At 42.9% G+C, this 57,671-nt stretch carries 45 protein-coding genes and 1 other annotated feature (2 of these 46 cut by a window edge); of the genes, 17 read left to right on the plus strand and 28 right to left on the minus strand.

What is annotated here, in order from left to right; translation table 11 throughout:
• The 3 genes from KHM83_RS03165 to dapD form a co-directional block, all read left to right on the plus strand.
• On the plus strand, window positions 1-113 hold the end of the coding sequence (locus KHM83_RS03165) for an aspartate-semialdehyde dehydrogenase (protein ID WP_213235459.1). 886 nt of this gene lie to the left of the window's left edge; 113 of the gene's 999 nt are visible here — the last part of the coding sequence; its start codon lies beyond the left edge, outside the window; its stop codon occupies window positions 111-113.
• Between the two features lie 220 nt (window positions 114-333).
• Window positions 334-1,089, plus strand: coding sequence for a 4-hydroxy-tetrahydrodipicolinate reductase (dapB, locus tag KHM83_RS03170; RefSeq protein WP_246542848.1), 756 nt, complete (start codon window positions 334-336; stop codon window positions 1,087-1,089).
• 66 nt (window positions 1,090-1,155) lie between these two features.
• A complete protein-coding gene (gene dapD, locus KHM83_RS03175) occupies window positions 1,156-1,866 on the plus strand; it encodes a 2,3,4,5-tetrahydropyridine-2,6-dicarboxylate N-acetyltransferase (protein ID WP_213235460.1) in 711 nt (236 codons plus the stop codon).
• A 57-nt stretch (window positions 1,867-1,923) separates the two neighbouring features.
• Here dapD and KHM83_RS03180 read toward each other — a convergent pair whose 3' ends face one another.
• From KHM83_RS03180 to KHM83_RS03190, 3 genes are all read right to left on the minus strand, one after another.
• Window positions 1,924-2,910 carry a serine hydrolase domain-containing protein gene (locus tag KHM83_RS03180; protein WP_213235461.1) on the minus strand — a complete coding sequence of 329 codons (987 nt, stop codon included), beginning with the start codon at window positions 2,908-2,910 and terminating at the stop codon, window positions 1,924-1,926.
• Window positions 2,911-3,233: 323 nt separating this feature from the next.
• Complete coding sequence (gene hpt, locus KHM83_RS03185) at window positions 3,234-3,758, minus strand: hypoxanthine phosphoribosyltransferase (RefSeq protein ID WP_343213109.1); 525 nt, start codon at window positions 3,756-3,758, stop codon at window positions 3,234-3,236.
• Window positions 3,759-3,981: 223 nt separating this feature from the next.
• Window positions 3,982-5,070, minus strand: a complete 1,089-nt coding sequence (locus KHM83_RS03190) for a polysaccharide deacetylase family protein (RefSeq protein WP_213235463.1) — start codon at window positions 5,068-5,070, stop codon at window positions 3,982-3,984.
• A 130-nt stretch (window positions 5,071-5,200) separates the two neighbouring features.
• Here KHM83_RS03190 and KHM83_RS03195 point away from each other — a divergent pair, with 130 nt between their 5' ends.
• Both KHM83_RS03195 and KHM83_RS03200 read left to right on the plus strand, forming a co-directional pair.
• Entirely contained in the window at window positions 5,201-5,740 is a 540-nt protein-coding gene (locus tag KHM83_RS03195; protein WP_213235464.1) for a DUF4364 family protein, read from the plus strand.
• A gap of 106 nt (window positions 5,741-5,846) precedes the next feature.
• Window positions 5,847-7,625, plus strand: coding sequence for a lectin like domain-containing protein (locus KHM83_RS03200; RefSeq protein WP_213235465.1), 1,779 nt, complete (start codon window positions 5,847-5,849; stop codon window positions 7,623-7,625).
• A gap of 150 nt (window positions 7,626-7,775) precedes the next feature.
• Here KHM83_RS03200 and KHM83_RS03205 read toward each other — a convergent pair whose 3' ends face one another.
• Together KHM83_RS03205 and KHM83_RS03210 are read right to left on the minus strand one after the other, a co-directional pair.
• Complete coding sequence (locus tag KHM83_RS03205; RefSeq protein ID WP_213235466.1) at window positions 7,776-9,047, minus strand: bifunctional folylpolyglutamate synthase/dihydrofolate synthase; 1,272 nt, start codon at window positions 9,045-9,047, stop codon at window positions 7,776-7,778.
• Window positions 9,048-9,053: 6 nt separating this feature from the next.
• Entirely contained in the window at window positions 9,054-11,699 is a 2,646-nt protein-coding gene (locus KHM83_RS03210; RefSeq protein WP_213235467.1) for a valine--tRNA ligase, read from the minus strand.
• Between the two features lie 148 nt (window positions 11,700-11,847).
• Window positions 11,848-12,088: a binding site (T-box leader), on the minus strand.
• Between the two features lie 204 nt (window positions 12,089-12,292).
• On the opposite strand from KHM83_RS03210, the gene KHM83_RS03215 reads away from it, so the two are divergent.
• On the plus strand, window positions 12,293-12,850 hold the full coding sequence (locus tag KHM83_RS03215) for a LiaI-LiaF-like domain-containing protein (protein WP_213235468.1): 558 nt from the start codon (window positions 12,293-12,295) through the stop codon (window positions 12,848-12,850).
• A 210-nt stretch (window positions 12,851-13,060) separates the two neighbouring features.
• On the opposite strand, the gene KHM83_RS03220 is transcribed toward KHM83_RS03215, so the two are convergent.
• From KHM83_RS03220 to KHM83_RS03250, 7 genes are all read right to left on the minus strand, one after another.
• On the minus strand, window positions 13,061-14,389 hold the full coding sequence (locus tag KHM83_RS03220) for a peptidoglycan-binding domain-containing protein (RefSeq protein ID WP_213235469.1): 1,329 nt from the start codon (window positions 14,387-14,389) through the stop codon (window positions 13,061-13,063).
• Window positions 14,390-14,562: 173 nt separating this feature from the next.
• On the minus strand, window positions 14,563-15,291 hold the full coding sequence (locus KHM83_RS03225; protein ID WP_213235470.1) for a tRNA threonylcarbamoyladenosine dehydratase: 729 nt from the start codon (window positions 15,289-15,291) through the stop codon (window positions 14,563-14,565).
• Window positions 15,292-16,530, minus strand: a complete 1,239-nt coding sequence (gene pepT, locus KHM83_RS03230; RefSeq protein ID WP_213235532.1) for a peptidase T — start codon at window positions 16,528-16,530, stop codon at window positions 15,292-15,294.
• Between the two features lie 5 nt (window positions 16,531-16,535).
• A complete protein-coding gene (locus KHM83_RS03235) occupies window positions 16,536-17,381 on the minus strand; it encodes an aminotransferase class IV (RefSeq protein WP_213235471.1) in 846 nt (281 codons plus the stop codon).
• A 151-nt stretch (window positions 17,382-17,532) separates the two neighbouring features.
• Complete coding sequence (locus tag KHM83_RS03240) at window positions 17,533-18,876, minus strand: ABC transporter permease (RefSeq protein WP_213235472.1); 1,344 nt, start codon at window positions 18,874-18,876, stop codon at window positions 17,533-17,535.
• Window positions 18,869-20,890, minus strand: coding sequence for a COG1361 S-layer family protein (locus KHM83_RS03245; RefSeq protein WP_213235473.1), 2,022 nt, complete (start codon window positions 20,888-20,890; stop codon window positions 18,869-18,871). Before KHM83_RS03245 ends, KHM83_RS03240 begins: the two co-directional genes overlap by 8 nt.
• A gap of 28 nt (window positions 20,891-20,918) precedes the next feature.
• Window positions 20,919-21,710 (minus strand): ABC transporter ATP-binding protein, encoded by a 792-nt coding sequence (locus tag KHM83_RS03250; protein ID WP_213235474.1) that lies wholly within the window; start codon window positions 21,708-21,710, stop codon window positions 20,919-20,921.
• Between the two features lie 437 nt (window positions 21,711-22,147).
• Between KHM83_RS03250 and KHM83_RS03255 the strand changes: the two genes are divergently transcribed.
• Entirely contained in the window at window positions 22,148-23,398 is a 1,251-nt protein-coding gene (locus KHM83_RS03255) for a DNA polymerase Y family protein (RefSeq protein ID WP_213235475.1), read from the plus strand.
• Window positions 23,399-23,560: 162 nt separating this feature from the next.
• Here KHM83_RS03255 and KHM83_RS03260 read toward each other — a convergent pair whose 3' ends face one another.
• The 4 genes from KHM83_RS03260 to KHM83_RS03275 form a co-directional block, all read right to left on the minus strand.
• Entirely contained in the window at window positions 23,561-23,824 is a 264-nt protein-coding gene (locus KHM83_RS03260) for a hypothetical protein (protein ID WP_213235476.1), read from the minus strand.
• Between the two features lie 98 nt (window positions 23,825-23,922).
• A complete protein-coding gene (locus KHM83_RS03265; RefSeq protein ID WP_213235477.1) occupies window positions 23,923-24,210 on the minus strand; it encodes a hypothetical protein in 288 nt (95 codons plus the stop codon).
• 144 nt (window positions 24,211-24,354) lie between these two features.
• The gene (locus KHM83_RS03270; RefSeq protein WP_213235478.1) at window positions 24,355-26,949 is read right to left on the minus strand and encodes an AAA family ATPase; all 2,595 of its coding nucleotides are present in this window, start codon (window positions 26,947-26,949) and stop codon (window positions 24,355-24,357) included.
• Window positions 26,939-28,177, minus strand: coding sequence for a metallophosphoesterase family protein (locus tag KHM83_RS03275; RefSeq protein ID WP_213235479.1), 1,239 nt, complete (start codon window positions 28,175-28,177; stop codon window positions 26,939-26,941). Before KHM83_RS03275 ends, KHM83_RS03270 begins: the two co-directional genes overlap by 11 nt.
• A gap of 217 nt (window positions 28,178-28,394) precedes the next feature.
• Between KHM83_RS03275 and KHM83_RS03280 the strand changes: the two genes are divergently transcribed.
• Both KHM83_RS03280 and KHM83_RS03285 read left to right on the plus strand, forming a co-directional pair.
• A complete protein-coding gene (locus KHM83_RS03280) occupies window positions 28,395-30,098 on the plus strand; it encodes a hypothetical protein (protein ID WP_213235480.1) in 1,704 nt (567 codons plus the stop codon).
• Between the two features lie 244 nt (window positions 30,099-30,342).
• On the plus strand, window positions 30,343-31,098 hold the full coding sequence (locus KHM83_RS03285; protein ID WP_213235481.1) for a tRNA lysidine(34) synthetase: 756 nt from the start codon (window positions 30,343-30,345) through the stop codon (window positions 31,096-31,098).
• 489 nt (window positions 31,099-31,587) lie between these two features.
• Here the strand turns inward: KHM83_RS03285 and KHM83_RS03290 are convergent, their stop codons facing one another.
• Genes KHM83_RS03290 through KHM83_RS03300 form a run of 3 tightly spaced genes read right to left on the minus strand, consistent with a single transcriptional unit; the run spans window position 31,588 to window position 38,812 of the window.
• On the minus strand, window positions 31,588-32,649 hold the full coding sequence (locus tag KHM83_RS03290) for a flavodoxin family protein (RefSeq protein WP_213235482.1): 1,062 nt from the start codon (window positions 32,647-32,649) through the stop codon (window positions 31,588-31,590).
• The gene (locus KHM83_RS03295; protein WP_213235483.1) at window positions 32,619-33,902 is read right to left on the minus strand and encodes a lactate/malate family dehydrogenase; all 1,284 of its coding nucleotides are present in this window, start codon (window positions 33,900-33,902) and stop codon (window positions 32,619-32,621) included. Before KHM83_RS03295 ends, KHM83_RS03290 begins: the two co-directional genes overlap by 31 nt.
• A gap of 8 nt (window positions 33,903-33,910) precedes the next feature.
• A complete protein-coding gene (locus tag KHM83_RS03300) occupies window positions 33,911-38,812 on the minus strand; it encodes a cytidyltransferase (protein ID WP_213235484.1) in 4,902 nt (1,633 codons plus the stop codon).
• Between the two features lie 119 nt (window positions 38,813-38,931).
• Here KHM83_RS03300 and KHM83_RS03305 point away from each other — a divergent pair, with 119 nt between their 5' ends.
• The gene (locus KHM83_RS03305; protein WP_213235485.1) at window positions 38,932-39,531 is read left to right on the plus strand and encodes a hypothetical protein; all 600 of its coding nucleotides are present in this window, start codon (window positions 38,932-38,934) and stop codon (window positions 39,529-39,531) included.
• Between the two features lie 134 nt (window positions 39,532-39,665).
• Here KHM83_RS03305 and KHM83_RS03310 read toward each other — a convergent pair whose 3' ends face one another.
• The 4 genes from KHM83_RS03310 to KHM83_RS03325 are packed head-to-tail and all read right to left on the minus strand — an operon-like array spanning window position 39,666 to window position 44,863.
• Window positions 39,666-40,889: an efflux RND transporter periplasmic adaptor subunit gene (locus tag KHM83_RS03310; protein WP_213235486.1), complete on the minus strand. Its 1,224-nt coding sequence runs from the start codon at window positions 40,887-40,889 to the stop codon at window positions 39,666-39,668.
• A gap of 12 nt (window positions 40,890-40,901) precedes the next feature.
• Complete coding sequence (locus KHM83_RS03315; RefSeq protein ID WP_213235487.1) at window positions 40,902-43,259, minus strand: FtsX-like permease family protein; 2,358 nt, start codon at window positions 43,257-43,259, stop codon at window positions 40,902-40,904.
• Entirely contained in the window at window positions 43,256-43,960 is a 705-nt protein-coding gene (locus tag KHM83_RS03320) for an ABC transporter ATP-binding protein (protein WP_213235488.1), read from the minus strand. The genes KHM83_RS03315 and KHM83_RS03320 overlap by 4 nt, the downstream gene beginning before the upstream one ends.
• A 30-nt stretch (window positions 43,961-43,990) precedes the next feature.
• A complete protein-coding gene (locus KHM83_RS03325) occupies window positions 43,991-44,863 on the minus strand; it encodes a YihY/virulence factor BrkB family protein (protein WP_213235489.1) in 873 nt (290 codons plus the stop codon).
• Between the two features lie 196 nt (window positions 44,864-45,059).
• Here KHM83_RS03325 and hflK point away from each other — a divergent pair, with 196 nt between their 5' ends.
• The 5 genes from hflK to KHM83_RS03350 all read left to right on the plus strand — a co-directional run bounded on the left by hflK (window position 45,060) and on the right by KHM83_RS03350 (window position 49,112).
• On the plus strand, window positions 45,060-45,995 hold the full coding sequence (gene hflK, locus KHM83_RS03330) for an FtsH protease activity modulator HflK (RefSeq protein ID WP_213235490.1): 936 nt from the start codon (window positions 45,060-45,062) through the stop codon (window positions 45,993-45,995).
• Complete coding sequence (hflC, locus tag KHM83_RS03335; protein WP_213235491.1) at window positions 45,996-47,051, plus strand: protease modulator HflC; 1,056 nt, start codon at window positions 45,996-45,998, stop codon at window positions 47,049-47,051.
• Between the two features lie 183 nt (window positions 47,052-47,234).
• Window positions 47,235-47,609: a GntR family transcriptional regulator gene (locus KHM83_RS03340; RefSeq protein WP_213235492.1), complete on the plus strand. Its 375-nt coding sequence runs from the start codon at window positions 47,235-47,237 to the stop codon at window positions 47,607-47,609.
• 2 nt (window positions 47,610-47,611) lie between these two features.
• Window positions 47,612-48,478, plus strand: a complete 867-nt coding sequence (locus KHM83_RS03345) for an ABC transporter ATP-binding protein (RefSeq protein ID WP_213235493.1) — start codon at window positions 47,612-47,614, stop codon at window positions 48,476-48,478.
• Window positions 48,471-49,112, plus strand: coding sequence for an ABC-2 transporter permease (locus KHM83_RS03350; RefSeq protein WP_213235494.1), 642 nt, complete (start codon window positions 48,471-48,473; stop codon window positions 49,110-49,112). The genes KHM83_RS03345 and KHM83_RS03350 overlap by 8 nt, the downstream gene beginning before the upstream one ends.
• A gap of 130 nt (window positions 49,113-49,242) precedes the next feature.
• Here the strand turns inward: KHM83_RS03350 and KHM83_RS03355 are convergent, their stop codons facing one another.
• Both KHM83_RS03355 and KHM83_RS03360 read right to left on the minus strand, forming a co-directional pair.
• On the minus strand, window positions 49,243-49,752 hold the full coding sequence (locus KHM83_RS03355) for a DUF2179 domain-containing protein (protein ID WP_213235495.1): 510 nt from the start codon (window positions 49,750-49,752) through the stop codon (window positions 49,243-49,245).
• A 142-nt stretch (window positions 49,753-49,894) separates the two neighbouring features.
• Window positions 49,895-51,634: an ABC transporter ATP-binding protein gene (locus KHM83_RS03360; protein WP_213235496.1), complete on the minus strand. Its 1,740-nt coding sequence runs from the start codon at window positions 51,632-51,634 to the stop codon at window positions 49,895-49,897.
• 242 nt (window positions 51,635-51,876) lie between these two features.
• Here KHM83_RS03360 and KHM83_RS03365 point away from each other — a divergent pair, with 242 nt between their 5' ends.
• Together KHM83_RS03365 and KHM83_RS03370 are read left to right on the plus strand one after the other, a co-directional pair.
• On the plus strand, window positions 51,877-52,536 hold the full coding sequence (locus KHM83_RS03365; RefSeq protein WP_213235497.1) for an NUDIX hydrolase: 660 nt from the start codon (window positions 51,877-51,879) through the stop codon (window positions 52,534-52,536).
• A gap of 488 nt (window positions 52,537-53,024) precedes the next feature.
• Window positions 53,025-54,143, plus strand: coding sequence for a flagellar brake protein (locus tag KHM83_RS03370; RefSeq protein WP_213235498.1), 1,119 nt, complete (start codon window positions 53,025-53,027; stop codon window positions 54,141-54,143).
• A 138-nt stretch (window positions 54,144-54,281) separates the two neighbouring features.
• Here the strand turns inward: KHM83_RS03370 and KHM83_RS03375 are convergent, their stop codons facing one another.
• The 3 genes from KHM83_RS03375 to KHM83_RS03385 all read right to left on the minus strand — a co-directional run.
• On the minus strand, window positions 54,282-55,220 hold the full coding sequence (locus tag KHM83_RS03375; protein WP_213235499.1) for a TIGR01212 family radical SAM protein: 939 nt from the start codon (window positions 55,218-55,220) through the stop codon (window positions 54,282-54,284).
• Between the two features lie 63 nt (window positions 55,221-55,283).
• Complete coding sequence (locus tag KHM83_RS03380) at window positions 55,284-55,676, minus strand: response regulator (RefSeq protein ID WP_213235500.1); 393 nt, start codon at window positions 55,674-55,676, stop codon at window positions 55,284-55,286.
• A 2-nt stretch (window positions 55,677-55,678) separates the two neighbouring features.
• Window positions 55,679-57,671 carry the 3' portion of a PAS domain-containing hybrid sensor histidine kinase/response regulator gene (locus tag KHM83_RS03385; protein WP_213235501.1) on the minus strand. 1,013 nt of this gene lie beyond the right edge of the window, so the window shows 1,993 of its 3,006 coding nt (coding positions 1,014-3,006); its start codon lies beyond the right edge, outside the window; its stop codon occupies window positions 55,679-55,681.

Raw genomic sequence — 57,671 nt, forward strand, 5'->3', positions numbered from 1 at the left:
GAGATGAAAGTTTGGATTCTGGGATCAATCTATGGGTCGTCGCCGATAACATTCGAAAAGGCGCTGCTACCAATGCCGTACAAATTGCGGAAACCCTTATTCAAAATATGTAACCAGCTGCATTCAAAATATTGAATGACACATTCGCTGTCACCGAGATATGAATGAGACAATTTGAATCTTCGTTCACAGTTTAGCACATAGCAATAGCAAGGGCAGAGCACGCAACTCTGCCTTTTTTCACATAATTAATCCGTCCATTATACACACCCGCTCTTTTCGTGTATAATAGGCGTAAATAATAACATAGAGAAAGAAAGAAGGAACGAAATTATGAAGATTATACTCGCCGGTGCCAACGGTACAATGGGGAAACACGTTGCAACGCTCATCGATGCTTCAAATGAACATGAAATCGTCGCCGGTATTGATCAAAAGGAAAATCTCTACCATACTTTTCCCTACTATCAGCATATTGAAGAATTTAAAGGAGAAGCTGACTGCATCATCGACTTCTCGCATTATACGGTTGTCCCTTCTCTGGTTGCATACGCCTTGGCCCATACACTGCCGATTGTCGTCTGTACCACAGGGCTTTCTGATGAGACAGAAGCTTCCATTCTCGAAGCTTCAAAGCGTATTCCCGTTTTCAAATCAGGCAATATGTCACTTGGCATCAATCTGCTCTTAGCGCTCGTGAAAACATCTGCTAAAATGCTGGAAGACCAATTTGATATTGAAATAATCGAAAAACATCATCATCGTAAAATTGATGCACCAAGTGGTACGGCAAAGATGATTGCCAATGGCATCAACAGTGCCCTAGAAAATCCTAAACGTTTGGTATACGGGCGTGAAGGCAATCACTCCAAACGTCAAGATGATGAAATGACCATCCATGCCATTCGCGGCGGTACTATTGTCGGTGAACACGAAGTCATTTTTGCCGGTCTCGATGAAGTCATCGAAATTAAACATACGGCATCATCGCGTACTGTCTTTGCCAAAGGTGCTATTACCGCTGCGGATTATATATTTGGCAAGCCACACGGCCTCTATGATATGGATCATCTTATCTATAATCTGTAATTTCTGCTGTATCAGCTAAACAGAGGCACTGACAATCAAAAGTATTTAAATTGAAAGGGAGATAATATGTCACAGAACTACGATTTAACAAATCCTTATGAAATTGCAAAATTCATTAAGGAATCCACCAAATCGACACCGGTAAAAGCATACGTTAAAGGGACACTGCCAAACAGCGATCAAATTAAAATTTTTGGGGAAGCGCCCTTTTATGTTTTATTCGGCGAAAACGATGCGGTCGAAGCTTTCTTAGACGCGAATAAAGCAACTGTTGAAATGTATGAAATTGAAAATGATCGCCGCAATTCAGCGATCCCGATGCTCGATATCAAAAAGATCAACGCACGCATTGAACCGGGTGCGATTATTCGCGACCGCGTCAAAATTGGCGATTCTGCCGTCATTATGATGGGTGCTGTTATTAATATCGGTTCTGAGATCGGCCCCGGCACGATGATTGATATGAATGCCGTCCTCGGTGCACGAGCAACCATTGGTGCAAACTGCCACATCGGTGCCGGCACAGTTGTTGCAGGCGTCCTCGAACCACCAAGTGCAACGCCGGTTATCGTTGAGGACGAAGTGCTCGTCGGCGCAAACTGCGTTCTGCTTGAAGGTGTTCGCATTGGCAAAGGCGCCGTTGTCGCCGCTGGTGCCGTTGTCACAAAAGATGTGCCCGAAGGCGCTGTCGTCGCCGGCAGCCCAGCGAAAATCATCAAGATGAAGGATGAGGGCACCGCTGAAAAAACACAGCTGTTGGATGATCTTCGGAAATAATCTACAATGATGCTTCAAAATCCCGAGTACTGCCATATGGCGCTACTCGGGATTTTTCTATTCAATCACGTCAAGCATGGGCTCAATGACCTTTTTGATCAATGCGATTCGATCTTGCGCATTTGGCATGAAACTGGCCGTAATGGCTATAACCGATTTAGACTTGACATTCACATAAATCACATTGCCGCCGTCGCCCATTGCTGCAAAACTGTTTTCATCAATGAGCCACCAAAGATATCCATAACCGATATCCCCCCACTGAGTACAACGGCTCTGTTCCCGCGTACTTTCGTCAATCCACGATGCTGAAACCAGTTGATCCCCTTGCCACAAGCCGCCGTCAAGGTAAAGCTGCCCAATTTTCATCATATCCGACGGTGTTAGAAAGAGCCCCCAACTCGCCGTATTGATCCCTTGTGGATCTGCGACCCACCCCCTTGTCAGCTTGTCGTTCATTACGGCAATATGTTCTGCTTGGCTTCTCAGCGTAATATCCTTCGGGACATTGATGCCTAACGGCAAAAAGAGATGCTGATTGGCAAAATCCAAGATATGCTGCTTGGTCACATTTGTCAAAATACCCGATAATATCTGCGGACCACCAATCGCTGCATAATGAAATACGCCGATTGGCTTATGACCGCCCAGCAAATCAAGTGCTGCGTCGACGGGATTTTCGCAGGTAAAAAACTTTTCATAAGGCTCCGTTTCATATTTATAGGGCGCCGTCATCGTCAGCAAATGCCTTATCGTTATCTTTTGGATAGTTTCCTCGCCCGGCAAAACTTTGTAGTCTGGGAAGAAATCCAAAACGCGCTGGTCTATGCTTTGCAAATAACCTTTATCAATAGCAATGCCGATTAATATTGAAAAGACACTTTTGGTTACCGATGCGACGTGGACTGCACTGTTAGCTTGATAACCGTCAGCATAGCCTTCGTATACCATTTGGCCGTCCTGTTGTATGATCATACCGGTTATATTTTCGTGGTCACGTTTTATCACTGATTCCAGTGCTTTTATGTGTTCTCGTTTTATCATGCTTATTGCCTCCTTTAAAAAACATACTGGTAATTGCCGCCTCGAATCGATTCTCACGCACTTTTGCGCGATCTGTCTTTGCGATTTTACCACCGCAGAAACAGCAAGACTTTCGTCTGTATTTCATCTTAAAGGATATCCTGTAACAAAGCATATAATGATTAAAAATGATTTACAAGCACCATTTTAAAATAATTCTTTTCAAACGCAAAAAGCCGATCTTTAACAAATGTTAAACATCAGCTTTATACGCTTAATTGATCCTATTAGATTTTTAACCAATACTTTGCATACGATTCATCAGTGATTGCAGTACAGATGGATCAGTCTACAAAGGCAAAAATATGATCGATATTTCTAAAGTAATCACCATAGTTCAAACCATAGCCTACAATAAATTTGTCTGGTATCTCAAAGCCCACATAATCTGGAATATAAGGTACTTTACGTCTTGAAGGCTTATCGAGCAATACACATGAACGAATGCTTTTAGGATTGCGCTTGCCTAAAATTTCAATGACACCAGCCATCGTAATTGCAGAATCTGTAATATCATCGACGACCAGAACATCATACGCCGACAAGTCAACGTTAATATCTTGAACGATTTCGAGCCTGCCCGTTGACTCTTCACTGTGTCCATAGCTCGACGTCGTCATAAATTCAATCCTAAGCGGCAATTTGATTTGCCTGATTAAGTCAGCCGTGAATATAAAACTCCCCTTTAACAGGGAAATCACCAGTAGATTCTTGCCTTCATAGACACGTGTCAATTGCTGACCGAGCCCTCTCACCCGATGATCGATTTCCTCTTTTGAAAGCAAGACTTCTCTGCGCTTGTTTTCTATACTCATGTTAACCTCCTACACATTTGCAATGTTGAATACTCCTATTTTATCCCAAGTGGCCTCATTTTTCAACGATGAACACAGCCAGGTTACGATTTAAACTTAATTTGTTTTAAAGTTGCCATAATTTCTTTTAAAATAACGAGTATTTTGTTTAATGTGTATTGTATCGATACTAAGATGATAAAGAAAAATATAATCCCGATGATATAAAAATTCAAACTCAACCTCCCATATGAAACGGTTTTATGATCTCTAATACGTCCATGTCGCCATAATAAGAATCAGCGGATGCCGCCGGAACGGAAATGATATCGGGATCTCCGTCGCTGATAAACCGCTCATCCGGATGATCGACAAAGTAATCAAGCCAGTAGCCTAACTGATATTGATTATCACCGCTTTGAACGCGATTGACGAATTGCAGTGTTGTTTCAAAAGCATACAGCGGTTTTTCAGGTCGCCAGCCCACGAGCAGCGCAATGCGGTTATCATAGGGCTTGTCTTCATAAGTGCCGCTAAAAACATAACTGTAAAGCTGATCATTCTGTGGCCGATCGCCAAACGGCAGTGCTATCGTCCTGAAATGAACCGCTGGCAAAAGCGACTCAAAATAATTTGCATTGCCGCCGATAGCTGTTTTGATTTCATTGGAGGTCAATGCTTTTAGCGATGTATGGTGCATCGTATGGTTTCCAAATTCGTAACCGTTTTCCAGTATATAGCCAGCCTTTTTTGAAAATTCACTTGGCTGTCCAAACGGGTTGTCCTTATTTAAATAAAATACGGCATGTCGCCCAAACGCTGGATGTGCCTCACTAAAGGCATTGATAATTCCAACCGCACAGTTGGGGTCAATGCTGCCGTCATCCAAATATCTGAAATTACTGATGTCGCCATCATCAAAAGTTAAGATCACCGGCGTTCTGCCAAACGGCACTTCAATGCGCCCTGATAAATAGGACTGCATCGACGCAAGTGAATAGCCTTCATCGTAAAGTCTTTGCAAATCAGCTTTAAACGCTTCAACGCTGCGCGTGTAATAAGAATTGTCATCGCCTATGCGATGATACATGATGATCATCGTCTTTCCAAGCTCATTAACGCCTGCGCGCTCTGTGCGCCATGCTTTTAAATTTTTCCGATGTTTCTCAGCTTCCACAGAAGTCTTCATCTGACTTTCAACACGAAATAATCTTTTAGCTGCTGTCAGTTCAAACTGCGGCAAGATTGTTTCAGATGATGCAAAGGTGCTCAAACTGCCTGCGGCTACAATCAGCCCCAGTGTCATTGACAATATTAATTTTCTCATGCCTACCTCCCTGTTGTCTTTTTCATTATAAGCCCTAAGCACTGTTTTGAAAATGTATACGCGCATTTTTATTTCCGATAATTTCAATTTATGCTATACTATTTTTTGTACACAGTAAGGGGGTTTCTATTTGTTACAACAAAATTCTGATCGACAGTTAAAGGCAAAAATTATATTGCTTTATTTAATCAATCAATTTTCTGTGCCGTTAACCAATCAGCAGCTGACAGATTTCGTCATGGAACATGAACTCATGAACTATTTTGATCTTCAGCAATATTTAACTGATTTAGTCGAAACCTCAATGCTTGAGTACAGTGCCAGCGAAGGGGAAGATTATTATATCATTACCGAAACAGGCCGCGTCAGCTTGGATCTTTTCTCTGACCGCGTATCTCAGTCACTCAGGCGAACCATTAACGACAGCATTGATTCGAAAAAAAAATCGTTTGTCATTAAGACAAATGTCACCGCTGATTATACAAAAGAAGATGATAATGACTACGAAGTACATCTCACCGTCAAAGAAGGTATTTATACGTTGATGGATATTAAAGTCAATGTCGTCTCCAATAAACACGCAAAGGCCATCTGCGATAACTGGGAGAAAAAAGCACAGTATTTATATGCCGATATTCTCAACAAACTCGTCGATGATACAGAACATTAATGACATACTTCACTTGTTAAGATACAGCGTCAACTGTATCTTTTTTACTTCAAAGCCACTGCTTCACATATTGTAGAATTCAAACGATTTAATATAGGAGGTTAACATGCAAAAAAAAGCAGTTATACTATTGCTAACCTGTGTGCTCTCTTTTTTAGCGCTTCCGAGCTTCGCCATAAGCAGTCAGGATGTGCAGATTGCAAAAGGTGACGTTACACTCAATGGTGTAGCCGTCGATAATCAGCTGATGCCCTATCCGCTTGTAATCTACAAGGATATTACGTACCTCCCAATGACATGGGATTTTTCAAGACTCTTAGGGCTAACACTCGATTTCAGTCCTGATGACGGCCTCCGCATTAACCCCAGTCCTGCAAGCAATCGTCAGAAACTGACCACTGTGGACACGCCTGAAACTGATTTCAATGTTTCACTCGTCAGTTATCCCCTGATCGTCAATGGCGTTCCCATTGATAATACCGTTTCAACATATCCATTGCTCAATATTAACGGCATCACATACTTTCCATTGACATGGGCTTATGCGGTTGATCTCTTTGGGTGGCATTACCATTATTCTGAAGCATCCGGATTGCAGATCGATCCCAAAAGTGATCCCGATGATGCTTTGGATTATATTCCTATTGAAACAACTTTTGACACCATTCAAAACATATATCCCCTTTTAAAAGTAGGACAGCTGCCATCACGTTATCGGACTTTTGACAGCAATGAAACTTTAAAAAAATACTTTTTACGCAATCAGGGAACTGTTAACACTTGCTGGGCTTTTGCCGCCAATTCACTTTTTGAACTCGCCGTTTACAAAAGCACTGGCGAAGTTGTCGATTTCAGCGAAGATCATTTGATTCATCACGCGCCAATTCCGGTTACTTATGATTCCGGCGGTTACTTTAAAATTGCTGCTGCCTATTATTCTAATGGCACAGGGCCCGTACGTGAAGCAGATGATCCGTACAGCGATGATCGCACCAATGATGCCGCAGCGCCTCAATATTTACTAACCGGCTATGCAGAAATTGTAAATGATCTCGATGAAACTAAATCGGCGATCTACAATTTCGGCGGTGCCGTTGCATCAATTTCTCTAAACGAAACGGGATTGACTTATTTCAACAATGCCAACAGCAGTTATTACAACAATGACCCCGAATCATTTGCAACACATGAGCTCGTTCTCATTGGTTGGGATGACAACTTTGCACCGTATCATTTCGATCAAAAACCAAGCAGCCCGGGTGCTTTTATCGCTATGAACAGCTGGGGGGATGATTGGGGGGATGATGGTCTGTTTTATATTTCATATGAAGATGTCAACGTACTCAAAGATGTCTATGCCATTACAGACTTTTCCGCAGCGGATGAGACGACAACGCTCTACAATTATAACCCAACGGGCATCACACGCTATGAAGGCTACGTCGATTACAACTATGCAACTGGGATGAATGCTTTCACCGCTCAAGATGATGAACGGCTTACAGCTGTCAGCTTCTATATCCCGGAACACGATACGCAATATACGGTAAAACTCGATCTTGTAGACGATGGTGAAATCGATCTAATAGATGCCGTTTCAGGCTTTATCGGCACAAAAGGCTATTACACCGTTCATTTGCCAAAACCACTTTTGCTTCGATCCGGTCAAACTTTTTACGTTGCCATCACGCTGGCGAGTGACTACTCCGACTTTCTTCTGCCAATTGAAGGACCATATCCCGGTATTGATTTCGAACTCACAGGGCATCCCAGCGAGAGTTTTATTACCTTAGATCCCGATCGCTTTGACTTCAAAGACTTATCGGAGCTCTATGAAAATGCCAACGTCGGTATTCGAGCTTTTACAAAGCCAGTCAGCAATTAATTTTAGCTTTTCGCCCACTTTAATTGATTGCCAATTAACGATCACTAAAATAAAGGACTGTTTTCATGATCTCATATGAAAACAGTCCTTTTTAGATTGAAAGTGTTGTGTTAAATAGACCTTTTGAATACACTTTTCTAAATGCACTTTTTATAGATAAGCTCTTCGCACCTCTCCTAGAAAATAAAGCGAACCGAAATATACAACGATCACATCTGAGTTAAAGTGCGATTTAACATAGGCAATTGCGTCGGAAACGCGTTCAAATTCACCCAATACCGGCGTCTCAAAATCACATTCAATACGCATTCGCAGCGCCGCCGCATTCAATGCACGTTCACTGGTCGGCCGCGTTGTCACGATACCATCCAAAACAGGCAAGATCGTTCCCAACATCTCTTCTACAGCCTTATCCGCCAAGACGCCCATTACCCCAATGATACGCCGATTCGAATACATGGCGGTCAGGCTTTGAGCCAGCGCTTTGATCCCATGCGGATTGTGAGCGCCGTCAATTAACGTCAGCGGTCTTTCTGCAATACGCTCCATACGCGCCGGCCATTTCACTTCGGATAGGCCACGCCTGTAAGCGTCAGCAGGTATTTGATAACCATAATGTGATTCTAGTTTTTCCAAAACGTTGACAGCTAAATTCGCATTATTTGCCTGATAAGCCGCGGAGAGTCCCAAGGCGATTTTCGAGCCACGATAATTGACAACAACCTTTTCATCCGTGATGTGATCAGTGATTAGGACATCTGGTGATGCCAAGTAAAGTGTATTGTCTTCCGTCTCAGCGGTACATTTCAGTACGCGCATTACCGGCTCTTCCTGCTGACAGGTCACTGTAATGCCACCCGGTTTCATAATGCCGGCTTTAATGGACGCAATGGCTTCCAGAGAATCGCCGAGTATCTGCGTATGGTCCAAAGCAATTGGCGTCATCACAGCAACGAGTGGCGTTGGTATCACATTGGTCGCATCTGCCAAACCGCCGAGTCCAACTTCCAGTATAACGAGATCGCATGCTTTTGCAGCAAAATGATAAAGTGCCATTGCCGTTACCAATTCGAATTCGGTTGGTTTTACAGTCCCCATTTTGTCAACGGCTGCTTTCAACGGCATTACCGTTTCAACGATTTCACGATCCGTAATAGAGTTGCCGTCAATTTGAATGCGTTCATGAAAACCGTTAACAGCCGGTGATATATATACACCAACACGATAACCAGCCGCCTTTAAGACAGAAGCCATCATCATGCAGGTGGACCCTTTGCCGTTTGTTCCTGCTACGTGAATAACCTTTAGACAGCGTTCGGGATTTCCCAGTCTCTTTAAAAGTTCTGTAATGCTTTGAAGTCCCAATCGACTCCCATACTGCTCTGCATCTTTAATAAACTGCCACGCTTCTTCAATACGCATATGTCATCAGCCTTTCAACTTAGCTTCTACCGCAGTAAGACGAACCCGTACTTGTTCAAGCATTTCCGTAAACTTCACTTCTTTTTCACGCTCTGCTTCGATTAATGCCGCCGGTGCCTTTGCAACAAAGCCTTGATTTGCAAGTTTTGCTTTGACGCGCTTTACTTCATCTTCGAGTTTTTTGCATTCCTTTTCTAAACGTTCTTTTTCTTTTTCAAAATCGATAAGATCTTCCAAAGGTAAGAATAGTTCTGCACCATAAACGATGGCAGAAACAGCATCTTCGGGGATTTCCGCTTTTGTCGCCGCCATAACCACCTCTGAACAAGAAGCCAACGTAACGAGGTATTCGCTTTGCGTCATCATGATTTCGCCAATCCCCTCATCCGTTGCGAGCACGAGACACTTTGCTTTTTTTGATGGCACGACATTCATTTCAGCTCTGACATTTCGAATATTTCGAATCGCTTCCATCATAACATCCATTGCCTTTTCTGCTTTTTCTGAAATCATGGCTGTATCCGCTACAGGCCACTGATCACGAATAAGCATACTGCCAGTTCCTGGAATCGACTGCCAGATTTCCTCAGTAATAAAAGGCATAAAAGGATGCAGCAAACGTAAAATATCTTTTAAAACTTTGAGCAGTACGCGTTTAACCGTTTGCTTCGCTGCTTCATCATTTCCATAAAGGCGCTTCTTAGCAAGCTCAATATACCAGTCACAGTATTCATTCCATGTAAATTCGTAAATGCGGTTCGCCGCAAGACCGAGGTCAAATTTTTCGAGTTGTGTTGTAATTTCAGCGACCGCACCATTAAGACGAGAAAGGATCCATTCATCCGCCAAAGTCAATTGATCTTCTGCCGTCAAATCACCGACTTCACCATCAAGGCTCATCAGTACAAATCTAGAAGCGTTCCAAAGCTTGTTGGCAAAGTTCCGCGATGCTTCAACGCGATCGACTTGGAACTTCAGATCATTGCCTGGGCTATTACCTGTCGCAAGCATAAATCGCAGAGCATCGGCACCATATTGATCAATGATCTCCAGCGGGTCAACGCCATTGCCAAGTGACTTACTCATTTTTCGACCTTGACTGTCACGAACGAGTCCATGCAGAAATACGTGTTCAAACGGTGATTCTCCCGTTATCTCAAGCGCTGAAAACACCATTCTGATAACCCAGAAAAAGATAATGTCATACCCTGTAACCAGTACGGATGTCGGATAAAAATATTCGAGCTCCGGTGTTTTCTCAGGCCACCCCAGCGTTGAAAACGGCCACAGCCCTGAACTGAACCAAGTATCGAGTACATCCTCATCCTGTTTAAAATGCGTTCCACCGCAATCAGGACACACATCGGGCATTTCCTTTGCGACGACAATTTTCGAGCAGCTTTGGCAATAATAAGCCGGAATCCGATGTCCCCACCACAATTGTCTGGAAATACACCAGTCTCTGATATTTTCAAGCCAGTTTAAATAAACTTTATTAAAACGATCCGGTACGATTTTAAGATCCTCTTTATCTAGAACATCTATTGCCGGTTTTGCTAATGCATCCATTTTTACAAACCATTGATCGGAAATTCTTGGCTCAATGACAGTATGGCAGCGATAGCATGTACCGACGTTGTGTGCATGGTCTTTCACTTTGACGAGATACCCGCCTGTTTCAAGATCCTTTACCAGCACCTTTCTACATTCATAGCGATCCATGCCGGCGTATTTGCCCATGTCATCACTCATCGTCGCATCGTCATTCATACAGCTAATTTGTTCCAAACCGTGACGCAAACCGATTTCAAAGTCATTTGGATCATGTGCCGGCGTTACCTTCAGCGCACCTGTACCGAATTCAAGGTCAACGTAAGTATCGCCTATGATCGGCAATTCACGCCCAACGAGCGGCAGAATACAGGTTTTGCCAATGAGATGTTGATAGCGCTCATCATTCGGATTGACGGCGACACCAGTATCCGCCAACATGGTTTCAGGACGTGTCGTCGCAATTTCCAGATAGTCATCGCTGTCTTTAATGGGATATTTAACATGCCAAAAGTGGCCTGGTTTTTCCTCATGTTCTACCTCGGCATCCGATAGTGTCGTCTTGCAGTCAGGACACCAGTTAATCAGGCGATTGCCTTTATAGATAAGCCCTTTATCATAGAGCTTGATAAAGAACTCCGTAACGGCTTGATTGCAGCCCTCATCCATGGTAAAGCGTTCACGGTCCCAATCACAAGATGATCCCAGCTTCTTCATTTGATTGACAATAATACGACCGTATTCATCGCGCCACGACCACGCGCGTTTTAAGAATTCCTCGCGTCCCAAATCCTCTTTTGTAAGCCCTTCTTTTTCCTCAATGCTTTTCAGGACACGCACTTCTGTGGCAATACTGGCATGATCCGTACCCGGCAGCCACAGTGCTTCATACCCCTGAAGTCTGCGCCATCGAATAAGCACATCTTGCAGTGTTTGATCCAGCGCATGCCCCATATGCAGCTGCCCCGTGATATTTGGCGGCGGCAATACAATTGTAAACGGCTTTTTATCCGGATTAACCGCGGCCTTAAAACTGCCGGTTTCTGACCACTGTTCATAAATTCGGTCTTCAAACGCCTTTGGATTATACTTGCTATCCATTTGTTCCTCCCTATCTCTTTTAATCAAATAAATTTGCACTAATGATATCCATTTTATAATCTTGTTAATGCTTTTAGGATGCTCTCTTGGATGTTTTACGCTTATTAGGATCGTCTCTTTTCAAAAAATAAAAAGACCCATCCATCCCGTTAGGGACGAATGGACCGCGTTACCACCCTATTTTTACGGCAATTGCCGTAACACTCAAGCCCATTAACGGCGGGAACCGAGTTTTCCTAATTGCTCTCAGAAAACTGTCTCAGAAGCGACCTTCCGCATTAACAGCCAAACGGCATTTTCAGCACTCGTTCCATTGAAAGCATTCAACAGCTCCAGATCCCGTCTCTCTTATGGTGTATTTGCGTACTCCTCTTCGTCTCAGACACATATCAAATTAGCCTCATTATAAATGAGATTCAAACGCTTGTCAACTCTAGGCTTTGGACAATTTTTACAAGCACTTGTCAACAGGTGGACACCGTACAAAATCAAACGGCGTTCAACGGCTTTTCTCACCTTTTCTAATGCCGTTCTAACGACGTTTTAACTTTTTTCTGCGATAATGGTAGCAGAAAAGTACATAGGAGGCATTTATGGACAAACATCGACACAGTGCGCTGGGGATTTTAGTAGTGCTGTTGGGGATTGTTTTAATCATGGATTATTACGGCATTATTCACTTTGATATTGGCAATTTATGGCCGCTTATTCTCATTTTCGTTGGTTATCGTGCTGAACGGGATTATTTCAATGGATATGCCGGCGCCAGACACCTGTTGCTGGGAACCACGCTTATCACTTACGGCATTTATTTTCAGCTCTCAGAACTGCCACTGATGCCATATCAGTTTGAAAACAAATTTTGGCCGATATTCATTATTGGGCCCGGGCTTGGTTTTTTGCAAATGTATTATATGGGACATCGGCCTAAAAAGAATTTGCGCACGGGCACCCTACTCGTTGGCCTAGGCAGCATCTTTTTAATCCAAGAGTTTATGACACTCCATATCCAGCTCTTTTTATATGTCGCCGTCGTTCTCTTTGGCATCTTCTTGATTTCAAAGGATCAGGCACAGCGTGACGACATGGATATTGATACCAAGCACTCTGAGAAAGAAACATCACCTGACAACGAACGTGAGCGCTACTAGCTCAATCCACGCAATGCATTGACGAGAAAACGGTTTAGGATCTAAAAAAAAAGTTAAATTAAGCATTTGCACCTTTTGCAGGATGCGAATCAAAGAACCCCGAAGTTTCATGTTTTATCATGAGAAGCTTCGGGGTTTTTCGCTAGTTTTTTTATGATGATTTGCGCCGTTGTTCACGCAAATTCACACCTTATAGCCCTTCGTACGTCGTTAGTTGACACCTGCTGCAATACGGATTTGTTTTTGATGCCTTTCATCAATCTTATTGGTCGCATGTGTGCGGCTGTTTTTATAGTGAAGGTCGAGCACACCCGCCATACCGTTATCGCCAATGCGATCTAATGTTGAAGCGGCATGCGGCATGCCGGCTAATGAACCCGCGACAATATGATCCAAATAATAGACTAACACAGGACGCATGGTCCATGCGTAATTATAATCCCACAGCTTTTTAATCTTTTCAGTATCCTCTTTGGTCAACGGTTCGATGTCCATATGATTGTGACCATAAGAGAACAGTGCATTAATTTTGACACCTGTGTAATAATCTTCAATCACAATTTTTATCTTACCGCGATAATCTGCGCCGTAAATCGCTTCAGCCATCGGTAAAACTTCTTTAAACCAGTCGAGGTATTCCCCTGTACGCGTCGCGCCACGTGAAACGATTTCCGTCGATTTAACCGTTAGCATGCCAAGCTGTCTAAAGACGCTAAAAGTCCCCGATCCAATAACACCGTCTACTTCAAGACCATAATGAGCTTGCAGCGATTTAACCGCATTAGCAGTCTCTTCTCCATAATACGTCGTGTACGTATCCGCATTCAAATAGCCCAAACATGCCAGCGCTTCCTGAATGACGGCAATATCGTCACTTGTATCACCCTGTGCATAACTGGTCCGGGTGACTTCGCCGATATATCTCAAATTCTCTTCTGTACCGTCAGCATAAGCAATATCATCACTTAAGTTTTCTTCATCAATCGCCGTTTGGGTTGATGTCTTAACATAGCCCATCGAAACGAGCTTGCCAATTGTGTCATTGCCGACGATCCCGTCGGCATCTAAACCATTAGCTCTTTGGAAAGCCTTGACGGCCGCTTCAGTCTTTGGACCAAAATTAACGGTCGGACGGTCAATTGCTAAGTAGCCTTCTTCAATAAGTGCTGATTGAATAAACTGTATTTCTTCACTCTCATCATCATTTCGATAACTGGTTTTGGTCAGAAGTGGTAAGATATCCAAATTTGCCATTTTCGACATGGTGCCGTCACCGACGACGCCATCCGCAGTCAAACCGTATTTTTCCTGAAATGCCTTGACGGCCGCTTCAGTCTTTGGACCAAATGTCGTTGCAAATTCTGATCCCGAGTAAGAACCGTCTATATAGAGCGCAAGCTGTATCAGCTTCACATCTCTGCTTTCATCACCCTTCTTGTATGCAGATGCATCAAAATAGCTTGAATCGGCAAAAGACATACCTAGAAGGCTCGTCAAAGCCAATATGGATGTCAAAAGCAGTGTAATCCTTTTCCTCATAAATTTCCTCCGTTAGTTGCTTTTTTCAGTCATACGCCCCATTGATACTGACTTTCATTCTGTTATCATTTGTGCATCTATGATTGCTAATTTTGCCTGTTATCTTTTTATCATATACCTAACAGCATTCTAACACATTATGTTAACTAATTCAACCGCCTTCTGCCTTCATTTTACTGGGTTTTTGCCGTTAATCCCCTGACAACTGCCGATGCTAAAATCAGCCCCGCCGTCGAGGGGACGAATCCCGTGCTTCCCGGCGGCTTTTTGCGTTTGTTTTCCAAAGCTTTCAGTGTCTCTTCCGGATAAGATGGCGTTATAGGACATTCCGGCGAATAAACCACCTGCAAAGCCTTGATATCACGCTTTTTTAGTTCGTGGCGCATCACGCGCGCCAACGGACAGACAGACGTTTTATAAATATCGGTCAGCGTCAGCATTGTGGGATCAAGTTTATTGCCGGTGCCCATTGAGGAAATAATCGGAATACCTTCACGTGTACATTTTTCGATAATGGCAAGCTTAGCACTTACCATGTCAATGGCATCTACAACAAAATCGTAATCTGATTGAAAGAAATCTGAAAGCCGTTCCGGCGTTACCATTTCTGAAACAACTTCGACGGAAGCGTCGGGATTGATCGCATCAATGCGCTCTGCCATCACTTCTGTTTTTAGACGCCCTATTGTCGAATGCAACGCATGAATTTGACGGTTAAGATTCGTGATATCCACTGTATCAAAGTCAATAAGCGTTAATTTACCAACACCTGACCGCGCCAGCGCCTCAACGGTGAATGATCCAACGCCCCCGATGCCAAAGACTGCAACATGTGCTTTTTGCAGTTTATCAAAACCGTCTTCGCCAATGAGATAACCCAATCGCTGAAACTGTTCCTGCATCTATGCCTCCGACGGCATCGCCGCATAGCGCTTTGCGATTTCAATAAGAATAGAGACGGTTTTCGTCATAGACTGAACGGGAATGTATTCAAACTTTCCGTGAAAATTATGCCCGCCCGTACAAAGGTTAGGACATGGCAATCCCATAAAAGACAGCCTTGAGCCGTCGGTCCCGCCGCGAATCGGCACGACGATCGGCGTAACGCCCTGTGTATGCATTGCTTCTGCTGCCACATCGATCATGTGCATATGCGGTGCCACTTTTTCACGCATGTTATAGTAAGAATCTTTCAAATCAAGCACGATTGTCCCTTCGCCATATTCAGCGTTGAGATAGGCGGCAATCCGTTCAAAACGCGCTTTTTTAATTTCAAATTTTGCCATATCATGATCTCTGATAATATAACGCATCACAGCTTTTTCAACATTACCCTCAAAATCATTGAGATGACTAAAACCTTCATAGCCCTCTGTGTAAGCAGGATTTTCAAATACCGGCAGCATTTCATGGAAAGCCATGCCGATAAGCAGTGCATTTTTCATTTTCAGCTTGGCGTAGCCCGGATGAATATTGCTGCCGTTAATGGTGACAATGGCAGACGCCGCATTGAAATTTTCAAATTCAATTTCTCCAATTTCACCGCCGTCAACGGTATAGCCAAAATCAGCCTTCAACTGTCCCAGATCGAATAAATCTGCACCGCGTCCAATTTCTTCATCAGGTGTAAAGGCGATTTTTATCGGACCGTGAACCGCATCCGGATCATTTAATAAACACTCCGCCATGGTCATAATTTCCGCAACACCGGCTTTGTCATCTGCACCGAGTAATGTCGTCCCATCCGTTACAATCAAATCTTGTCCAATATATTTTTCAAGTGATTCGAACTTCTTCGGCGACATAACAATGCCTTCTGCTTCATTGAGCACAATGTCGCTGCCATCATAGGCTTCAACAACGCGCGCCTTCACATCTTTTCCCGAAAAATCCGGTGACGTATCCATATGTGCAAGGAAAGCTACTTTAGGGCCCAAGCCGTCACAGTTTTTTGCTGGCAGCTCGCCGTAGATATAACCGTTTTTATCCATGGTCACATTCGAAATGCCAATCGCCTGCATTTCCGCTACCAGTGCATCACCTAAAACGCGCTGTTTTGCAGAAGACGGACAGGTTTCCGATGTCGGATCTGATGTGGTTTCAATGGCAACATATTTTAAAAAACGTTCTTTAACTTTCATTGTATTCATATAGCCTCCTCATTGTGTTCATATAGCCGCCTTGTTTCTTCAATGCTTTGATGGACTGTTTCACCAAACTTTTCAATTAATGCTTTAATCGTCGGGTGAGCTGCTGATTCAAATACAGCATTATCTATTTGGGCAATCGGCAGAATGTGTATGGATGTTCCTGAGATAAAACATGCTTCAAAAGCTGCAATATCCTCTAAATACAAATCACTTTCAATCACATTAAGCCCCATTTTCGCTGCAAGCGTCAGCAGCCTTCGCCTTGTGATTCCCATCAGAATATCTTCTGATTTTGCAGAATAAAGCGTGTTGCCCTTTACAAAAAATAGATTTGATTTACTGCCCTCCGCTATTTTATGCGCTTTATTCATAATAATGACTTCAAACGCACCGGTTGCCGACTTCACTTGGTTAATATGTTCAACATAAGCCGTATTCACAATCTTTGCATGCGGCATCGAACGTACAATTTCCGTCGTCACCGTTTTAATTCCCATTTGGTATTGCAGCACTTCAGGATAATACGACGGCACTAAATACAAGCGCTCCTGCCATGCAGACTTCCCTGCAATTTTACCAATTTCAAGGCGTATATTCTGTGCCGTGATGCCATTGACTTGCGCAAGATGTCGTATGCGCCGATACAGTTTTTCGGAAGATACATCGTAATCAGCTGAAACCAAGTCTAAAGAATGTTCAAGACGTGTCAGATGATCGTCAAAAAAGAGCGGCGTGCCTTCCATGAGCCGAATGACTTCATAGACTGGCGGGCATTCCCATATATCATCGGGAAATTTCGTTGTCAACTCACCATCTACATAAAGCCATAATGCTTCTGCCATAATTATGCCTCCAATCCTAAAGCTTCTCTCCTTTAAGTATACGCTGTTTCACCGCATTAAAAAAGTAACAAAATATTAATGAACGCAAAAAAACAGCATGTGCAGCGCCCATTACATACGCACACATACTGTTTTTAAACTTTTTTCAATATTACTCAGTTCGAATTGCTTCAAGTGCGCTAAGGCGCGTCGCCCTAACTGCTGGATAGTATCCGGCAGCCAAGCCGATAAAGGTAGAGAATGCAATGCCGAGCAATGCCAGCCAATACGGAATATCCGACAAGAAACCTACACCGTAATAGCCGCCGCCCTCACTCATGCCGGAGAGGACGGAATTAATGAGAAATGAAATCCCATAACTGATGACAACGCCAAAGACACCGCCAAAGAAACCAATCATCGCTGCTTCAAACAAGAAGAGTCTTTTGATGTCTTTGAGTTCAGCGCCAATAACTTTCATGACGCCAATTTCTTTTGTCCGCTCGTAAATTGACATGACCATGGTATTGGTAATGCCAATCGCAGCAACAAATAGTGAAACGGCACCGATCCCACCGAGAACTGCCTGAATGAGACCGGAAGTCTGCTTCATGTTCTCCAGTGCATCTGTCAGACTGTAGGCTTCATAGCCCATTTCCTTGACCTGCTCCTGTACTTCTTGGACATACTTGACATCATCAACACTTATTTTCATTTGATCGTATTTGTCTTGGTCTTCATTGCTGCGCGAGCGCTTGCGCCCGCCGTTGTCATCATCGTTGTTTTTATTGCGCCTGTCAAAATCAGCTTTAAGCTTGGTGAAGACATCATAATCAATGAAGATGTCCCAAGCATAATCCCAGTCTTCCTCAGAAGTTAACCCCGTTGGTGTAATGACAAAGCCGCGCGGGCGCTTGCCGTCGTAATAGGACGATGACGGCACAACTTCCAGTTTTGTATTCATAACGTCTACAGACGACTGGTTGCTGTATGGATTTCTGGAATTCGGATCGTAGAAATCCTCAGAAACGCGAAAACCCATCAGGACTTCATTGACACCGTCTGCCGACGGCATCGTTCCTTCACTGAGATCAATGTCGAGCTTTTTAAATTTCTCGAGATCTACCGCCATAATGCCCGCCCAGCTTTGGAGTTTTCCGGCGTAAAGCGTACCGTCAAAACGCTTCATCCCCAAGGCGAACTCGACGTGTTCAATATTCTCAAAAGTACTGATTGTCTCGTCATTAAATGCCACTTCACCCTCAGGTACACTGCTGCTTTCGCCTGAATCAGACATGACCATATAACCGCCGCGATTGTTGTATACTTCAATCATGGTGAGGCTGCCGTACTCCTCAAGCTGTTGCTCAAAGGCCTTGTTCATGCCCAGACCCAGTGAAACCATGACGACAATGGAAGCCGTCCCAATAATGACGCCAAGTACCGTCAAAATAGTTCGCGCTTTTCGCCGCAATAGATTCTTAATGCCCATTAGGGCTAATTCTAGACTATTCATCCAAATCCTCCATCGCCTTTAAAAGCTTAGCTTTTCTACGCTTTCTGACGACGATTACGATGGCGACGACGGCGATCACCAAAATACCGCCGATAATAATTTTATTGAGACCTGTATCTGCCGGCTGTTCTTCCGGGAACATTTCATCTTCCATCGGATATTTGTCAAAATCCATTTCCATTGCCGGCATAACCGTATACGTAAACGGCTCTTCGTGGGTTGATACATTGCCAAGTGCATCTTCGAAGGAATAGATGAGCTTGCCGTCAAATGATCCTTCTTCATATGCGTAAGACTGTGCACTGTAGTAATCGCTGTTGCCCGCTTCAAAATTGCCGACAAAATAGCTTGATTCACTGGTTTCTACACCTTCTACTTTTACCATCATGTTATACATCGTGGACTTGCCCATATTGTAGAATTCCTGTTCGATATAGAAAGGCTGTCCCGCATAAATTTCATAAGGAATGATGAGGTCTGCTGTTTCAAGTCTTACGGGCTGTGCAACCGCTATACTGAGGTTTTCAGTCTCGCTGTAAGGCGTTTCCGTTGCATCGTAGGCATTGCCGTTGCCATCTTCGTATTCCATTTTAACGGTAAGCGAATAGATTTTAACGCTAGCGTCAATTTTTGTCTTCAAGACCACTTCGTGCTCATAAATCGCCCCCGGTGCAATGCTGTTGATAAAGAATGAACTTGAAGAATCAACAGGGGTAAACACACTCTCTTCGCCGGTTAGCGTCACTTTGATATTGCGTGTATATTCCGCTGTACTGGTATTTTCAATGAAGAGTTTAAGGGTGTAGTTTTCGCCCGCCAAGACGTTTTCACCACCGTAATCGTAGTGATCAATAATCAATTTTGGCTTGCTGCCCGATTCTGAATCCTCTACGAAAAAGCCCAAGTAACTGTTGATGGTCTGCATGTTTTCACTGGTATCGCCCTTTGCGTAATAATTCACTTTTGCCCAGCCGTCATAATTTTGTTCTGACATGCTTGATTTCGACATAAGGGATACGGTAAACTGCTGCGCTTCGCCGGCTTTCATGCCCCTAACAACCTTTTTCGCAGGTGTCTTTGCGACGAAATCACTTGGATATTCAACGACGAATTCAGCATAGTCAAGATCAACACTGCTGTTGTTTTCTATCGTATAGGTAACGTCAAAGCTTTGATTCGGCTTTAGTGATGTCGGATATTCAACATTGGTGATTTCAACGTTAACGCCAGTTGTATCAACACCGTCAACTTGGAAGTAAAGCGGTACTTCTTTGGTATATTCATTGCCGTAACTATCAATGTAAACGACGTTTGCCGTCAGCGTCTTCACACCTGTTGTAGCATTTTCTCCGGCTTTGATGCGATAACTTGCCAGTTCTGATTTATTGGCTTCAATGGATTGAATTGATTTTGTATCCACATCTTCATCTAGTAAGATCCCGGTATTGGAAAAACCGCTCAGTGTCACGCGGACATCCTTCGCTGCAATGGTCCCTGTATTTTTTAGGTACATGACAATGCCGTCTTCAACGCCTGCTTGAATTGAATCATAGCCGCTTCGATATTCAACAATACCGACAATTGGTTCTACATTGCTGTTGATGACTTCAACATATGCTTTTGATGTCGTTGAATACGATGCGCCATAACGGTTCTCATAATCAAACTGAACGTCAAATTCATAATAGCGCTGTTCAGCAACGGGACTTACGTATAAATTAAAGGTGATGGTTTCTTTTTCTTTTGGGTTTAAGCGGTCAACTTTTTGCGACATGCTGCTGATATCTGATTTAAACGGATGATCACCTTTAATAGTCACACTAACGCTGTTTGCAACATTGGTTGAGTTATTGTAAACGGTCATTTCGTAGGTCGTCGCCTCACCAGCCGTAACGATCTGCGTTTCACCAGCTGTTACGATGCCTACCAATGGTTCAAGTGAATCCGCAAAGACTACGGTTTGGCTCATCACCATCAGCAAGGCCATAATTAATAGGATATATCGCTTTCTCATCTCTTTCCTCCATCGTGTTTTCGTTTTTCTACAGCGCCGCACTGGCGGCTTCAGTAATATCGTCTGCTGTAATAAAGGATTCTTCATAAGGTTTTATAAATTTCTCGTAAACATCATCTTCCGGTCGCTCTTCGACGGATTGAATGTCACCATCCCGTATGTTTACTACTTTATCAGCATAAAGCGCAACTTCCGGGTCATGGGTAACAATGACAATGGTCTGATCTTTTTCACGCGCCATGCGCCACATAATATGCATGACTTCAATAGATGTCTTTGTATCGAGATTGCCCGTCGGCTCATCTGCAAAGACGATCTCAGGCGTTCCCACAAACGCACGCGCAATGCCGACACGCTGCTGCTGTCCGCCGCTCATCTGCGTAGGCTTATGATGATACCGGTCGCCCAGTCCCACCATTTTCAAATATTTCTTAGCGCGTTTCTCACGCAGTGCCTTTGGCATGCCTCTAAAAATCAACGGCATTGCTACATTTTCGATTGCCGTCAATGCCGACAGCAAGTTGTAAGACTGAAAAATAAAGCCAATATTGCGCTGTCTAAACTTTGCCAGCTGCTTTTCACTCATTTTCTCAATGGCTTCACTCTTTATTAAAATCGTGCCCTTAGATGGCTTTTCCAGTCCTGCCATCATATTGAGCAGCGTTGATTTCCCAGAACCTGATGTTCCCAGAATACAGCATATCTCACCTCTGTGTATATCGAGGTCAATCTGTCTGAGTGCAACAACCTTTTCATTGCCAATACGATACACCTTTCTAAGGCCTTTGACACTGATCACAACTTCACTGTGTTTGGTCATAACCTCCTCCTTTCTCAAATCTCAAAAATATGCCCCTTATTATCAATCGTCATGATGGGATCACCATTCTCTCTGTATGGTACTGCTGTGATCACATTCAATCCTTCTCATAAATACCCTTCAATGTTTTCTTTTCAGTGTGTTCATTACTTGCCGCATTGCCCAGTGCTTATGCCGCCTGTTCTCGCTGCATTTCGAGAAATAACAGCTTTCACACCATATGTCGTATTTTGCACAGCTTTTATTTGTCCCAAATACGACATATGATGTGAAACACACTTAGTAAACGCTTTAAGGTCTCTGTCCTAGGTTACCGAATCGTTTTGTCCTTCCTGTGAACTTTCACAGAAATGTTATAAATACTTTATATCGACAACCGAACACATGTTCTGTATAATGAAATTAACCCATCTGAAATAAAGAAAGAGGTACGCAACATGAAAACCATATTCCATATTGATGTCAACTCCGCCTATTTATCCTGGGAAGCCGTTTACAGACTGCAGCACGGCTTTCCTTATGATTTAAGAGATGTTCCCTCCGTTGTAACGGGAAATCCCAAAGCACGCCGCGGCATTATTCTCGCTAAATCTATACCGGCTAAAAGATTTAACATTCAGACAGGCGAGTCGCTTTATGCGGCATTAAAAAAATGTCCAGCGCTCGAACTCGTCGGCCCCTCTTACGGCCTTTATATGAAAGCAAGTCAATCACTTGTCGACTTGCTTAAGACCTACTCACCAGATTTACAACGTTTTTCCATTGATGAATGCTTTCTAGAGATCACCGATGTTGAACATCTGTATTCATCACCAGTTGATTTGGCAAACGCCATCCGAGACCGCATCAAAAGAGAACTTGGCTTTACCGTTAACATCGGCATTTCCAGCAATAAACTCCTCGCTAAAGTCGCTTCAGATTTTAAAAAGCCGGATCGCGTCCACACACTTTATCCTGATGAAGTTCCCACTAAACTCTGGCCGCTTCCCGTAGGGGATCTCTTTATGGTTGGACGCGCCACAACGCCCAAGCTAAATCAAATGGGCATTTATACAGTCGGTGATTTGGCAAAAGCCGATTTAACACTTCTCAGACATCATTTTAAAAGCCATGCAGACGTCATCTGGCAATATGCCAACGGCATCGAAACTTCCGAAATTCGCATTGGTCGTTATCCAGCTATTAAGGGCATCGGCAATTCTACCACAATCCCTTTTGACGTTACTGACCGCCGCACAGCGCATATGTATCTTTTATCGCTGACGGAGATGGTTGGCGCCCGACTTCGAGCCGAGAACTTTCTCTGTGGTCTTATTGCTGTCAGTATTAAGTCAGATCACTTTAAGTACATTTCACACCAGAAAAAACTGCATTATTTTACAGATGTCACCTCTGAAATTTTTCACGAAGTCTGCCAGCTCTTTGACGTTCTCTGGGACGGCACCCCAATACGTCACCTCGGTGTCCGCGTCTCAATGTTTATCCCCATCGACATGCGCCAGATTTCCATCTGGGAATCACCTAATCATGAATCCTTGAGGACATTGGACCGTACAATTGATCATTTGCGAACACGTTACGGTCCCTCCATTATCAGCCGCGGCACTTTTGCCAATACCGCCATCAAAGGTATTGCCGGCGGCGTTCCCGATCACGACGACTACCCAATGATGGCCAGCATGCTGTAAATGTTTTATTGGATGAGATCAAAAGACTGCCGCTATGATTAGACGATTCCACCATTGAAAAAGTTCCGCATCTTTTCAAGATTTTCCGCATAAAAGGAGAGCTCCCTTGTCATGAGCTCTCTTTTGCCGTTTTTAGTGCCTTTCTGCGCCACAGTGGTCATTTCAAATTTTAAAGAGAATCCAACGGCAGGTATCAACCTCATATTTGAGTTCAAACCGCTTCATCTCACCTTCTATTTCACTTTGACACTGAAAAAGATACATGACATTGCCGGCAAATTTTTCTTTTTCAACAGCAATAATCTGATCGACTTTAACGACAGTCACCTCCGATTGTGCATCAGTCATTCTAAATTTTATCGGTCGGATATCGCCGTTTTCTTTAAACCATGCAATGACTTCAATGACTTTGGCGACAATTTTCATAACAACCTCCACCCAGCATTCAATTTGCGCTATAAGAACATTATAATCGAACATACGTTCTGTGTAAAGGTTGTTTTCTTTTCAGTGTCCGAAAAGTATTAGCGAAACCATTGAAGGATCGCAGGCAAATGAAACCAAATCGTTAAAAAAAGTGAAATAAAACCACAAATAGCACCTGCAATGCAAAAACGATCTTTAAGACGGTCTTTTCGATAACGCTCCAACTCATATTCCCATGCATACTTTTGATCGGCTTCAAGCATTTTCTGCGGCCGATCTGCATCTTGCCGTTCAGATCGCATGGTTTCCTGTTTTTCTTTTGCCGCTTTAATGAGGTCACGTTTGCTGCGTTCAAGTTCAAGTTGTTCTAAAATAGATTTATTCATATCCTCACCTTATCGTTGTTAATTGATCGTCATCATCGTATGATCGTCATAAAATCATTTTTACGGTTTTGGCATCACTTCCATACCTTGCTGCATTTAAATCCATCACACCGTCGCCTATTTTCAACCGCTTGTGGACACGATCTAGTGCACTGCCTCAGCAGATTGAGTCTCCGGCAGCTGTACAAGATGGTAAGTCCGTTTCGGTTCATGGCATGTCATAATCAATATCTGATGCCGTTTCGCAAAATCCTCCAGAACCTTGTAAGTTGCAGTCAGACGTTGATCATCCCAATTGACAAAAGCTTCATCTAAGACAATCGGAAGCGGTGGTTTATCCCGATTAATCATTTCGATAACGGCCAGCCGAAATGCTAGAAACAGTTGGTTAAGCGTTCCCTTGCTAAATGCCTTAGAAATCGGCAGCACTTCATCCCCTACGAGAAACTGCAGTTCAAACGATTCGCTAATGAGCACTTTCTGATATTTGCCAAGTGTCATTTCGGCCATTAGCTCACTGACGCGATTGAGGATGTCAGGCTGATTTTCACGTCTGAATTTATCGTCGGCATATTGCAGCACTTCCATCATTACCATGAGCTGATCACGCCGAGCTACCAACGCCTCTCGCTCCGCCATCAGCATTTGATATTCACTGTCGAGTTCATCAAGTCGTACCGCCGCTTTAATGGATTCAATTTCCGCTTCGCAGGATGACTTTTCAGAAACAGCCTTCTGCCGTGTCTCTTCCAACTCTTCTCGAAGCTCTTCAAGCTCTTCAATATAGCGCTCGTTGATTAATTCCGGATTTTCATAATGTTTAAGGGCGTCGTAGAGCGCAATGTCCGAGAGCAGCTCTTCTTCAAAGATGCTGATACGCTTCCCAATTCCTTGATCGCGCTCGAAGATTGCAATACCCTCGTCCAAATTTCCCATACCCAAATTCAAGAATTTCAATTCAATTTCAGATAAATTTTCATTTAGTGCCGCCATCTTGATATCAAATTCATTGCAACGCGCTTTAAGCGTCATAATCTTGTCCTGCAACCGCTCATTCTCAATTTGAACTCTTGAAAGCGCTTTCAACTTTTGAAGGGTCAGCTGAAGGGTCAGCAAAACGGGTGTATCACTTGCATTTATATCAGCCAGTGCATGTCTCATGACCGCTTCAAGTGCTTCACATTTTTCTTTTTCTGCTTCGATTCGCGCTGAAAGTTTATCCGCTTCAAAAATCAGCCCCGCAGTCTGTTCAATGCGACCGGCAAAAATAAGCGAGGTATCCGTCCACAGATAAGCAGGTAGATTCAAAGGTGTAAACATTGCCTCAATATTGGCCGCCACCGTTTCCAAATCGTCATCTTTAGCTTCGCTTTTGATTTGCCGCTGTAACAGGCCGCCAAGTGCAATGCCGAACAATGCCACGCTGAGCCATGCCAGCGGCCTGAAATCAGGCAAGAGCCACCCCGAGGCAATCCCCATGAGACTCGCCGCCATCAATATGCCATAGCGACGTTTTTTGCCAAGTGCCAAAGACCATGCTTCCACACGTGCCTTTTCACCTTTCTGTTTCAAGTCGAAATATCGGTACAGCGCTGTTTTTAGGGCAACGGGATTAATTGACTTCACCGCATCATATGCTGCCTGATAAGGTGCTTCAAATAAATGATTCAATTCTCGCTCAAGCTGTTCTGTTTTCATTGAAAGCGCAGCAGACAGTTCGTGCAGCTGCTGGTCAGCGAGTTCGTAATGCCGCAATGCTTCAGATGCCTTTTCAAGTTCGGCGGCATTTGTCAAAATCAACTTTTCTTCCGCATTGAAAACTTTCTTTTCCCTTTCAAGCGTTTCATATTCCCCACGAAGTGCTTCACGTTCAGCAGTCATCTCCTGCATTCTTTCTATTAGTTGATGGTATTTTACTAAAGAATCTTCTGGGATTTTCTCATAGAGTGCCAAATGCTGCTGTTCGCGTTTAAGCATCTCGATTTTTTCATGTTTCTGCTTGACCGGGAGCAGTTTGTTTAATTCCTGTGCCGTTGCAATACACCATTTTCGCTGTTGATCAATGCGTTGGATTTGATGCATCAACGCTTCGGCATTTTCAATGAGCCCTTTAAGATTGTCATATTGCTGTTCACCTTCTATCCGGGATCGCGTCAGCTCACGCAGTCTCCGTTCAATTTGAGCCAGCCTTGGCGTTCCGCGCCTATCCGGACGCCATATGCCGTTAAGGTCCTGCACCATTGCTTGTATAACGTCAGATGATTTATTTAAATAATCCATGCCGTAATTAAAAATGAGCCGCTCCTGAATGCGTTCCCATGAACTCGCCTCTAGGTCAATCAGCATTTCTGCCGTCAGATGATAGATGGATTCATACAGCGAATCTGTAATATCGGAAACCCACGGCAAGGCATCATTGCGCTTGCTTTCCGTCGTCCCGTTCACTTCATCCAAGATCATAAGTTTCGGCGAAGACTTTAACTGGCGTATCACGCGAATCGGCATCCCGTCAACCGTTAGTCTGCCTTCAAAATCAATTTCTCCACGCGTCCAGTTTACATAGGGGTGCCGCTCTCGGCTCGCGGGTGAAAAGCCATACAGCAAACTTCGAATACTGTTAAAAATAGTAGATTTTCCCGATTCGTTGCCACCGTAAATCGTATTAATACCTTCATCCAGCGTAAGCGTATAGTCATTTAATTTTCCATAAGTTCGATAGTGTATGGCATTAATCTTCATTTGGCACCTTCAACATTCTGTCAACGAGTTCATCGCGAACAGAATCCATGTATTCCCGCAGCAAAGTCTCACGAGACTGAACGGTTGTCGTGGTCTTAAACATTGGGAGTCGATACAGCCGCGTCAAGAGTTCAGGATGCCGCTCAGGCGCATCCATTATTTCAAGTGCCATTGCTAAAACCGTCTGTTCTCTGGCAAGCGCTTTTAAGTCATAATCATTTGCCAGTCCAATGTCCTTAAGATCGACATTTAAAAGTTTGAGCCTCTGACTGATTGCCGTTTCGAGATCAGCAAGCGCCTCTGCATCGCGAAGCGAATGGTAGCACTTGCTCCTGCCATAAAGGTGTACGCGCACAATCAAGCGTTCCGGCGGATAACCCAAATCTGAAATATGCTCTGCAATCGTATCCGTCAGCGCCGTCTCCAGTTCATAAAGGGTACCGACCTCTTCCGTCACCTCAAAGTCGATGGCTTCCCATTGAATCTCGTTAAAGTCAACCGACTCAACAGAAGTACCTCTTTCTGAGAGCGTAACCAGCAGCCCGCCCTTTCCGCCAATTTCCTTGTAGTTGAGTCCCTGTAAATTCCCAGCGTATGCGACGCGTTCCGAAAGCTGCTGGCGAATGTGAATATGGCCAAGGGCAAAATAGTCGTAGCCCAGCGATTCGATCTGCGGCAGGGTCGTTCCCATATAAGCAGTTTTTTCACCTGTTGACTGTGCATTCACAACACTGGCATGTGCCATCCCCACCCAATAACAGGCATTTGATTTCACTGGGTAATGCTTTACCAAATCACGCTGTTCTCCTCTATAAGCATGGCCACTCGCAATGAATTCGCCTGTCTCGCCGCTTTCAAACGTCACGGTTTGCCTTTTGAAGGTGTCGCTGTCGAACGCATGAAAATAGCGATGATCTGCAAATGCGTTTAAAAGGGTCATTGCATCAGCCGGATCGTGGTTGCCGTTGACGTAAAAAATATGAATGTCATGATCTAGCAGTTTCGTCAATTGCTGCTTAACAAATCGCTCAAGTGCATAATCCACTTGCGGACGGTCAAAAAAATCGCCAACAATCATCACGCCGTCAATTTTATGCGTGACAGCATAAGTAACGGCGCACTCAAAACTCTTGTTCAGATAGAGTTTTAACTGTTCTCTAATATAGGCGCTCTTATTTGCAAATCCAGCATTTATATGTAAATCAGATAAGTGAAGCAATCGAATCATGCAGCAAAACTCCATTCGTTATTTGACATTCCATTACAATTATAGTGGATTATATACCAAATCGCCATAGGCATTCCGTACTAACACGGCATTTTTACAAAAAAATACTATATCTTGTTGTTTTTTTTCTATTTTCACTACTTAAATCCCCATATCTATTATATAATGAAAAGTAGTTAAGTTTTGATTAAAACCTATTCAAAACAGGGGGAATTTTATGATACTCAATGATCTCATCGTCAACAGAGTAATGATGGACGATGCTTTCCAGTGCATCTCAGAGGGGACCATCAAGGCAACTGATGAAGAAATCATTCTCATAACGGTCAGAAGACCTGAAAAAATCAGCAGTGCCACTAAACATGTACTGCGAAATCGTCTTCATAATCTCAAAGATATATTCGAATTCAACCAGCAGCTTTTCGTCGTTCTTAACAATCTACAAGGCTATGAACTTGATCAATATCTCGATAATCAACAGCTTTCCTATGATCGCCGAATCTATTTGTGTTATGAAATGCTGAAAGTCATTTACAGATACGATGCTTTTTCTGATAATATCAAGTATCAGCTCATCGCCCTGCCGCAATGGCGCGTCGCTGACGACGTTCTAATGCTTCGGGAAATTATCCATTTGGGTGAAGAGGGGAACTATACGCCTAGACATTTCTACGCTCAAATTGGGCTGTTGATGGAAAAAATATTAGCCTCCAAGAATGAGCATCACCGTCAGTTCATGGATAATCTCATATTGGGAAATGTTTCATATCCATCTCTCGACGTGCTCATCCGGCATTTCAAGGATATTTTTATCTATGAGAAACCTGAGGCAATAGAGTCCATTCCATTTGAATATCATCTCACCTTTTCCGTCTCCAACGACAGTGTCATCGCTGAAAGCGCTTCGCTAAATGACAGGTCAGACACTATCAATACAGCAATCACGGGGATAGATGAATCCAGCGATAATACCGTGATGCAAGATGGCTCGGAGGCAGAGGCAGTTAACGATGACAGCGTGGAGCAAGATGTTTTGGAGGCAGAGGCAGCTGACGATGACAGCGTGGAGCAAGATGTTTTGGAGGCAGAGGCAGCTGACGATGACAGCGTGATGCAAGACGTTTTGGAGACAGAGGCAGCTGACGATGATACCATGTTGCAAGATGTTTTGGAGGCAGAGGCTGCTGACGATGATACCATGCTGCAAGATGTTTTGGAGGCAGAGGCTGCTGACGATGATACCGTGAGGCAAGATATTTCGGAGACAGATAAAAACGATGAAGGTGCCGCAGTTTCTGACACGGATGAGATCACCACCAACACCGTCTTCTCAACGGGCAGTACAATGGCTAAAGCTGAAACAGCGACGGCATCGCTTTCATGTGATAGCATAGAAGAATCTGAACCTGTTCTAGACTTCCTAAGTACCGAACTTCCCGATTTCTGCGAGCTCTCACCTGCCGAAGATCCTTTTGAAGCATCTGCTAAACCATCCTATGATGCGCCACTCAAGCAGAAAAACAGGCCGGAGGAAATGCAAACATCTGAACCCGAAATGTCAAAATCTTGGCAAGCCTTTATTTTTCCAGTTGCAATGACGCTGATTTTTATCGCAGTAATCGGTTTTGGCATTAAAAGTTTCTTTTTTAAGCCTGAAATTTTTGAAGCCTCTTATCGTATCGAAACACTTTCTGATGATCGTGTCGCCTTTATTAATACCAGTGCGTGCAGCAAGCCAATCGAATCGTGTGAATGGTCTGTCTATTACAACGATCAGCTTATTCAAAGCTTTATCACTGATAATCTTTATCCAATATTTGATACTGTCGGTGAATATACGATTTCACTTCGCATCATGGATTCCGATGGCAACTGGAGTGACACCTACACCGAAGTTTATCCATATGACCGCTCGCAGTAAACAAAGCGATGCCATCTCCTGACCTCAAAAGTGAGACTTGATTTTTGCATGGAAATGCGTTTTAATAGAAGTCAACTGGCATTCACCACTTTGTCCGTGCACTGTTTCATATAATGTTTATACAATGAAGGACCTATGCGTTTACATAGGTCCTATTTTATGATGTCCCTATAGAAAATAAAGCAATTGACAGATGACATGCCGTTTTAATGTTGTACAATTTAAATAATATGAGAGGTATTTTATGACTAGCCTTTTAGGCATTATGCGAAAAACAATTCAAGACTATGCGCTTATTCAGGAAGGAGACCGCGTCGCCGTCGGCCTTTCAGGCGGCAAAGACAGTATGGCGCTGCTTTATTTACTGGCGCGCTTCCAGACCTTTAGCCCCTTTAAATTTCATCTTGAAGCGATTACAGTAGACATGGGTTTCAACAACTTTGACCTGTCAGGCGCTAAATCATTCTGCGAGAAGCTCGGCATACCCTATACGGTTGTCGAGACAGAGATTGCCAAGGTCGTCTTCGAGATTCGCGATGAAAAAAATCCCTGTGCACTTTGTGCCAATATGCGCCGAGGTGTACTCGCCGACACGATGAACCAACGTGGACTCAATATTTTGGCGTTAGGACATCATGCCGATGATGCACTGACCACACTTTTTCTAAATATGCTCTATGCGGGAAAACTCAATACGCTGGAATACAAATCATATCTCTCACGTACAGATGTTCACGTCATTAGACCCTTCTTAGATGCTTCTGAAGCCCAAGTCATTAGTACGGTCCAGAAAGAGCATATTCCCGTTTTTAAAAGTCCCTGTCCAGTGGACAAACATACAAAGCGTGAAGAAATCGGTGATTTTCTTAAAACAATTTACAAGGATCTCCCGCACAGCCGAAAAAATATTTTAACAGCAATGCGCAATGAAAACCAATGCAACCTTTTTAAAAACAAAAAAATACCTTCACCTAAAAAGACATCAAAACCAACAGCATAACTTAACTGAAAGAGCCTCCCTAGTAATATCCTGACTAGAGAGGCTCTTTACGCCGTTGATTCAATTTGCATTTCTGGTGGAATCACCCTTTCTGTTTAATCATTTGTAAAAGTTCCGAAAACAATGTTCCCAACATAATCTATATCAATAGATCATCTAAGTGCTAAATCTAAACTTTAGCAATAAGTCTTAAGCGATTTCACCTACCTTCCCTCCTGCCCGCAAGATTTCAGTATTTTATTCGGTCCTTGTGACCGTATACATCAGGCATTGATAAGGGTTAACATAACTCACGAAACCCTCAAAACTCTTTTTTCCATTTCAATGTTAAAAAAATCATTTTCCTCGATAACACTTAATTTCTTGGTGGACTCACCCTTTCCTTGAAAATCAATACGTTTCTCAGTTTCTCTTCATTTTTCAACCTGTTGTAGAACTTGTTTTCTTACTCTTATTATACCACAGAATCTATTTTTTAAAAGTTGTTTTTTACGTTTTAGTCATATTTTTGTACATATTTCCATGCATTATGTCGACATAACTTTCTATACGCTGTGACAAATCATCGTATTTTGCCAAGTCATTCGGGTGATTGGCCAACAGTGTAAATGCAAACTGCGGCCAAAGCCTAAATCCCTTATTAACGTTGAGCGCACCGATTAATTGTCCCGCAACAGCATCATTGCCGGAATTGGCAGAGACAATCACGGCTGCAAGATATTTATCATAAAACGACATGTTACGGTATAGCGCCGTCATTCGATTAATAACCGCCATCAGCTTTGCAGAGATCGAATCATTGTAATTTGGGCATACCCAAAGGACAACATCAGCTGCTTCAAGCGCCGGAAATAGGTCTTCTACAACAATTCCGCCATAAAAACATCGTTTCTCTTTCGCAAAATACAGACAGGTTTCATAGGGACAGCCATAACAGTCATAGATTTTGCCCTCATCTACATGAAGCTCATCAATGATGAGTCGATCGCCCATTTGTGCTGTTAACTGCTGTCGAATCGCATGCCAAAGCCTCAGTGTCGTAGACATATCAACCTGTCCGGCGTGAAGCGCCAACAATTTAAGCGTTTTCTTCTGAAGCATCTGATAATCACCCAGTCTCTGTGTTAAACGCCTCAACTGTCCTTCACAAGCCGCCTCAAGTGTACAATTTTCCGCTGTGCTTCGCGTTTTAAAGTTTACTAGACCAGGCAGAATCTCCACTGCAGGATGGCCAATAAAACTGCCCCCCATGCGGTTAACCGTATAAATAAACTTTTTAATAAAAGTTTTCGTATAGTCAATGCTTTGAGCATAAACAACCAAAGCACAGACACTGCTTTCAAAGGCCCGTTCACCATTGCGCTGAAATGCCTCGCATAAGCGTTCATGAACCGCTGTATTCTCACCAAGCGCATCCAGTTCAACAAAAAACAGTCGTTTAACCATGCCGCTGTCGTCAACAGTGTTAGCCATTGCTGCATAATTTGCCAGCAATTCATGATACGGTATTGTTTGATCGTTTATAAATCGCTCATACTGTATTGTTCCCATAAATGTCCCAGCCTTTCATAAGCCGTTTCCAAACGCGTCATCAAAGCTGCGGGTACTTTTTGCATTTCAATTTCCGTCCCCGCTGCCGTCAGTCTATTGCGACAACCCCAGTATTGACCGCCTAAAAAGACCGCACTCTCATGCCATTCTCCCGCCAGTGTTTTGACAATACTGTAAGCTCCTGAAGAAATAGCTGGTGCCATAAACGGCTTATAACCTAATTCTCGAACAGCGAGATTGGCCTCGACAACTTCACGTGTCAGCGTTCGCGAATAAGTATCATTATAAGCATTAATGTTATCTGCTATAACCAAATCCTGTCCATGCGGGCCAAAAGCTCTGCCCTCTTCAAACGCTGCACCGCCATAATGACGAGCACGCGCATACATGACGCCCAATCCATAACCACGAATCTGCTCCGGCAATAAACGAAAGCCGTATTGATCGTTCATATTGGCTTCAAAGGCAGCTTTGCATAGCAAATCAACGGGATCAGAAACAATACAGAAAAGGCCTTGATAGGCTTTCTCGCGCGCCTTATTCAGGTACATTTGAACCAGCGGTGCATTCTGCGAAAGCTGTATCATACGCACGTCCTGAACCTTCTCGCCTACTGGCGGCACATACTTCGATGCACAAAAGACAAAGACATCACTGTCAAAGAGTGCGTCAGCTTCAATGGCATTGACTTTGATCGACGGATTTGGCAGCATTTGATTCAGCTCTGTTTCATAACGTTTTGCCTGTTTGGGATTTAAATCCCATATATTAAGGGTATGGATAACATCGCCGCCAAGCAATTTGAGGCCGATTGCCAATGTCCCCCCGACATCTCCAAGTCCGAGCAGTGCGACGCTATATTTTTTTTTCGGAGAAAAAACGGCACGTTCTAATGCCGCATGCGATAAAACAGCATCAGTCCCCATTGCCGTCAACCAGTTCAAGTTGACCGCACTCTGCCACTTTAGACACTTTAATGCAAGCCAATCGGATTCATTGACGTCGGGGAAGTAAGCGCTATCGATTATAAAGTCATCCACCGCTCCCACATGATAGCGCGCAATGCGCTCGTGGTTGAGTGCATTGGCAAAAACGGCATCAACTGCCACTTGACATTTGCTGCGGCAAATGTCGTCACGATAGAGCAAAATACTTGGCTTTTCTAAATCAACCGTTTGGGCACGCCTATCTGCCAGTCCGGCAATTGCCTCACTCGAAACCCACTGCAAGTCCATTAATTCATAAACGAACATAGCGCCTCCTATTTTCCGATATAAAAGTTTTTGAGCTTTCGAAGCTGCTCCAAGTCGTCCTTGAGGTATTCCGATGGCTTGACATTATTGGCATAGATAATATGATTCCCCTTATCCGGATAACGCGGCGTATTGAGCACCTCACCCAATCGGTCGATGGTCAGCAGTCTGTCATTTTCATACTCGTAGCCAACTTCTACTGCCGTCATAATTTCAATGGCATTCATCAGCGCCACTTCCGAGAGATTATAAATCGCCTCCTTTGTCGTGCCGGCAATATAAGAAGCTGACGCGTACGGCAAAATCAAATTCACTGAATTGATCAGGTTGCTTTCGAGCATCTTTCCACGCCAGATGGCATCGCCATCAATGAACGGATAAAGTTTGCTCTCATAAAACCAAACTCTGATTTTAGGAATAAAGTATGCAGCATCGCAGTTCAATGACATTTCTTCGGCAATCTGCTTGCCGCTGCCCGACATGATGCCCACAATAAACTTTTGAATGTTCACGTCATTTGATCTAAAATGCGGCTCCAGTGCCTTAATGCGATAGCCTTTGTTTAAAAGGTCATCCACTAAAATAACCGGACGGTTAAACGATTTAATCATCTTAATCTGATTTTCAATGTCCAAGTAAAACGGATACTCCATGATATGGTGTTCTGAAAGGTCCGGCAGAAAGTATTTTTCCGCATGCAGTGCCTTGGTTACAGTATTCGGTAAAATCGACTGTCTAAAGACGGCCCCAAACGGCACGCACATGGCTTCTCCCAATCGCCTTGGCTCTTGTGGAATCGGTGAGACAGCATTTTCATCACACACTTTCTTAATCAGCGTTTCATAAATCATCGCCCGGTCAAAATTTAGCACCAGATTGCCGGGATAGAGTTCAGTAAACGCTTTTTGAAGCCGTGCACGCGTCCGGCTCATCGCTTGCTGCACCTCTGGAATATTGCGATAGGGTTCTTTAAACATTGAATGAATATCGAGGTTTACCGTACAAGGTGATGACATATTCACGGCAAAGACGCTTTCCCCCGTCTTTTGTGATGAAATATTAACGAATCCCTGGATCTGCAAAACATCTACAATTTCTTTTGCTACCTGCGGCTTTAATGATTCCTTGTAAATGCAATAGGTGTAGTCTTGAGCCAGTGCATGCGCCAGCGTTTCTGTTAGAACAATTTGTTCCAAATTGCGCACATCCGCCCCTTTTTTCTTAACGATACCATCAATCACCAGAATACGACCGACAGCATCATCACGGATATACTTGATAATGTGATTATCCTTGAACTCATTGTGAATGCCCGAAGCTCTCAGCCAGTGGCTAATCGCATAGGCAATGACTTCCTGACCCTTTTCGGCTCGTCTCAGCACAATGGCCCGAAAACCTTCCCGTTCGCTTAAATGCTGATATTTTATCAGTTGCTCACTTCCATTGTCGTTTGTCGTCTCACCAATTAAATCTTTTAGGAACGCCGGTGACATCTCATCATAAACTGCCAGATTAATCGCCTTGCTGGACATGACGCGCTTGTACATGGGTTCGCGCTGGTAAAGGCTTTTTTCATAAATGTAATTCTGCGCCAACGGTTCGATCAGTGATGAAATATCCCTTTTTTCATCAATGTAATCGCGAATGAGCGTTGAGCTGATACTTTCGTAAACCTTTGGCAGCGTAACAATTTGAGAACTTGGATGCAGTCGCTCTAAACGTTCTTTTAAGCGCTTTTTCGCCTCTTTCGCGTAGTGAATACCCCCGCGTTCGTAAATGAGATGCGGGATATCATTAATCGTTGTATGTTCTTCGTAGCCATAGGCAGACGCATAAATAATGACATCGCTTCCCACGACGAGAAAGACTTCCGATTCCGGGAAAAGCTCTTTCAACAGTGCAAGATCATGCGGATTGGCAATGTTGATTGAAATATCCCTTGGGAACGGAAAAACATCTATTTCACTGGCGACAGATTTCTTAATAATATTGCGTCGAATAAGATTTGGCTGTGTGTGCTTTGACCAAGAAAATTCGTCAACATAGAGCAGTACTTCAAAACCCTTGTCGCGAATATCTGTTGCTATTTGCTTGTGACTCAGTGTAAACGGATCAAATGCACCAGGGAAAAAAGCAATTTTATTGTGCGGCTTCAACGTCATTTTACCGTAAACATGCTGGTATTCATTGACAAAACGGTAAATATACTTGAGGCTCGCCGCGTTATTATAAAAAATAATATCTTGTTCTTCGTCGGTATTGACCATCAGTGACATAATTTTTTTAATCGTAACACGGTAGAGGTACTCTTTTTTACGGAGTGCCAGTACGGGATCGTTAAAAATAGATTTTGCAATGACGTTAAACGCCACTTGGTTCACAAATCCCGAAGGATGGACAAAACCCGTAAAGAGAATGCCGAACATCCTGAGCACACGATGATCATGCCCTTCTTCCGTCTCTTCAAAGGCGTATTTATAATCTGCATAGCGACTAATGGCATGGCCAATCGTCCGTTCTATCAGCGATATAAGTTTTTCATTGTTGGTGCTCATTTTCTTCTCAAAACTTTCGAGAATTTCATCCAGCTCTTTTGGTTTAATATGTAAAATGATCTTACCAAGATAGGGCGGGATGTATTTTGTAAATTCGTAGCTCTCCATTTCCAGTGCTCTCAGCAACTCAATGGTAATATCGTTTTTCTGTTCAAATGTCAAATGCGGTATCAATTCCAACAGCATCTTCCCCGCCGTATTGCGAACCGATTCGAGCGCACTGACCTTTAAGAGATTGCAGAGGTGCATCGCCATATAAAAATTGTTTTCATAATCGTATAACAGCGTATTGCGAATCAGCAGTTCAATCTGAAATCGTTTGGCAATATCTAAAGTTGCCGTTTTGAGATTGCTCAGAAAGATATTAGACGTCAGCTGTAAATCACTCATGCAGATTCCCTTGAGCACTTCAACAGTCTGTTCATCTGTCCTAAGCTGTTCAGCAAGTTTCAGCCTCGCATAATTATCAGCTGGATTATCGTAAATTGCCGGAATATTTTCAAAGACGCGCGTAATATGGCACTGGGCAATCAGCGTTTCCGAAGCATAAGGCAAAATCGTATAAATCAAATTATAAGCCCGTAAGCGCAACTTCATATCAGGATGATCCAAAAGACCGGATACAAAATTGAGTATTAGGAAGCGCTGTGCTTCATCAAATTCTTTAAACGGTAGAACGCGCGCTGCTTTGACGAGGTAAAACCGAATTTGTTCATCCTCGTTGTATGCCTCAAAATATGAGATAACAGTGGCGATGGCATCTTTGCGCTTTTCCAGTCCCTCAAGGGATTCAAAAAAGGTAAAGAGCATATCACGCAAACTGTAGCTGATGTATTTTTTGTGACGGTCAATAATTTTATTTTCTGGAAACAGAAAGCGTCTGACATAGGTATCAAACAATTTTAAGGCATCAAAATCCGTAGGCTTAATCATAACGCTTGGCGGCGTCTCCTTGCGAATTTCTTCATCGTAATGCGCAATAATGACACCGATGAGTTCCGCACACTGTTTGCGAATATCTTCTTCCGGCGAAACCAGTTTTTCATATAAAAAATTAATGACAATCTGCTTTTGTTTTTGCGTCATGTAATTAAAGTACTCTTCTAAAATACCAATATATGCCCTGAGATTAGTCATATCACGGCTATTGCGCACCGGTTCCAGCATTTTGTTGAGTGACGTTTCATCTCTCAGTCGATGCAGCAGATTGATATTGTGTTCAATAGAGCTGTAGATAACGCTCTTCGTCACGGCAGCGCCCTGCAGCAATGCGAAATATTTTCGGTTTGGCCTGATTTGAGGATTGAGCGCCATAAACATCTCGCGTGAAATATCGACGCCTAGATCAATTAAATAATCTTCAAAATCCTTTAAGTAACGGTAAACACGCCTGTAGCGATCTTCTTTCGCTGCGTCGACGTTGTCGAGCTTCTCTAGAATAACATCGAAGGAAGCCTGTAAATCGTAGATTTTCATAACGCTCTTATTATCAACCTTCGCCGCTTTCACGCGAAAATCACTGTAAATGAGAATAAGCGATTCAATCGGCAGCGCCTCAAGCTCCAAATCCCATGTGGAGTGGTTGATCGCCACATTCCGAATATAGACAATATCGTGTTTTTCAAACCACTCACCTGTATAGAAATAATGATAGTAGGCAACGCGCTTCATTTCGTCTGCTTTACAGCCGAATTTACCGATATCATGACCTGCTGCAGCGCCGGCAACCCTGCCAAGGTCAATGGGAAGTCCCGCATTTTTAAGCTGTCTCGCTACTTTCAGCGCCATAAAATGTACACCACAGATGTGGTCCAGCGTCGAATAGCCAATCACTTCTTGATTGAGCTTCATCATTTCATAAACAAACTCTTGATAAAACGCTTTTTTAAACTGCAGATACTCACGCGGATCTTCCAGCGCTTGCGTTTCCTCTTCCGTCAATAATGTCAGCGGATATTTGCTTTGCCATGTTGAATCTGTCCCGCGCTGCTGATACTGCGATGCAACGCGCAGAATACGCAGGTATATCTCAGCCACGGGCGTAAACGCCGGATCAAGTGTTATCGAAACGGCTTCAGGAAATGAATAACTTAAACTATGATAATAGAAATATTGCAGCCACGGCACTTTCGGCAATGATTTACAAAGCATTGGCACGAGCGGTTCCATCAACGCAAAAACATCTTTTGCGTGATAACGCTTCTCCCTGAGCATGTTATCGAGTCCCTTTTTAAAATGATTGCCCATGACATAGGCTTCGAGAACATCTTGATTAAGTGCCATTTTCTTGATGAAACTGCGGTTTAATATCTCATGTGTAATATCTTCAAAGAATTGCTGTCTTAATGTCTGCATACCTCACCTCTTGTCGCATGTCTTAATGTTATTATCACATATCCAAAAGTCGAATGCAATGCGGCGGCACTTAACTCAAAGTGCAATTGTGCCGATATAAATACAAAGGAGGTGTTACCATGAGCCCAAGCATCGAGCGCTATCAGCGAAAAAGCGCCGGTATTCAGCCGACGATACGCGTTAAGAAACCCATTTACGTTTCTGCCACAGCCCAAAAATCCGAATCGCATTTTTCACCGGACGAACATGCCGGCAATGAGCAGCGCGCCATGGATCATTTTTATGAACAAGTGCACAATCTCATGGCCTCCTACCTGCGTCTGGACGAAGCCGGCGAACGAAACACCTACTATAAGAACCATAAAGCAGAGGCACTGGCAGGCGGCAATGAACTCGTAAATGCCATCAATGACCTTTTAACCCGCGCTTCAGAATATGACCGACAGCACGACACGTATTATAATTTTCTCATCATGAGCCTCCTGCACGATAATACAGGCAGTCTCACTGCCATTGGTATTGAAATTAATCGTTATGAACGCGTTTACTTGCTCAAACACACTTTTTATAACGCCTTGACGACTCAACCTGATCTCTTTGAATTCCTGTTTAAACCCCATGACGGTCTCATTGATCGCTTAGATCAATTAAATCTTAAACTGCTTAAGACAAACGATTCATCAATGCGTTCCGGGCAAATCATTGATCTAAAAGGTTAATAGGCAATCAGTAAAAGTGCTGAACGGCCTTCCTTAAAAAACGAAAAACGCCGCAGGCATGTGCAGTGCAAGCGTCCATTCATTGGTGCTTGCCATATCACGTGCTTGTGGCGTTAATTGTTTCTCAGAATTTGTTAGTCGACGCGCTTACCATTCTCTAAACCTGCGATTTTATAATTCTTTATAATTTCATCGCCATCTGTGAGACCGCTAGTGACAACCATTTTTGAATCCGTTTCCATGCCGGTTTCTATCTTCGTCAGCACAGCTTTGCCCTCTACTTTTTTAAACACAAACGCATCATCACCTTCATAAAAGATAGAAGTCTTCGGGATCGCAATGGCATCCAGCTGAAATTCTGAAATAAATTTCACCTTGACGTCATAGCCAACTTTGACATCTTCAGCCAGTGTATCCGGGGAAATCAGCACTTTAACCCGTTTTTCTGCGAGTCCAAGCGCTGAAACTGTTTCTACGGCATTCGGTGCAACACTGTATATTTCACCTTTGTAATCAAAGTTTTCACCGTTGCGCTTGATGACGAGATCCACCGCATCGCCTTCTTTTAAGTTATAGGCATCTTCTGTCAATACATACGTTTCAATTTTATAGGCATCGGGATTGACAATTGATGCAAGCGGATAGGATGCAGTGACATAATCGCCAACGTGAATGTCAAAATTCGTCAGAAGCCCCTCGGCATTTGCCTGTACAGCCGTATAGCTCTTTTCCAGTTCCAGCGATGTCAATTGTGCCTCCAGCGTCGCAATGCCGCTGTTTGCGTTTAATATCTCTGAATACTGTGCCTGCAGTGATGCCAGCGCCGTGCTGTTTTGTTTTGTCGTCAGCTGCAAGCTGTCATAACGCTGTTTCGCATCTGTCAATGCCGTTTCGCTGATCGCACCCGCTGTGTACAGCGCCTGAGCCTGATCATACTGTGAACCCACATAAGCAGCTTCCTCTTTTAATTGATCGACAGCGATTTTTTGCTGGCTGATCTGATACTTTAGAGAAACCAAATTGAAGTCTTTATCTTCAGACATCGCTGAAATTTGGTGCGTCACTTGATCAATTCGGGACTGAATAGCGGTATCGTCAAGGATTAGAACTGTGTCACCCTCACGTACCAAATCCCCATTTTCAAAATTCGCGGCGGAGACCTGCGCCGTCGTCTTTGCAGAAAGCGTCACGGATTGATCAGAGACAATGGCGCCGTCTTCCTCAACATAATCGTAAATGTCCGCCTGCGTCGCCTTCAAAATATCAACTGTCAGAGGCTTCATCGCATAAGCGATTGCCACTGCGATGCAGATGACACCAAATACTGCAATAAGCCCTATTCTTACCTTTTTTTTCATACAACCCACTCCTTATTCCCGTTCTTTTAAGACTTCGACAATATCCAACCGCTTTATTTTCCGTTTGACATTCAATTGGGACAGCCATATAAAAAGTGCTGTTCCTAAGACCGATAAGACAAATGCAAAATTGCCAATTGACGACGGCATTGCGTAAATATCCGTCTGATATGCAGACGACATGCCCTGCATCATTAAAATCGCCGTTGGAATACCCAAGATAATCGCAACGAAACCCAAAATCCATTGCTCGAATGAAACGATTTGAAGCACTTCATCAATACTCATGCCCAGCACGCGAAGCGAGGCAAGTTCTCTTTGCCGCTCTGACAAGGAGATCACGCTGGAATTATAGACGATAGCAAAACCCACGACAATGGAAATCATCGCCATAATGTAGCTCATGTAACCGTAAGAATCCAACAAATCCCGGTATTTTTTCAGTGTTTGCGCTTCAACTTCTATAGTGCCGACATTTTCAGCATCTTCAAGCTCATGGCGGATGGCATCGGATTTTTCAGGGGAAACTTTGAGGTAAGCCGTCGTCGCCACATTCTCATATCCGGTTTTGGCTTCGAGATACTGCATATTGGCGTAACCGTTTGAGCCAATGTACTGCGGTATAATGCCAATGACTTCCATGGTAATGTAATCATCGACAAATGGCGTTTCAACCCTTAATATATCCCCAACGTCAACATCCATCTGAACCGCGAGGTTTTCTGAGAGATATAGACCGTCTTCCGAGAGATCTACCGTGCGCTGATCAGCATCCAGCACGCGATAGAGTTCAATATCATCGGAAAGTCCCATGATGATGGTGTTTTTTTCGTAGATGCCCTTTTTAATCTGAACAGGTACTTCAACCATGGTTTCCACATAGGAAACACCCTCCAAATTATACAAAAGCGACTGCGCTTCTTTTGCCGGGATCAATCCTTTAAAGGTCACTTTCATATCGTAGAGCTGTACTTTATCAAACTGGTCAAAAATCATCGTATCAATTAGCGTATCATAAGACCAGGCGACAACCATAATGCTAAAGGCAAATAGGAGTCCTAAGACAGTAAAAATGCTTCTTCCCTTACTTCGCACCAAATTGCGGACTGCCATTTTCCCCTGCATCGTAAGACTATTCCAAAATGGCTTAATCCCTTCGAGGACACTCCTTTTTGCAATTTTGGGTGCTTTGGGACTCATGGCCATGGATGGCGTCAGCCGCAATATTTTTTTCGTTCCTTGATACCCTGCAAATAAGCTAAAGACCACTGAGATCATCAGGCCATAAAACGTAAACTTATAGGTAAATGCGTTTTCAATATCCGGAAACGAGAAGAATTCTTTATAGGTTTCCGTATAAAATACCGAAAGCTGTGTGCCTAAAATACCTCCGGTGATGCCGCCGATGATGCCGATCACCAGCGCATAGGACAAATAATGCGCCTGAACTTCATAATTATGATATCCCAGTGCCTTTAGAATGCCAATTTGCCCGCGCTGTGTCTCCGTAAGACGTTTCAGCATAATATAGAGGATAAAGCTCGATATGCCGAGAAAGAGAAACGGCATACTTTTTGCCATGCTCTCAAGGCCTTTCAGTTCTTCTTTCAGAAAGGCATTACTGGACTGATGTTCCAAATCCGTCAGACTGATCAGCCCGTAGGATTTCAAATTGCTCTTGAGCTGTTCCCTAACATCATCGTAAACAGTGCCATCCTCAAATGTTAAATTAATATAATTGACTTCATTGGAGCGGCCAACGAGTTTTTCCATGACGGGTTTTGAAATATAGGCAATATCAAACGTCTTTGGGGAAGGCATAAAATCATAGCTGTTCCGTGTTACATAGACGTATTCTGGACTTAACACCCTGCCTGCAATGGTAAAAGTCGTCACTTTGCCATTGACGACTAAATCAATGGTATCGTCTATTTGGAGTCCATTTTCATCAAAAAATTTATCGCCAATCCAGATGAGCAAGCTGTTTTCATCCAATTCATAGCCTTCGCTAAGGTAGACGTCATTTATTCGCGCCGAATCATCAATGGCATAGGTATTCAGTCTCAAATACACATTTTCGTCACCTTCGAAATCAACCCGGACATCTTGTTTTAAAATACCCCTTGCCGATTTAATGCCCGGTATACTCTCTAGATCGTCTATGCGATTTAGCGGCATCGACTGCACATTGGCAAAGGCGTCGGCAATATTGTAATCCTCATAAAAGGTATCTCTTGCGTTGTTGAGATTCACCATGACGATAGACATTGCCGAGTACGTCATGAGCCCCATGCTCATCACGATGATACAGGCGAGATAAGCCAGTTTGTTTTCCAGCATATCCCGAAGCATTTTTCGCAGCAGTATCACCAGCTCACCTCCTCCGGTTCCAGAGGTTTTTCATTTTCCTGTATGCGTTCAATCCGACCGTCTTTTATATAAAAGACCCTGTCGCCAATCTTACCGATCCCAGCATTATGTGTAATGATAATCACCGTTTTTCGGTAAGTCTTATTAAATTTTTTAAGAAGATTCAGCACTGAAAGTCCCGTTGTAAAATCCAGCGCACCCGTTGGTTCATCACAGAGCAGTATATCAGGATTCTTGGCAATCGCTCGCGCAATGGCCACACGTTGCTGCTGCCCTCCGGAGAGTTGAGATGGAAAGTGATCAGCCCTATCCAAAAGGTCCACTTCTGCCAGTACTGTTTTGGCATCTAATGGATGGTCACTGAGCTCCGTCGAAAGCATAACATTTTCAAGCGTATTAAGATTCGGAATTAAATTGTAAAACTGAAAGACAAAACCGATAGCATTGCGTCGATACCATGTTAAGCGTCGTTCAGTTGCTTCATGGAGCGGTTCATCGCGATAGTAAATTTCACCTTCAGATGCCTTGTCCATGCCGCCGATCATATTGAGCATGGTACTCTTGCCGCTGCCGCTTGGTCCAAGTACGACGACAAATTCACCTTCGTAAATTTCAAAGGACACGTCGTTAAGCGCCTTGACCGTAATTTCACCCATTTGGTAATGCTTAGACAATTTGTTTGCTGTCAATACCGTTTGCATAATGCCCCCTATTGTTTTCAGGTGTTTTGTTCAACGCTTCTCTTTCTTCACCGCACTTTTGAAATACACGGGCGGTAACGATTGATATGCCCAAATCATCGCGTTAATTTCTGCACCTATCATTATAATAATACCCAAAACATACAACCATATCATAAAAACAATCACAACGGACAGCGACCCGTAGAGAACCGCATAACTTGTCAACCTTGTAACAATGGTTGAAAAAGCGATATTTTCCAATACCGTTCCCACGAGCGCGAAAATCGCACCGTAATAGGCATCCCTAAATCTTATTCGCTTATTCGGCAAGAAACTGTAAATCGAACCAAAGAGTAAAATATAGAGTGCCGCCAAAACGATCATACGCACCAATGACCACAATCCAATCAGTTCGATGTCTAATTTTATCGGTAAAATAGCCTGCAGCCATTCGACCACATGGTAACCGACATTTGGGATCAGGAGTGTTATAATAATCATCAGTGTCAATAAGAAGGTATAAAGCATGCCGGTAAGCCGCGTTACAATAAAACTGCGCGTCTCTTCAATTTCATAAACGGCATTCATTGCACGCTGTAATGCTGTAACGGCTCTAGACGCCGCATAAAGCGTACCAATTCCCGCAACGGAAAGTACGGCATTGCCATTGGCGTACTTCATTTGATTTACAAATCCCGTGAGAAATTCTTGAATTTCTTTGGGAATATTTAAAAAAATTTCATTTTGCTGTAATGAGATGACCACATCCAATCGCGCACCGACCATCAAGACAAAGATTAGCATCGGAAAAATAGAGAGCATGAAGAAATAGGCCATCTGTGCGCTAAATGCTGTAATGTGGTGGCGCTGATAACGCAACCTTAAATCTTGTATCCACAATAACCACTGTCTGGTCTTCATACTGCCTCCTATGATAATTGTACGCCGAAGGCGATGGCTCCGCAACGGCATCCGCCTTGATTTAATGCTTTCATAATACTTTTTTAAGCACTGATACAGCATTTGAAACTTTGATTTAATCTTTTGTTAAGTTGAAATTTACGTCTGAAACGCTTATGATAAAAGCATAGACAAGATCAATTTAGGAGGCAATTCTATGAAATTTGCAAAATTATTTGTCCTAGTCCCCATCGTTCTCGTTGTGGTGATTGGACTTTACAGCAGTTATTTCATGCTCGATAACGCCGAAGAAGCTGTTATTGAGCGGTTTGGCAAGCTGAATCAAGTTGAATCAGAAGCTGGACTGCACTTCAAAGTACCATTTATTGACCACGTCACTATCTTCAATACCAATGAAGTCATTTCACTACAATACGGTTACAGACCTGCGTCTGATCCGACTACAACTTCATATGCTACATATGACAATGTCGAAAGTGAAGCAATCGTCTTGACGAAGGGGTCTTATCTCGTCAATATCGGCGCCGTCATTCAATACCGCATCACGGACCCAGCGGCTTATTACTATAATGTCGATGACCAAGACGGCACCATTCGACTTGCATTTGAAAGTGTGCTGAGACGCAACATCCAAAATCAGGATCTCGACAGTGCCTTGATCAACAAAGACAGCATCGCACGAGAAATTTTACCGGACTTAACGCAAAAGCTCAATTCATACGATCTCGGTATTACCATTACAGAAGTAAAGCTTACCGATGTGCTCCTGCCGGACGATGTTCAGTATGCTTATGACGATGTCAATATCGCCAACAACGAAAAAGAATCGTATAAGAGCCAAGCAGAAAAATATTCAAATGAAATGCTCCCGAAAGCGCGTGCAGATGCTTACCAGCTCATTCAGGAAGCAGAAGCCTACAAAGCCGAAAAAGTCGCTCAGGCAAAAGGTGATGTCGAAAACTTCAATCAAGTATACGAAAAGTATAAAGTCTCTAAAGATATCACAAAGACAAGACTCTATATTGAAACCATGGAAAAAATCCTTGGCAAAGTTTCTGACAAATATATCGTCGACATTGACAGCGACAATATTCTGAAGTTTTTACCGCTTGAAACCAACGGAGGTCAATAGATGAATATCAATCAAGGTGAACCAAAACAAGATGCATCACAAGAATCATCCACAAACAGAACACGCCAAAGAAGCCGCAGAACAACGCGAAACTTCTCGCCCGGCGATTATCAAAAGAGTATCAAAAATGGACTCCGCGGCAGTATCGGTCTCATCATCGTTATTGCAATTCTCGTTGTCATCAGCAATTCAATTTTTATTGTCCGCGAGGATGAAGTCGCAACCGTACGTGAGTTTGGCGAAATTAAATCCATTATCGTGGATGCCACCAACTCGCAAGCACAAATTCAAAATGACTTAGACCCTCGCTTCAAAAATGTCAAAGTCATTACCCAGAAGGGGCTTCACTTTAAAACACCATTTATCACAACAGTGGATAAAGACACCAGCAAGCTCCTCACCTATATTTCAAATCCTGCAAAGATCAATACACAAGATAAAATCAAATACGAAATCAACATGTTTGCTCAGTGGGAAATTATTCATCCGGGTATATTCAGAACATCACTCGGCAGTATTACCAAAGCAAACTCAAAAATCGACGAAGTCGCCTATGCCGCTGTTATTGAAAAAATCAATAGTGTTTCCAGCACGCAGTTCTTAACCGATAAAGAAGTGCTCGCCGGCGTTTTAGATGACGCCATTGTTGAACTCAATGCAAATCTGGCAACCCAAGGGATCATGCTTCGCGATATTGAAATCTACCGTACGATTTTACCGGTATCCAATATTGAATCAACATATAAAAAGATGATTGCCGAACGTGAGGCGATTGCCCAACAAGCACGTTCCGAAGGGATGGAAATCTATCAGAACACGGTTGCTGATACAGACCGTCAAGTCGCTGAGATTAAAGCTTCTGCCATTGAAGAATCTGAAACGGTCAAAGGTGAAGCCGACGCAACCGCACTGGAAATTTATGCAAACGGTTTCAGTAAAGATCCGGAATTCTACGAATTCTGGCGTACACTCAAATCTTATGAATCGACCATTGATGAAGATACGACACTCTATCTAGATCGCAACAACGACTACCTGAAATATTTTTCTCATTAATCGTATTAATGTAATACAAATAAATACAAATTATGAAAAGGTCAACGGCACATGTGCCGTTGATCTTTTTTTAATTGCAAAACAGCGCTTGCCTACCCCTCTGCAATAAAAACCTATTGACAATATTGTTCATCAAGTGTATAGTGTGTATGCTGACACATCACACTAATAGGAGATGTTATCATGAAAATTATTATCACCAATCATTCTGATGTTCCTTTATATCAGCAGATTAAAGATCAGGTAAAAGAAGCAATCTTTAGAGGCGAGCTCGTCGAAGGCGATGCACTGCCATCTATAAGAGCATTTGCAAACGATTTAAAAGTGAGCGTCCTTACCATACGCCGTGTCTACGAAGACATGGAACAAGAAGGCTTTATCATCAGTCAAGTCGGCATCGGCACCTTCGTCTCAACCGGCAACCTAGATCTTTTAAGAGATTCGAAGCGCAGGCTGGTCGAAGAGCAAATGCAAACGATGATAAAAACGGCAAAATCACTGGATATATCAATAGATGAATTAAATGCCATGATGGCAATTTTATACGAGGAGGCATAGCAATGAACAATATACTGGAAGTTCATGCCCTAAATAAAACTTATAAAAACTTTGCACTGCAAGATGTAACCTTTTCATTGCAGGAAGACTGTATTACCGGTTTCATCGGCATCAACGGCGCCGGTAAAACGACGACCATCCGCTCCATACTCGGTCTTGCACTTAAAAATTCAGGCAAAATTAAGGTTTTGGGAATGGATGTAGACACACATGAACGGGAAATAAAAGATGCTTTGGGCGTGGTAATGGATGAAGGCTGTTTTTACAATCAATTAACGCTCAATGAAATGAAAAGCATTATTGCACCCGCCTACACAAAATGGAGCGATAATGACTATCGACACTATTTACAAGCGTTTGATCTTGATCCCAAGCAAAAAATTGCGACACTCTCAAAAGGGATGAGAATGAAATATTCTTTAGTACTGGCATTATCCCATCAAGCACAGCTGCTCATCATGGATGAACCCACCAGCGGCCTTGACCCATTGGTGAGAAGCCAGCTTTTAGAGATCATGGCTGATTATATGAAACAAGGCGGAAAAGGCGTTTTTTTCTCGACGCATATTACGTCAGATCTAGATAAAATTGCAGACATGCTGATTTTAATTGATCACGGCAAAATCGTCTTTGAAAAGAGTAAAGACGAACTCCTTGATCAATACCGTTTAGTCAAAGGCGATCCATCATTATTAAGCAATGAACATAAAAAACACCTCATGAACCTCGAACTAACAAGCTATGGTTTTAGCGGCATTACAGCTGACTGGTCAAAAATTCAAAAAAGCATCCCGGACATCGTATTGGAAAAGGTAGATGTTGAAGCCATCATGCTCGCCTACCTGAAAAGGAGGAATTCAAATGCTTAGCCTTATTCGAAAAGATTTTCTAATCGTCAAAAAACTCACGTTTATTACAATGGCACTCATCGTCCTCGTTCCAATATTCATCAGTTTTATCGCCCCAGAGATCCCAGGTATTTTCACTTTTTTGTACATGCTTATCTTTGGCACTTTAATGCTGTCTCAAGCGATATCCCAAGAAGAGGCAAGGTATCCCAAAGCCATCTCGCTGCTTTGCGCTGCACCTTATTCTCGCAGCGCATGTGTCGCCTCAAAATACTTTGTATTTATTGCAACTTTTGCATACTGCTATCTTGTCGATACACTTGTAAAACTACTTATCAATCCAAGTGCAGTCTTAGGTATGACATCGGTTCTCTTTGTCCTTTTAATTGGCGTCATCATATTTGGCATCTACATGCCAATTGAATATCAATTCGGTGCTGTTAAAGCGCGCTTTATGTTTTCTACTGTGATTATACTGTTTTCAATGGGCCCTTCAATGATTTCAAATTTTGATCCCAATTTTTTGTCGGCATTTTCTGTTTTCAACCAGTATCCTTCAATGATGTTAAACAGTATTTTAGCCGCGATGAGCATTACATTATTTGCAGCATCTTTAATCATTTCTACTAAAATTTTCTTAAGCAAAGAGCTATAAAAGCAATCCTAAATCGGCATCTTAGCGACCGTACTTTTATGGTCGAAGGTTATTTACTTCTTTTTGCATAAAAAAATCGCTACACAGCCATCGTGTAACGATTTTTATTTACCATAACGAGAAATGCCCCTTATTTGCGAATCATGCCAAATCCACCGTAAATCGGCTTCTTATCGGATACGGTGATGACTGCATTTTCCTGCGTCTCTTTAATCAGTTCGACACAGCCCTTCACTTTTTTTCGCGGTACATACATCATCAGCACAAATCTCGGATGACTTTTCCCCTCTCCATGAATCAGCGTCACAGCATAACCTTTTTCACGCAACTGTGTCGCCAGAGGCAAACCATGTTCTTCCCTGACGATAACCGTCATTTCTGACATGCCGATGCCGATACGCTCTTCCAGCACACTGCCTAAAAAATTGCCAATGGCAAAGCCCAGTGCATACGCAATAATTTTCAACGGATTTTCTGCAATGTTATTTAGAACCGTACTAACGAGTATCACCCAAAGCGATACTTCAAAGAAAGCGATAAACGCCCCTATTTTGCGCTCGCCCTTGGTAATTAAAACGATGCGCACTGTCGATATTGACACCTCGACAATCTTGAACATTACAATGAATAAATAAATCATGCTGCCTCCTGTTTAACTCAATTCATTATAGCTTGTTCCCGAAAATCTGTTGATGTCAATTTCATGACATCTTTATTACCATTTTGAGAGCATTTTAGTGCCGCATTCCACAACACTGCCATACTGTTTTACCACGGCTGATCTACGCCAGTACGTCAGGTATATACCCTCGAAATTGCGCTTTATAGAGTTTTGCATAGAGGCCGTCGGCATTAAGCAGCTTATCGTGACTACCGCGTTCGGCAATGCCCTGATCTGTTAATACGACGATTTCATCTGCACTGATAACGGTTGAGAGTCTGTGAGCAATTACCAGCGTCGTTCGGTCTTTTGAAAGAACTTCAATTGACTTTTGAATGGCAAATTCATTTTCACTGTCAAGTGCTGACGTGGCTTCATCCAGTATTAAAATCGCAGGATTCTTTAAGAACACACGTGCAATGGCAATACGCTGTTTTTGACCGCCGGATAATTTAACCCCGCGTTCACCGACAAATGAATCATACCCCTCATCAAGACTCATAATAAATTCGTGAATATAGGCAGCTTTCGCAGCTTCAACAACTTCCTCTATTGAGGCGTCCGGTCTGCCGTAGAGAATATTATCCTTAATCGTACCGTAGAATAGAAACACATCCTGTTGGACAACGCCGATATTTTCTCGGAGTGATGAGAGTTTTAATTGCTTGATTGGCTGATTATCAATGTAGATCTCACCACCTGTCACATCGTAATACCGCGGTATCAATTGTGATATTGTCGTTTTGCCTACTCCCGACGGTCCTACCATGGCAACGGTCTTGCCTGCCGGCACTTCAAAATTAAATTTGTTCAGCACAGGATCGTCGTCGGAGGTATAAGCAAACGTCACATCCTCAAAACGGATGATTCCTTTGACATCATCAAGCGACTGTGCGTCGAAGACATCTTTGATCGTCGGCTCAACAGCCATCGTTTCTGCAAAGCGTTCGAAACCAGCCATCCCCGATTGGAGTTGCTGCGTCAACTGAATCAGTGATCGTATCGGCTTTGTAAAATAGGCAATGTAAAGCAGAAAAGCCACCAGATCACCGTAATCTATTTGTCCGTTGAAGACGAAGACACCGCCTGCGATCATTGATGCCAAACTCATCATATCCAGAAAGAAACTGTTTCCGGAAGTATAGACGGCAATCGCGCGAAAAGCATCTTTCCGCGATTCAAGATGTGCACGGTTAGTTCTTAAAAATTTCTCGTTCTCATAATTTTCATTGGCAAAACTCCTCGCGAGACGAATACCGGATATACTGCTCTCAAGCTGTGCATTGATATCCGCTTGACGTTGTCTAAGCTTTCGAAAACTCGTCATCATCTGCTTGCGCATCACAATGGAAAAATAAATGGTCAAGAGCACAAAGACAAAGACGATTACGGTGAGCTGCCAGTTAATGGTCATCAGAATAAAAAAACTGCCAATCAGCATTATCACAGAAATAAAGAGATCTTCAGGTCCGTGATGCGCCAATTCTGCAACTTCATTGAGGTCACCTGTCAGTCTGTTCATTAATTGCCCCGTTTTATGGTTGTCAAAAAAAGAAAATTCAAGTTTTTGCAAGTGTCGGAACAGATCGTTTCGCATATCGTGCTCAATCCGCGAGCCAACGACGTGTCCATAATAACCCACAAAATAATTGCAGCCAATTTTAATCACATAGAGTATGACAATCACCGTCGAAAAAACAATCATGGCATGAATACTCCGATTGGGTATAAAATCATTAATAAATTGCCTTGAAAACATGGGAAAAATCAAATCGATTACCGCCATGATAAAAGCAATGAACAAATCCATGAAGAACAGAAAACGATGCGGCTTATAATAACTAAAAAATTGTTTGATCATGCGTGCTCCTTTAGTGTCGTTCGCTTGAATGACATCATTTTTTAAGGTATGATAATTGAGAAAATGGCATCATTTAAATTTTAACCCTTCCACGAGGACATGTAATCTTTTCATAATTCGAAAATTCAACTTATTGACGTGAAAGATCAACAAAAGGTAATGATGCAATTTCTTAATTAAATATTCTAACATATTTTTTCAAAGATAAATATTTCATTTTTATAATGAATAGCGGAGGCCGTATGAATTCTAAAATCATTGAAACACTCAAACAACACAAAGCAAATATAACCGGTGTCAAGCGCGAATCGGCAGTACTCATTCCGCTCGTCCTAAAAAACGGCGTCTGGCATCTAATGTACGAAGTTCGCGCAGCAACACTAAAATCTCAGCCCGGAGAAATCTGTTTTCCCGGCGGCAAACTTGAATGCCATGAAGATTCGGAAAGTGCCGCCATCAGAGAAACATGTGAAGAGCTGAATTTAGAACCGTCAGATATTGAAGTCATCGGGCGCGTCGATTCCATTCTTACGAGTTTCAATATGTTGATTCACTGTTTCGTCGGCATTATTGACAAACCTTTTGAATCCATTCACTTTTCAAAAGACGAAGTGGATCACGTTTTTTTAGTGCCCGTGCCGCATCTTTGTGAGAATGCGCCGGATACTTACGAAATTCAAACGCAAATGAATATCCCTGAATCGTTTCCGTTTGAAAAGATACCAGACGGCAAAGATTATGACTTCAGAACGTCGAAGTACCCGGTTATTTTTTATCATTACAAAGACAAGCACATATGGGGGCTTACTGCACGCATGACGCGCAATTTCGTAGAGCTTCTCAGTCCGCACTGTGATCATTTTGATCAAAGAAGAAAACAAATGCATCAAAAGCCGCTTTGAAATAGATAAACCGACCTTTGCTTTTCATGCATAAAAATTTTCATCACCACCAATATCGATTTTAGACATTAAAATGGACCCGCCTTTTCATTAAAAGCGAGTCCATTTAGTCAGTTTCAGCACATTGATTCAATTCATATTCAGTTTTGATAAACGTAAAGTCGTCTATAAGCATGCCTCCTAACGAAAGTAAAAAAAAAGCATTTTTAAAAACAACAGTGTTAAGAGTTTGTTTCTTTTTAGGGTCTATACCCTATATAAATGTCCTGAACTGACCTCTATAAAAAAACCAATTTGGTTTTATTATATTATTATGTTACCCAATTGTACGGGTTTTGAAACATTTTTTCAATAAAATTTATTGCTTTAATCATTATCAAACATTTACGATAATAGCGGGATTGCATCGCCGTCTATCACAGCGCGCTACTTTGAGCAGCAAGCGTCCTATGCTATAATAAAAGTAAGATGAAGCAGGAGGTAATCATATGGATTTATCGGAATACTTATTGCCCTCGTATTCAGTGGATCTATCTGTTTCCACTTTAGATGAAGCGCAAAATCCAACAATCCTAAAACTTAAAACCGTCATTGAAACAGGATACGATAATGGCTTTTTTAAAATTGTATCACCGATGCATCGCGGCAGAATGTATGTCCTGCATGACGACGAGTTAATTACCGTTACTTTCTATGCTGGCGAAGAACAGCAACGTTCTGCTTATGAACTCACCTGTAAGGTCATTGAAAAAACACATAAAGGCGGCAATTACACCGTTACCTTAAGGGCGACATCACAGCCAAAAAAAGTACAACGACGGCAAGCCTTTCGCGTCAACGTCTTTAATGATTATAAAATTCCGTTTAAAGGCAAGCAAATTACAATTACAACAAAAGATATCAGCTCTACGGGCATGCGTGCACTGAGTCCCGTCCAAATGGCAAAAGATGATGTTTTTGAAATTATGTTTGATGCAAACGTTATCGACCCCGAAGCTTATGAAAATAAACCTGATCCAAAACGCAGGTTTAAAATCAACTGTCGGGTTATTGATGCTATGCCGCAGACTGAAATCAGACGTTATATGCTGCGCATTCAATTTCTCGATCTCAGCAATGAACAGAGTAAAATGCTAATCCAATACCTTTATGCCAAACAAGCTGAGGTCATCGCCTATGATACATCGTTAAGCGCTCAGCGCGATCAGCTGGAACGTCTCATAGAAGGCAGTGATGATCGACGCCGTGGCGATGATAAGATTATCAAACGTTATCAAATGATTGGTTTGCTCAATGTCGTCGTGCTCTTTTTCGCATTGATGTTCATTCTGTTTGCACAGCCAAAACCGCTTTATTCGCTGGATAAGTTCTTTAACATCAGGCGTGCTAAATACTGGAATCCTCATTATTTTACCCTATCAATGGTATTGACGCTCGTCGCCATTAGCTTTGGCAGCTATGGCCTTATTCTCAATGGTACGCGCATGAAACGCCGTACAGACCACTTCAGCACGACGCTGATCGTCACCATAGGCATCGCCGTTATCATGCTCTTTGTCAGTATTTATCTTCTCTCGACGCAAAACATTTACAACGTCGTTGCTTAGCACATTGCATCCATCTAATCCATCTACTGAAGCATTTCTTACACAGCATATACTAAGGCAGTGGATGCACCTTATAAGTACAAAATTAAACCCCAGCCATCCCGGTGTATTGTTAAACAGGGTGCTGGGGTTTCTCTATTACAATGCATGCCATAGGCAGCCTTGTACAATTGACCGTTCCCGCAGTTGTTTCTCAATGCCATTGAGCACCACGCGTTTATCACGTATCCACGTCGGTCCAATCAGCAATTCTCTAGGCCCGTCCCCCGTCAGCCTATGAATGGTAATATCCGGGCGTAGATGTGCAAGCGCTTCAACGATAAAATCAATATAGGCGTCGCGTGAAAGCAATTCAAAAGGTGCGGTTTCATAGGCGCGTGCCAATGCTGTTCCCTTTAAAACATTTAACATATGCATTTTAATACCAAAGGGCGCCAACCGATTAATAAAGGTGATTGTCGCCATAAAATCCGCTTTTGTTTCACCGGGCAGTCCGGCAATCACATGAAGGACAACGGGAATCTCAGCTTCTTTAAGTGCCTTAACACGAGATTCGATTACTGAAAGCGATTGGTGAAGATTCAGCCGCTCTCGCGATTCGTATTTCGTCGTCTGGACGCCAATTTCCACCCAAAACACCGGCAAACGCCGATATGTTTTAAGCATTTCGATCGTGTTGTCGTCAAGACAATCTGCACGCGTTGCAATTGCAAGGCCCTGCACTTCCGGTTCTGCCAGTGCACTGTCATAACGCGACTTTAAACGTATCGGCGAATCATACGTATTCGTAAAACTTTGAAAATATGCAATATAATGACGCGCAGCCCACTTTTGACGCATAAGTTCTTTCTGAGCTTCAATCTGGGCACGAATAGATGCTTGCACTTTTTCAGAGTTAGGAGAGATAACACCTGCATAATCTCCGGAGCCGCGTTCACTGCAAAAAAGACAGCCCTCACTGTCAAGGGTGCCATCGCGATTCGGACAGGTAAATCCCCCATCGATAGAGAGCTTAATAAATTTTTTGCCATACTTCTGTTTTAAAAATGAATTGATTGATAAATAACGTTCGGACATGCTGCCATCCTTTCAACAAAATGGTGACACAGTCGTTGCGCCTTGTCAAGTGAGAAAATTATATCAAACGAGATTCAATTTTTTCAGTACATCGACAAATTTATCGACATCAATTGGCTTTACAGCAAATCCTTGTGCGCCAATTTCAAAAGTCGACTGTACTTTATCAGTGGAATTTAGTGCTGTTGTCATAATAATCTTGCACTTCTTCTCTTCCGGTACTTTTCTTTCTTGTTCTAAAATTCGGATGGTTTTAAGCACATTGATCCCATCCACTTCCGGCATCATAATGTCAAGACATACGAGATCGTAGTATATGCCTTCATCAAGTGCCATCATAAAGACCTCTAATGCTTCAATGCCGTCTACGGTGACGTCACATTCACCGTATTTGTTCAAAAATTTGTACAAAAAAGTACGACTGACGTAATCGTCTTCGGCGATAAGAATCCGCATAACTACCTCCCCAGGTTCTCTTTAAAATTTTGAAAATATGTTTCAAATGCTTCAATATTTTCTTTGCGTATGGCAAGTTCCATCTTTAGAACAATGCGCCGAAGCGCAGTATGATTTTTGACTAAGTGCTTTAACTGTCCAGAAATCATTTCAATAGCAGCAAAGTTGCTCGCTGTAATGGCGTCGTCAATGGCTTCAATTTTTTCCTGAATTGCCGTTAATGCCAATTCACCAAGCGCCTCCTCTTGTTGAATACGAACCATTATTTCGTCGACATTAAAACGCTGTTCTTCAAGCATGCCCGTGTTCTTCATAATCACACGAAAGAAGTTTTTGAGCGATACAGGTTTCGCAATATAATCGTCAAAACCTGCCACTTTCAGCTTTGCTTCATCTTCAGAGAGTGCATGTGCCGTAAAAGCAACTATCGGAACACTGACGCCTTGTTCTTTACTAATGCGCCGCATCGCTTTCATTGCTTCGATGCCATTCATCGTCTTCATTTGAATATCCATGATGACAAGATCGTAATGCTGATCTCTAAACAAGTTGACAGCATCCCGTCCATTGCTGGTAATGTCCGCTTTGTGTCCTTGCAAATTGAGAAGCTTGCTGACGACGATTTGATTGACTTCATCGTCTTCCGCCACAAGCACACTTAGTTTTTTCGATACTTCCGGTATCTCAATTTTCTGATTATCGCCAATTGGCCCAAAGGCATTCCCGATAACCATTGGCAGATCAATCACCATAGTCGTTCCCTTACCGAGTTCACTCGACATCGTCAATCGACCACCGAGCAGTTCAATCAATCCCTTTGATATGGAAAGCCCCAGACCCGTGCCGCCATATTTTCGGGTTGCACTTGGATCTGCCTGGTTAAAGCTTTCGAAGATTTTTGCCTGATTTTCCTCAGAAATACCAATGCCTGTGTCTTCGACACATATCTTGAGTTTAAAAACCATCCCTTCCGTGTTGACACCGCTAATTTTAACGGCAACATGTCCCTCGTCAGTAAATTTAATGGCATTGTAGATAATATTATTCAAAATTTGTCTGATCTTAGCGGCATCGCCAATCAGAAAATCTGGAATTTGCGTCAACCTCTCGAATTCAAATTTAATGTGTTTAGCCATTGCCTGAATTCTAAGCGGCATTAATGTTTCATTGATAAAGGATGCAAAATTGAAAATATGTTCATCCGCTTCCATTTTGCCAGCTTCAATTTTGGAAAAATCCAGAATGCTGTTGATAATATTGAGCAGTGACGTGGCACTGGTCTTAACCATCTCAAGGTATTGTTTTTGAACTGGTGATAATTCAGTCATCAGCGTTAATTCCGTCATGCCGATAATACCGTTCATCGGCGTGCGTATTTCATGACTCATATTTGCGAGGAACAAGCTCTTCGCTGCATTTGCTTCATCCGCAACGTTTTTAGATGCTTGGAGCTTTTTCCGATATTCAACTTGCTCCGTAATATCTCTGATAACAAAGACATAGCTGACATCTTCTTCATATTTTAAGATACTGCCGACAGACTGCGACCATCGCTCCTCGCCGAATTTCGTCTCAATCTGAAATTCCGCGGTGGTATTCGCTTGAAACTCTTTCGTGATTCCCTCTCGAACCTCATGGGATTCGAGATCTTTTTCAATAACGAATTTTCTAAAATCTCGTCCAATGATTTCGCCGACATCATAGCCTGTCAGTTGTTTAACCGATGGCGAAGCGTACGTAATAATATTATCGCTGTTAATCTGTACAATCGTATCCAACATACTGTTTGTTATCATGCGCAAATGCCGTTCACTGTGAATAAGCTCCCGAGACATGCGCTTCATGTCGGTAATATCCTGAAGTGCAACCAAAATGTGCTTCTGCTGATTGATCACAGCCGGCGATGCATTCATCCGCAAATAACGCACAGTCTTTTCATCGTTTTTGCTATCCTTATGCCCCGCAGCATAAATGACTTCTTGACCGCGTATGGTC

This window comes from Fusibacter paucivorans (genome assembly GCF_018390735.1).
Lineage (GTDB): Bacteria > Bacillota > Clostridia > Peptostreptococcales > Acidaminobacteraceae > Fusibacter > Fusibacter paucivorans.

Coding starts and splice junctions, on each gene's coding strand:
- KHM83_RS03350 (WP_213235494.1), top strand. CDS start 48,471: ATGCTTAGCCTTATTCGAAAAGATTTTCTAATCGTCAAAAAACTCACG.
- KHM83_RS03240 (WP_213235472.1), bottom strand. CDS start 18,876: ATGAATAGTCTAGAATTAGCCCTAATGGGCATTAAGAATCTATTGCGG.
- hflK (WP_213235490.1), top strand. CDS start 45,060: ATGAAATTTGCAAAATTATTTGTCCTAGTCCCCATCGTTCTCGTTGTG.
- pepT (WP_213235532.1), bottom strand. CDS start 16,530: ATGAAAGTTAAAGAACGTTTTTTAAAATATGTTGCCATTGAAACCACA.
- KHM83_RS03205 (WP_213235466.1), bottom strand. CDS start 9,047: ATGCGTATTGAAGAAGCGTGGCAGTTTATTAAAGATGCAGAGCAGTAT.
- dapB (WP_246542848.1), top strand. CDS start 334: ATGAAGATTATACTCGCCGGTGCCAACGGTACAATGGGGAAACACGTT.
- KHM83_RS03250 (WP_213235474.1), bottom strand. CDS start 21,710: ATGACCAAACACAGTGAAGTTGTGATCAGTGTCAAAGGCCTTAGAAAG.
- KHM83_RS03280 (WP_213235480.1), top strand. CDS start 28,395: ATGATACTCAATGATCTCATCGTCAACAGAGTAATGATGGACGATGCT.
- KHM83_RS03220 (WP_213235469.1), bottom strand. CDS start 14,389: ATGAGGAAAAGGATTACACTGCTTTTGACATCCATATTGGCTTTGACG.
- dapD (WP_213235460.1), top strand. CDS start 1,156: ATGTCACAGAACTACGATTTAACAAATCCTTATGAAATTGCAAAATTC.
- KHM83_RS03310 (WP_213235486.1), bottom strand. CDS start 40,889: ATGAAAAAAAAGGTAAGAATAGGGCTTATTGCAGTATTTGGTGTCATC.
- KHM83_RS03200 (WP_213235465.1), top strand. CDS start 5,847: ATGCAAAAAAAAGCAGTTATACTATTGCTAACCTGTGTGCTCTCTTTT.
- KHM83_RS03375 (WP_213235499.1), bottom strand. CDS start 55,220: ATGTCCGAACGTTATTTATCAATCAATTCATTTTTAAAACAGAAGTAT.
- KHM83_RS03360 (WP_213235496.1), bottom strand. CDS start 51,634: ATGATCAAACAATTTTTTAGTTATTATAAGCCGCATCGTTTTCTGTTC.
- KHM83_RS03210 (WP_213235467.1), bottom strand. CDS start 11,699: ATGGATAGCAAGTATAATCCAAAGGCGTTTGAAGACCGAATTTATGAA.
- KHM83_RS03305 (WP_213235485.1), top strand. CDS start 38,932: ATGAGCCCAAGCATCGAGCGCTATCAGCGAAAAAGCGCCGGTATTCAG.
- KHM83_RS03295 (WP_213235483.1), bottom strand. CDS start 33,902: ATGTTCGTTTATGAATTAATGGACTTGCAGTGGGTTTCGAGTGAGGCA.
- KHM83_RS03180 (WP_213235461.1), bottom strand. CDS start 2,910: ATGATAAAACGAGAACACATAAAAGCACTGGAATCAGTGATAAAACGT.
- KHM83_RS03245 (WP_213235473.1), bottom strand. CDS start 20,890: ATGAGAAAGCGATATATCCTATTAATTATGGCCTTGCTGATGGTGATG.
- KHM83_RS03320 (WP_213235488.1), bottom strand. CDS start 43,960: ATGCAAACGGTATTGACAGCAAACAAATTGTCTAAGCATTACCAAATG.
- KHM83_RS03340 (WP_213235492.1), top strand. CDS start 47,235: ATGAAAATTATTATCACCAATCATTCTGATGTTCCTTTATATCAGCAG.
- KHM83_RS03380 (WP_213235500.1), bottom strand. CDS start 55,676: ATGCGGATTCTTATCGCCGAAGACGATTACGTCAGTCGTACTTTTTTG.
- KHM83_RS03190 (WP_213235463.1), bottom strand. CDS start 5,070: ATGAGAAAATTAATATTGTCAATGACACTGGGGCTGATTGTAGCCGCA.
- KHM83_RS03260 (WP_213235476.1), bottom strand. CDS start 23,824: ATGAAAATTGTCGCCAAAGTCATTGAAGTCATTGCATGGTTTAAAGAA.
- KHM83_RS03345 (WP_213235493.1), top strand. CDS start 47,612: ATGAACAATATACTGGAAGTTCATGCCCTAAATAAAACTTATAAAAAC.
- KHM83_RS03370 (WP_213235498.1), top strand. CDS start 53,025: ATGGATTTATCGGAATACTTATTGCCCTCGTATTCAGTGGATCTATCT.
- KHM83_RS03325 (WP_213235489.1), bottom strand. CDS start 44,863: ATGAAGACCAGACAGTGGTTATTGTGGATACAAGATTTAAGGTTGCGT.
- KHM83_RS03225 (WP_213235470.1), bottom strand. CDS start 15,291: ATGCAGGAACAGTTTCAGCGATTGGGTTATCTCATTGGCGAAGACGGT.
- KHM83_RS03270 (WP_213235478.1), bottom strand. CDS start 26,949: ATGAAGATTAATGCCATACACTATCGAACTTATGGAAAATTAAATGAC.
- KHM83_RS03285 (WP_213235481.1), top strand. CDS start 30,343: ATGACTAGCCTTTTAGGCATTATGCGAAAAACAATTCAAGACTATGCG.
- KHM83_RS03235 (WP_213235471.1), bottom strand. CDS start 17,381: ATGGCAGAAGCATTATGGCTTTATGTAGATGGTGAGTTGACAACGAAA.
- KHM83_RS03275 (WP_213235479.1), bottom strand. CDS start 28,177: ATGATTCGATTGCTTCACTTATCTGATTTACATATAAATGCTGGATTT.
- KHM83_RS03300 (WP_213235484.1), bottom strand. CDS start 38,812: ATGCAGACATTAAGACAGCAATTCTTTGAAGATATTACACATGAGATA.
- KHM83_RS03255 (WP_213235475.1), top strand. CDS start 22,148: ATGAAAACCATATTCCATATTGATGTCAACTCCGCCTATTTATCCTGG.
- KHM83_RS03265 (WP_213235477.1), bottom strand. CDS start 24,210: ATGAATAAATCTATTTTAGAACAACTTGAACTTGAACGCAGCAAACGT.
- KHM83_RS03290 (WP_213235482.1), bottom strand. CDS start 32,649: ATGGGAACAATACAGTATGAGCGATTTATAAACGATCAAACAATACCG.
- KHM83_RS03355 (WP_213235495.1), bottom strand. CDS start 49,752: ATGATTTATTTATTCATTGTAATGTTCAAGATTGTCGAGGTGTCAATA.
- hflC (WP_213235491.1), top strand. CDS start 45,996: ATGAATATCAATCAAGGTGAACCAAAACAAGATGCATCACAAGAATCA.
- KHM83_RS03215 (WP_213235468.1), top strand. CDS start 12,293: ATGGACAAACATCGACACAGTGCGCTGGGGATTTTAGTAGTGCTGTTG.
- KHM83_RS03365 (WP_213235497.1), top strand. CDS start 51,877: ATGAATTCTAAAATCATTGAAACACTCAAACAACACAAAGCAAATATA.